This window comes from Natranaeroarchaeum aerophilus, from assembly GCF_023638055.1.
Taxonomy (GTDB): Archaea; Halobacteriota; Halobacteria; order Halobacteriales; family Natronoarchaeaceae; genus Natranaeroarchaeum; species Natranaeroarchaeum aerophilum.
Map to the genome: position 1 here is coordinate 372,810 of NZ_JAKRVY010000001.1, position 52,061 is coordinate 424,870.

The 52,061-nt window shown below is 63.5% G+C and carries 65 protein-coding genes and 2 pseudogenes (2 of these 67 cut by a window edge); 31 read left to right on the plus strand and 36 right to left on the minus strand.

From position 1 onward, the window contains the following. Nucleotides 1-675: the 3' portion of a site-2 protease family protein gene (locus AArcSt11_RS01775; RefSeq protein ID WP_250594013.1), read on the plus strand. Its footprint begins 447 nt before the window's first position; only the last 675 of its 1,122 coding nucleotides appear in the window; the start codon falls outside the window, past its left edge; its stop codon occupies nt 673-675. A 9-nt stretch (nt 676-684) separates the two neighbouring features. On the opposite strand, the gene thiL is transcribed toward AArcSt11_RS01775, so the two are convergent. Next, nucleotides 685-1,557: a thiamine-phosphate kinase gene (gene thiL / locus AArcSt11_RS01780; protein ID WP_250594015.1), complete on the minus strand. Its 873-nt coding sequence runs from the start codon at nt 1,555-1,557 to the stop codon at nt 685-687. A gap of 212 nt (nt 1,558-1,769) precedes the next feature. Between thiL and AArcSt11_RS01785 the strand changes: the two genes are divergently transcribed. The 3 genes from AArcSt11_RS01785 (at nt 1,770) to AArcSt11_RS01795 (ending at nt 3,309) form a co-directional block, all read left to right on the plus strand. After that, nucleotides 1,770-2,219, plus strand: coding sequence for a 30S ribosomal protein S19e (locus AArcSt11_RS01785; RefSeq protein ID WP_250594017.1), 450 nt, complete (start codon nt 1,770-1,772; stop codon nt 2,217-2,219). A 129-nt stretch (nt 2,220-2,348) separates the two neighbouring features. Beyond that, nucleotides 2,349-2,702, plus strand: a complete 354-nt coding sequence (locus AArcSt11_RS01790) for a DNA-binding protein (protein ID WP_250594020.1) — start codon at nt 2,349-2,351, stop codon at nt 2,700-2,702. A gap of 1 nt (nt 2,703) precedes the next feature. Then, nucleotides 2,704-3,309 (plus strand): DUF7411 family protein, encoded by a 606-nt coding sequence (locus AArcSt11_RS01795; protein ID WP_250594022.1) that lies wholly within the window; start codon nt 2,704-2,706, stop codon nt 3,307-3,309. Between the two features lie 12 nt (nt 3,310-3,321). Here AArcSt11_RS01795 and AArcSt11_RS01800 read toward each other — a convergent pair whose 3' ends face one another. Both AArcSt11_RS01800 and AArcSt11_RS01805 read right to left on the minus strand, forming a co-directional pair. Then, nucleotides 3,322-3,534: a hypothetical protein gene (locus tag AArcSt11_RS01800; RefSeq protein ID WP_250594024.1), complete on the minus strand. Its 213-nt coding sequence runs from the start codon at nt 3,532-3,534 to the stop codon at nt 3,322-3,324. Between the two features lie 232 nt (nt 3,535-3,766). Next, a complete protein-coding gene (locus AArcSt11_RS01805) occupies nt 3,767-4,762 on the minus strand; it encodes a radical SAM protein (RefSeq protein ID WP_250594026.1) in 996 nt (331 codons plus the stop codon). A 136-nt stretch (nt 4,763-4,898) separates the two neighbouring features. Here AArcSt11_RS01805 and AArcSt11_RS01810 point away from each other — a divergent pair, with 136 nt between their 5' ends. Beyond that, nucleotides 4,899-5,558, plus strand: a complete 660-nt coding sequence (locus tag AArcSt11_RS01810; protein ID WP_250594028.1) for a DUF6517 family protein — start codon at nt 4,899-4,901, stop codon at nt 5,556-5,558. A gap of 95 nt (nt 5,559-5,653) precedes the next feature. Here the strand turns inward: AArcSt11_RS01810 and AArcSt11_RS01815 are convergent, their stop codons facing one another. The 3 genes from AArcSt11_RS01815 to AArcSt11_RS01830 all read right to left on the minus strand — a co-directional run bounded on the left by AArcSt11_RS01815 (nt 5,654) and on the right by AArcSt11_RS01830 (nt 8,478). Beyond that, nucleotides 5,654-6,163 (minus strand): DUF8154 family protein, encoded by a 510-nt coding sequence (locus AArcSt11_RS01815; RefSeq protein ID WP_250594030.1) that lies wholly within the window; start codon nt 6,161-6,163, stop codon nt 5,654-5,656. Continuing rightward, nucleotides 6,156-6,851: a nucleotidyltransferase domain-containing protein gene (locus tag AArcSt11_RS16875; protein ID WP_254714691.1), complete on the minus strand. Its 696-nt coding sequence runs from the start codon at nt 6,849-6,851 to the stop codon at nt 6,156-6,158. The genes AArcSt11_RS01815 and AArcSt11_RS16875 overlap by 8 nt, the downstream gene beginning before the upstream one ends. A gap of 151 nt (nt 6,852-7,002) precedes the next feature. Next, on the minus strand, nt 7,003-8,478 hold the full coding sequence (locus tag AArcSt11_RS01830; protein ID WP_259371226.1) for an RNA-guided endonuclease InsQ/TnpB family protein: 1,476 nt from the start codon (nt 8,476-8,478) through the stop codon (nt 7,003-7,005). A gap of 89 nt (nt 8,479-8,567) precedes the next feature. Here AArcSt11_RS01830 and AArcSt11_RS01835 point away from each other — a divergent pair, with 89 nt between their 5' ends. Continuing rightward, entirely contained in the window at nt 8,568-8,813 is a 246-nt protein-coding gene (locus AArcSt11_RS01835) for a hypothetical protein (protein WP_250594034.1), read from the plus strand. Nucleotides 8,814-8,909: 96 nt separating this feature from the next. On the opposite strand, the pseudogene AArcSt11_RS01840 reads toward AArcSt11_RS01835, so the two are convergent. Next, a pseudogene (locus tag AArcSt11_RS01840) lies at nt 8,910-9,212 on the minus strand (DUF7342 family protein); the annotation flags it as partial. A 111-nt stretch (nt 9,213-9,323) separates the two neighbouring features. Between AArcSt11_RS01840 and AArcSt11_RS01845 the strand changes: the two are divergent. After that, nucleotides 9,324-10,412 (plus strand): DUF373 family protein, encoded by a 1,089-nt coding sequence (locus AArcSt11_RS01845; RefSeq protein WP_250594038.1) that lies wholly within the window; start codon nt 9,324-9,326, stop codon nt 10,410-10,412. Between the two features lie 17 nt (nt 10,413-10,429). On the opposite strand, the gene AArcSt11_RS01850 is transcribed toward AArcSt11_RS01845, so the two are convergent. After that, nucleotides 10,430-11,272, minus strand: a complete 843-nt coding sequence (locus AArcSt11_RS01850) for a polyprenyl synthetase family protein (protein ID WP_250594040.1) — start codon at nt 11,270-11,272, stop codon at nt 10,430-10,432. A 172-nt stretch (nt 11,273-11,444) separates the two neighbouring features. Here AArcSt11_RS01850 and AArcSt11_RS01855 point away from each other — a divergent pair, with 172 nt between their 5' ends. After that, nucleotides 11,445-12,050: a TIGR00296 family protein gene (locus AArcSt11_RS01855; protein WP_238478248.1), complete on the plus strand. Its 606-nt coding sequence runs from the start codon at nt 11,445-11,447 to the stop codon at nt 12,048-12,050. 1 nt (nt 12,051) lies between these two features. On the opposite strand, the gene AArcSt11_RS01860 is transcribed toward AArcSt11_RS01855, so the two are convergent. The 3 genes from AArcSt11_RS01860 to AArcSt11_RS01870 form a co-directional block, all read right to left on the minus strand. Beyond that, nucleotides 12,052-13,200: a nicotinate phosphoribosyltransferase gene (locus AArcSt11_RS01860; protein WP_250594042.1), complete on the minus strand. Its 1,149-nt coding sequence runs from the start codon at nt 13,198-13,200 to the stop codon at nt 12,052-12,054. 49 nt (nt 13,201-13,249) lie between these two features. Then, nucleotides 13,250-14,668, minus strand: a complete 1,419-nt coding sequence (locus AArcSt11_RS01865) for an Hvo_1808 family surface protein (protein ID WP_250594044.1) — start codon at nt 14,666-14,668, stop codon at nt 13,250-13,252. Nucleotides 14,669-14,828: 160 nt separating this feature from the next. Further along, complete coding sequence (locus AArcSt11_RS01870) at nt 14,829-16,487, minus strand: Hvo_1808 family surface protein (RefSeq protein ID WP_250594046.1); 1,659 nt, start codon at nt 16,485-16,487, stop codon at nt 14,829-14,831. A gap of 134 nt (nt 16,488-16,621) precedes the next feature. On the opposite strand from AArcSt11_RS01870, the gene AArcSt11_RS01875 reads away from it, so the two are divergent. Next, nucleotides 16,622-16,756, plus strand: a complete 135-nt coding sequence (locus tag AArcSt11_RS01875) for a CopG family transcriptional regulator (RefSeq protein WP_250594048.1) — start codon at nt 16,622-16,624, stop codon at nt 16,754-16,756. Here the strand turns inward: AArcSt11_RS01875 and AArcSt11_RS01880 are convergent. Next, nucleotides 16,753-17,217 carry an NOB1 family endonuclease gene (locus AArcSt11_RS01880; RefSeq protein ID WP_250594050.1) on the minus strand — a complete coding sequence of 155 codons (465 nt, stop codon included), beginning with the start codon at nt 17,215-17,217 and terminating at the stop codon, nt 16,753-16,755. The genes AArcSt11_RS01875 and AArcSt11_RS01880 overlap by 4 nt on opposite strands. Further along, a complete protein-coding gene (locus tag AArcSt11_RS01885) occupies nt 17,217-17,462 on the minus strand; it encodes a PRC-barrel domain-containing protein (RefSeq protein ID WP_250594052.1) in 246 nt (81 codons plus the stop codon). The genes AArcSt11_RS01880 and AArcSt11_RS01885 overlap by 1 nt, the downstream gene beginning before the upstream one ends. A gap of 144 nt (nt 17,463-17,606) precedes the next feature. Here AArcSt11_RS01885 and AArcSt11_RS01890 point away from each other — a divergent pair, with 144 nt between their 5' ends. Next, the gene (locus tag AArcSt11_RS01890) at nt 17,607-17,948 is read left to right on the plus strand and encodes a DUF7577 domain-containing protein (protein ID WP_250594054.1); all 342 of its coding nucleotides are present in this window, start codon (nt 17,607-17,609) and stop codon (nt 17,946-17,948) included. Nucleotides 17,949-17,996: 48 nt separating this feature from the next. Further along, a complete protein-coding gene (locus AArcSt11_RS01895; RefSeq protein ID WP_250594056.1) occupies nt 17,997-18,746 on the plus strand; it encodes an Nmad3 family putative nucleotide modification protein in 750 nt (249 codons plus the stop codon). On the opposite strand, the gene AArcSt11_RS01900 is transcribed toward AArcSt11_RS01895, so the two are convergent. From AArcSt11_RS01900 to AArcSt11_RS01920, 5 genes are all read right to left on the minus strand, one after another. Beyond that, nucleotides 18,747-19,181, minus strand: a complete 435-nt coding sequence (locus AArcSt11_RS01900) for a universal stress protein (protein ID WP_250594058.1) — start codon at nt 19,179-19,181, stop codon at nt 18,747-18,749. Nucleotides 19,182-19,229: 48 nt separating this feature from the next. Then, nucleotides 19,230-19,883 (minus strand): potassium channel family protein, encoded by a 654-nt coding sequence (locus AArcSt11_RS01905; RefSeq protein ID WP_250594060.1) that lies wholly within the window; start codon nt 19,881-19,883, stop codon nt 19,230-19,232. Nucleotides 19,884-19,926: 43 nt separating this feature from the next. Then, nucleotides 19,927-20,808, minus strand: a complete 882-nt coding sequence (locus tag AArcSt11_RS01910) for a phosphatase PAP2 family protein (protein ID WP_250594062.1) — start codon at nt 20,806-20,808, stop codon at nt 19,927-19,929. Beyond that, nucleotides 20,809-22,200 (minus strand): YihY/virulence factor BrkB family protein, encoded by a 1,392-nt coding sequence (locus AArcSt11_RS01915; protein ID WP_250594064.1) that lies wholly within the window; start codon nt 22,198-22,200, stop codon nt 20,809-20,811. A gap of 90 nt (nt 22,201-22,290) precedes the next feature. Further along, the gene (locus AArcSt11_RS01920) at nt 22,291-23,403 is read right to left on the minus strand and encodes a tRNA (guanine(26)-N(2))-dimethyltransferase (protein ID WP_250594066.1); all 1,113 of its coding nucleotides are present in this window, start codon (nt 23,401-23,403) and stop codon (nt 22,291-22,293) included. 154 nt (nt 23,404-23,557) lie between these two features. Between AArcSt11_RS01920 and AArcSt11_RS01925 the strand changes: the two genes are divergently transcribed. Continuing rightward, complete coding sequence (locus tag AArcSt11_RS01925; RefSeq protein ID WP_250594068.1) at nt 23,558-23,899, plus strand: hypothetical protein; 342 nt, start codon at nt 23,558-23,560, stop codon at nt 23,897-23,899. Here AArcSt11_RS01925 and AArcSt11_RS01930 read toward each other — a convergent pair. Further along, nucleotides 23,896-24,270, minus strand: a complete 375-nt coding sequence (locus tag AArcSt11_RS01930; RefSeq protein WP_250594070.1) for a type II toxin-antitoxin system VapC family toxin — start codon at nt 24,268-24,270, stop codon at nt 23,896-23,898. The two genes, AArcSt11_RS01925 and AArcSt11_RS01930, sit on opposite strands and share 4 nt — an antisense overlap. Further along, nucleotides 24,267-24,518 (minus strand): AbrB/MazE/SpoVT family DNA-binding domain-containing protein, encoded by a 252-nt coding sequence (locus tag AArcSt11_RS01935; protein WP_250594072.1) that lies wholly within the window; start codon nt 24,516-24,518, stop codon nt 24,267-24,269. Before AArcSt11_RS01935 ends, AArcSt11_RS01930 begins: the two co-directional genes overlap by 4 nt. A gap of 190 nt (nt 24,519-24,708) precedes the next feature. Here AArcSt11_RS01935 and AArcSt11_RS01940 point away from each other — a divergent pair, with 190 nt between their 5' ends. Beyond that, complete coding sequence (locus AArcSt11_RS01940) at nt 24,709-25,497, plus strand: hypothetical protein (RefSeq protein WP_250594074.1); 789 nt, start codon at nt 24,709-24,711, stop codon at nt 25,495-25,497. 1 nt (nt 25,498) lies between these two features. Here the strand turns inward: AArcSt11_RS01940 and prf1 are convergent, their stop codons facing one another. After that, nucleotides 25,499-26,752, minus strand: a complete 1,254-nt coding sequence (prf1, locus tag AArcSt11_RS01945; protein WP_250594076.1) for a peptide chain release factor aRF-1 — start codon at nt 26,750-26,752, stop codon at nt 25,499-25,501. A 160-nt stretch (nt 26,753-26,912) separates the two neighbouring features. On the opposite strand from prf1, the pseudogene minD reads away from it, so the two are divergent. Further along, a pseudogene (gene minD / locus AArcSt11_RS17035) lies at nt 26,913-27,857 on the plus strand (cell division ATPase MinD); the annotation flags it as partial. Between the two features lie 335 nt (nt 27,858-28,192). On the opposite strand, the gene argS reads toward minD, so the two are convergent. Both argS and AArcSt11_RS01960 read right to left on the minus strand, forming a co-directional pair. Further along, the gene (gene argS, locus AArcSt11_RS01955) at nt 28,193-29,950 is read right to left on the minus strand and encodes an arginine--tRNA ligase (protein WP_250594080.1); all 1,758 of its coding nucleotides are present in this window, start codon (nt 29,948-29,950) and stop codon (nt 28,193-28,195) included. Nucleotides 29,951-29,998: 48 nt separating this feature from the next. Beyond that, on the minus strand, nt 29,999-30,466 hold the full coding sequence (locus AArcSt11_RS01960; protein WP_250594082.1) for an HTH domain-containing protein: 468 nt from the start codon (nt 30,464-30,466) through the stop codon (nt 29,999-30,001). 168 nt (nt 30,467-30,634) lie between these two features. Between AArcSt11_RS01960 and AArcSt11_RS01965 the strand changes: the two genes are divergently transcribed. From AArcSt11_RS01965 to AArcSt11_RS01975, 3 genes are read left to right on the plus strand one after another with little or no spacing between them, the layout of a single operon-like run. After that, nucleotides 30,635-31,009, plus strand: coding sequence for a DUF7532 family protein (locus AArcSt11_RS01965; protein ID WP_250594084.1), 375 nt, complete (start codon nt 30,635-30,637; stop codon nt 31,007-31,009). Continuing rightward, nucleotides 31,006-32,448, plus strand: coding sequence for a ribonuclease FAU-1 family protein (locus AArcSt11_RS01970; protein WP_250594086.1), 1,443 nt, complete (start codon nt 31,006-31,008; stop codon nt 32,446-32,448). Before AArcSt11_RS01965 ends, AArcSt11_RS01970 begins: the two co-directional genes overlap by 4 nt. Then, nucleotides 32,449-33,645: a DUF418 domain-containing protein gene (locus tag AArcSt11_RS01975; RefSeq protein ID WP_250594088.1), complete on the plus strand. Its 1,197-nt coding sequence runs from the start codon at nt 32,449-32,451 to the stop codon at nt 33,643-33,645. A 30-nt stretch (nt 33,646-33,675) separates the two neighbouring features. Here the strand turns inward: AArcSt11_RS01975 and AArcSt11_RS01980 are convergent, their stop codons facing one another. Further along, the gene (locus AArcSt11_RS01980; RefSeq protein ID WP_250594090.1) at nt 33,676-34,068 is read right to left on the minus strand and encodes a DUF5611 family protein; all 393 of its coding nucleotides are present in this window, start codon (nt 34,066-34,068) and stop codon (nt 33,676-33,678) included. A 43-nt stretch (nt 34,069-34,111) separates the two neighbouring features. Further along, on the minus strand, nt 34,112-34,978 hold the full coding sequence (locus AArcSt11_RS01985) for a DUF7093 family protein (RefSeq protein ID WP_250594092.1): 867 nt from the start codon (nt 34,976-34,978) through the stop codon (nt 34,112-34,114). Between the two features lie 106 nt (nt 34,979-35,084). Between AArcSt11_RS01985 and AArcSt11_RS01990 the strand changes: the two genes are divergently transcribed. Together AArcSt11_RS01990 and ygfZ are read left to right on the plus strand one after the other, a co-directional pair. Continuing rightward, nucleotides 35,085-35,381, plus strand: a complete 297-nt coding sequence (locus AArcSt11_RS01990) for a DUF6432 family protein (protein WP_250594094.1) — start codon at nt 35,085-35,087, stop codon at nt 35,379-35,381. Nucleotides 35,382-35,459: 78 nt separating this feature from the next. Beyond that, nucleotides 35,460-36,548: a CAF17-like 4Fe-4S cluster assembly/insertion protein YgfZ gene (ygfZ, locus tag AArcSt11_RS01995; protein WP_250594096.1), complete on the plus strand. Its 1,089-nt coding sequence runs from the start codon at nt 35,460-35,462 to the stop codon at nt 36,546-36,548. An 18-nt stretch (nt 36,549-36,566) separates the two neighbouring features. Here the strand turns inward: ygfZ and hmgA are convergent, their stop codons facing one another. After that, nucleotides 36,567-37,778 (minus strand): hydroxymethylglutaryl-CoA reductase (NADPH), encoded by a 1,212-nt coding sequence (hmgA, locus tag AArcSt11_RS02000; protein ID WP_250594098.1) that lies wholly within the window; start codon nt 37,776-37,778, stop codon nt 36,567-36,569. 181 nt (nt 37,779-37,959) lie between these two features. Between hmgA and AArcSt11_RS02005 the strand changes: the two genes are divergently transcribed. Beyond that, the gene (locus AArcSt11_RS02005) at nt 37,960-38,286 is read left to right on the plus strand and encodes a GNAT family N-acetyltransferase (RefSeq protein ID WP_250594100.1); all 327 of its coding nucleotides are present in this window, start codon (nt 37,960-37,962) and stop codon (nt 38,284-38,286) included. Here AArcSt11_RS02005 and AArcSt11_RS02010 read toward each other — a convergent pair. Next, the gene (locus tag AArcSt11_RS02010; protein WP_250594102.1) at nt 38,277-38,528 is read right to left on the minus strand and encodes a type II toxin-antitoxin system HicA family toxin; all 252 of its coding nucleotides are present in this window, start codon (nt 38,526-38,528) and stop codon (nt 38,277-38,279) included. The genes AArcSt11_RS02005 and AArcSt11_RS02010 overlap by 10 nt on opposite strands. Nucleotide 38,529: 1 nt before the next feature. Continuing rightward, entirely contained in the window at nt 38,530-38,799 is a 270-nt protein-coding gene (locus tag AArcSt11_RS02015) for a type II toxin-antitoxin system HicB family antitoxin (RefSeq protein WP_250594105.1), read from the minus strand. Nucleotides 38,800-38,925: 126 nt separating this feature from the next. On the opposite strand from AArcSt11_RS02015, the gene AArcSt11_RS02020 reads away from it, so the two are divergent. From AArcSt11_RS02020 to AArcSt11_RS02030, 3 genes are read left to right on the plus strand one after another with little or no spacing between them, the layout of a single operon-like run. Then, on the plus strand, nt 38,926-39,186 hold the full coding sequence (locus AArcSt11_RS02020) for an AbrB/MazE/SpoVT family DNA-binding domain-containing protein (RefSeq protein WP_250594107.1): 261 nt from the start codon (nt 38,926-38,928) through the stop codon (nt 39,184-39,186). Continuing rightward, nucleotides 39,183-39,593, plus strand: a complete 411-nt coding sequence (locus tag AArcSt11_RS02025; RefSeq protein WP_250594109.1) for a PIN domain-containing protein — start codon at nt 39,183-39,185, stop codon at nt 39,591-39,593. The genes AArcSt11_RS02020 and AArcSt11_RS02025 overlap by 4 nt, the downstream gene beginning before the upstream one ends. 43 nt (nt 39,594-39,636) lie before the next feature. After that, nucleotides 39,637-39,897, plus strand: a complete 261-nt coding sequence (locus AArcSt11_RS02030) for a DUF7533 family protein (protein ID WP_250594111.1) — start codon at nt 39,637-39,639, stop codon at nt 39,895-39,897. On the opposite strand, the gene AArcSt11_RS02035 is transcribed toward AArcSt11_RS02030, so the two are convergent. The 5 genes from AArcSt11_RS02035 to AArcSt11_RS02050 all read right to left on the minus strand — a co-directional run bounded on the left by AArcSt11_RS02035 (nt 39,898) and on the right by AArcSt11_RS02050 (nt 43,968). Beyond that, nucleotides 39,898-41,040 (minus strand): M24 family metallopeptidase, encoded by a 1,143-nt coding sequence (locus AArcSt11_RS02035; RefSeq protein WP_250594113.1) that lies wholly within the window; start codon nt 41,038-41,040, stop codon nt 39,898-39,900. It lies immediately after the preceding gene. A gap of 4 nt (nt 41,041-41,044) precedes the next feature. Next, nucleotides 41,045-42,889 (minus strand): UvrD-helicase domain-containing protein, encoded by a 1,845-nt coding sequence (locus AArcSt11_RS02040; RefSeq protein WP_250594115.1) that lies wholly within the window; start codon nt 42,887-42,889, stop codon nt 41,045-41,047. Between the two features lie 50 nt (nt 42,890-42,939). Beyond that, nucleotides 42,940-43,098, minus strand: a complete 159-nt coding sequence (locus tag AArcSt11_RS17200) for a DUF7563 family protein (protein ID WP_434803488.1) — start codon at nt 43,096-43,098, stop codon at nt 42,940-42,942. Between the two features lie 172 nt (nt 43,099-43,270). Further along, the gene (locus AArcSt11_RS02045) at nt 43,271-43,459 is read right to left on the minus strand and encodes an HVO_0416 family zinc finger protein (protein ID WP_250594118.1); all 189 of its coding nucleotides are present in this window, start codon (nt 43,457-43,459) and stop codon (nt 43,271-43,273) included. Nucleotides 43,460-43,647: 188 nt separating this feature from the next. After that, nucleotides 43,648-43,968 (minus strand): rhodanese-like domain-containing protein, encoded by a 321-nt coding sequence (locus AArcSt11_RS02050; RefSeq protein WP_250594120.1) that lies wholly within the window; start codon nt 43,966-43,968, stop codon nt 43,648-43,650. Nucleotides 43,969-44,071: 103 nt separating this feature from the next. Between AArcSt11_RS02050 and ubaA the strand changes: the two genes are divergently transcribed. Continuing rightward, nucleotides 44,072-44,896: an SAMP-activating enzyme E1 gene (gene ubaA, locus AArcSt11_RS02055; RefSeq protein ID WP_250594122.1), complete on the plus strand. Its 825-nt coding sequence runs from the start codon at nt 44,072-44,074 to the stop codon at nt 44,894-44,896. 62 nt (nt 44,897-44,958) lie between these two features. Continuing rightward, nucleotides 44,959-45,930 (plus strand): succinylglutamate desuccinylase/aspartoacylase family protein, encoded by a 972-nt coding sequence (locus AArcSt11_RS02060; protein WP_250594124.1) that lies wholly within the window; start codon nt 44,959-44,961, stop codon nt 45,928-45,930. Here AArcSt11_RS02060 and AArcSt11_RS02065 read toward each other — a convergent pair. Continuing rightward, nucleotides 45,927-47,165 carry a KaiC domain-containing protein gene (locus tag AArcSt11_RS02065; RefSeq protein WP_250594126.1) on the minus strand — a complete coding sequence of 413 codons (1,239 nt, stop codon included), beginning with the start codon at nt 47,163-47,165 and terminating at the stop codon, nt 45,927-45,929. The genes AArcSt11_RS02060 and AArcSt11_RS02065 overlap by 4 nt on opposite strands. Nucleotides 47,166-47,424: 259 nt before the next feature. Between AArcSt11_RS02065 and AArcSt11_RS02070 the strand changes: the two genes are divergently transcribed. Further along, a complete protein-coding gene (locus tag AArcSt11_RS02070) occupies nt 47,425-47,802 on the plus strand; it encodes a universal stress protein (protein WP_250594128.1) in 378 nt (125 codons plus the stop codon). Nucleotides 47,803-47,926: 124 nt separating this feature from the next. Here AArcSt11_RS02070 and AArcSt11_RS02075 read toward each other — a convergent pair whose 3' ends face one another. Both AArcSt11_RS02075 and AArcSt11_RS02080 read right to left on the minus strand, forming a co-directional pair. Then, a complete protein-coding gene (locus tag AArcSt11_RS02075; protein ID WP_250594130.1) occupies nt 47,927-48,478 on the minus strand; it encodes a transcriptional regulator FilR1 domain-containing protein in 552 nt (183 codons plus the stop codon). Between the two features lie 75 nt (nt 48,479-48,553). Continuing rightward, nucleotides 48,554-49,165 (minus strand): alpha/beta hydrolase, encoded by a 612-nt coding sequence (locus AArcSt11_RS02080; RefSeq protein WP_250594132.1) that lies wholly within the window; start codon nt 49,163-49,165, stop codon nt 48,554-48,556. Between the two features lie 52 nt (nt 49,166-49,217). On the opposite strand from AArcSt11_RS02080, the gene AArcSt11_RS02085 reads away from it, so the two are divergent. The 5 genes in view from AArcSt11_RS02085 to AArcSt11_RS02105 are tightly spaced (at most 41 nt apart) and all read left to right on the plus strand, a layout consistent with a single transcriptional unit that may run on beyond the window. Then, a complete protein-coding gene (locus tag AArcSt11_RS02085; RefSeq protein ID WP_250594134.1) occupies nt 49,218-50,066 on the plus strand; it encodes a PspA/IM30 family protein in 849 nt (282 codons plus the stop codon). A 39-nt stretch (nt 50,067-50,105) separates the two neighbouring features. Beyond that, nucleotides 50,106-50,249, plus strand: coding sequence for a hypothetical protein (locus AArcSt11_RS02090; RefSeq protein ID WP_250594136.1), 144 nt, complete (start codon nt 50,106-50,108; stop codon nt 50,247-50,249). 41 nt (nt 50,250-50,290) lie between these two features. Further along, complete coding sequence (locus AArcSt11_RS02095) at nt 50,291-51,289, plus strand: DUF7972 family membrane protein (RefSeq protein WP_250594138.1); 999 nt, start codon at nt 50,291-50,293, stop codon at nt 51,287-51,289. A 38-nt stretch (nt 51,290-51,327) separates the two neighbouring features. Continuing rightward, nucleotides 51,328-51,696, plus strand: a complete 369-nt coding sequence (locus AArcSt11_RS02100; RefSeq protein WP_250594140.1) for a rhodanese-like domain-containing protein — start codon at nt 51,328-51,330, stop codon at nt 51,694-51,696. Between the two features lie 37 nt (nt 51,697-51,733). Continuing rightward, a protein-coding gene (locus AArcSt11_RS02105) for a threonyl-tRNA synthetase editing domain-containing protein (RefSeq protein ID WP_250594142.1) crosses the window boundary here: on the plus strand, nt 51,734-52,061 show its start. It continues 1,400 nt past the right edge of the window; 328 of the gene's 1,728 nt are visible here — the first part of the coding sequence; it begins with the start codon at nt 51,734-51,736; its stop codon lies off the right edge, out of view.

Consider the following 52,061-nt stretch of genomic DNA (forward strand, 5'->3'; position numbering starts at 1 on the left):
ACCCTGCCCTACTTTATTCCGGTTCCCTCGATCATTGGGACCGCAGGAGCAGTCATCAAAATGAGCGGACCGATCCCGGATCGCCGTGCCCAGTTCGATATCGGTGTTGCCGGGCCGCTTGCGGGCCTCGTTGCGACCGTGATCGTCACCGCGATCGGATTGATGCTCGACCCGATGACGGTCCCCGCAGAGTTCGCCAACAGCGACGACGGCATTACAGTTATGCTCGGACACCCGCCACTGCTGGAACTCCTCGCCAGCGCACTCGGCGAGTCATTATACGCCGACGATCCGATGCGGAGCGTTCATCCGGTCGTCATCGGCGGCTGGGTCGGCATGTTCATCACCTTCCTGAATATGATTCCGGTTGGCCAGCTCGACGGTGGCCACATCTCCCGGGCGATGTTCGGTCGGCAGATGGAAGCGGCGGCCGCCCTGGTCCCGTGGGCGCTGTTCGGGCTTGCCGGATACCTCTACTACGGCGCAGGCGTAAGCTTCGCTGGTTCTTTCATATGGCTATTCTGGGGTCTGATAGCGCTGTTTTTCGTCGCTGTCGGACCGGCACAGCCCCTTTCGGAATCGTCGCTCGGTCCGAAACGCATGGCTGTCGGTATGCTCACGTTCCTGCTTGCAGCACTCTGTTTCACGCCGGTCCCGTTCGAGGTCATCGGCTGAGTAACCGATTCACCCGTGCGTGTAGCCCCGATCCGGCAGTGTCTCCCCGTCGATCAACAGGTCCTGTTCAGTAACTCGACCGATCCGGGTGATCGGTACCGGTGAACGCTCGGCAACCGTTTCGACGGCGTCCTCGGGCACTGTAAAAACAAGCTCGAAGTCCTCGCCGAAAAAGAGGGCTGCTTCTCGGCGCTCGTCGTCACTGTCCGCTACTTCCTCGACGGCGTCTGCAACCGGGACGGCGTCGAACTCGATCTCGAATCCGCAGTCGCTTGCCTCGGCCAGCTGATGGAGCGATCGCGCCAGCCCATCGCTCGAATCCATCATCGCCGTAGCGTCCGGTGCAAGCGCCGTTCCTGCGGCTATCCTGGGGGTGAACTGGAAGAGTTCGTTCCCTCGCTCCCGATCTCCGGCCCGAAACAGCTCTAGCCCGGCGGCGCTCCGGCCAAATTCTCCCGTCACACAGACGACGTCACCCGGCTCTGCACCGCTTCGCAGCACCGGGTCGTCGGTTCGGCCGATCGCGGTCGTCGCGACAGTGAACTCGACGTGGTTGTCGAGGTCGCCCCCGACGTAGGCCCCGCCGACCAGCTCGCAGACGTCCCGGGCCCCCTCGACGAACTCGGTGAGCTCAGTCCGATCGAACTCGGGTGCAGCGTAGACGGCGACTGCAGCCGTGGCCGCTGCCCCCATCGCGGCGACGTCCGACAGCGACGCGCCGACGGCGCGCCAGCCTGCCGTGTATCGGCTCGTGCCATCGGGAAAGTCGGACCGCTCGTGAAGCATGTCGGTCGTGATGACCTGCTCGCCGACGACCGCTGCGTCGTCCCCGGCGGCTTCCAGTTCGGTTTCGAGCATCGACAGCGCGGCGCGCTCGTCCATGTCGGCTCCTTTGGTGAGCGATACAAAAAGCGACCCGGTCCGCACGAGGTCCCGTATCAACGATCCAAACGTACCGGTCACCGGTACGTTCGGGCCAGCTCGACAGACCTGACCGGCGTGTCGACGAGTTCGATTCCCACACAACGAGCCCCTGAACGCCAGCACGGCAACGATACGATGGTCTTAAATGGCGCGGCAGGGAAGAAATCCCTATGACAACGCTGTACGACGTACCTGCGGACGCGCTCATCGAGGCGCTCGCCGAGGAGATCGAGATCGAAGAACCCGACTGGGCCGAGTTCGCCACGACCGGCGTCGACGCCGAACTACCACCCGAACAGGAGGACTTCTGGGCCACCCGCGCCGCCAGCCTTCTCCGGAAGGTCGCGATCAATGGCCCCGTCGGCGTCGAGCGGCTCTCCACCGAGTACGGCGGCTCGAAGAACGGCTCGAACCGCTACCGCGTTGCCCCCGACAAGCGCGTCGACGGGAGCCAGAACGTCATCCGCACCATCCTCCAGCAGCTCGAAGACGAGGACCTCGTCACCACGGCCGACGGCGAAGGCCGCCGCGTCACGCCCGAGGGCGAGAGCCTTCTTACCGAGACTGCCGACGCCGTGATCGAGGATCTCGATCGCCCCGAACTCGAAAAGTACGCCTGAGCGTCCCGTAGTTTCGTTCTGTCCCCCTCTGCTTTCGCGTAGTCGCTACACTGTTGAGTGGTTCGGCTCTCAATTCCACCACCGCGTCCGTAATGATTTTGCCGCCAGCGAAGCATCGTCTAGATAGACATGAGTGGCAACCCCGACGAGGACCGGCTCGATGAGATCCGCCAGAAGAAGATGGAACAGCTCAAAGAACAACAGCAGGGCGAGGGCGACGCTGCGGAGGCCCAGCAGGCGCGACAGGAACAGGCCGACGCCCAGAAACAGGCGATGCTTCGCCAGCATCTCACCGATGGCGCGCGCAAGCGGCTCAACACCGTCAAGATGTCCAAGCCCGATTTCGGCGAGAAGGTAGAACGGCAGGTCGTCGCGCTCGCCCAGAGCGGTCGCGTGCAGGGACAGATCGACGAGGACCAGATGAAAGACCTGCTCGAAGAGCTCAAACCCGACTCCCAGAGCTTCAACATCCGGCGGCGGTAGGATGCGACTCGGCCTCCTCTTTAGCGGCGGGAAAGATTCCACGCTCGCCGCACTGTTGCTCGACGAGTTCTACGATCTGACGCTGGTCACCGCCCATTTCGGCGTCACCGACGACTGGCAACACGCCCGAGACACCGCGGAAACACTTGCGTATTCTTTCGAGCGCGTCGAACTCGACGAGTCAGTCGCCCACGAGGCTGTCGAGCAGATGCGCGCGGATGGCTATCCGCGAAACGCCATTCAGGACGTCCACGTTCACGCCCTCGAAACCGTCGCCGAGATGGACTTCGATGCGGTCGCCGACGGGACCCGCCGTGACGACCGCGTCCCCTCGGTGTCGCGTGCACAGGCCCAGAGCCTCGAAGACCGTCACGGGATCGACTACATCGCGCCGCTGTCGGGCTTCGGACGGGGCGCGGTCGACCGACTCGTCGACGCGACGTTCGACGTCACAGTCGGGCCGAGTGAGGAAATCCCTCGCTCGGACTACGAGGCGGAACTCCGTGCGCTACTGGCAGACGAGTATGGCTCCGAAGCGATCGGCGACGTCTTCCCCGATCACGAGCAGACCTACGTGACTGACGTGCGGTCGGGGCGTCCGGACTGACCTCCGCCGGGATCAGTCGCCGCCTGTCGGTACGATATCGTAGTACACCGTCACTCCGTCCGAGGTTTTGAACTCGTCGACGATCCGATAGCGGTCACCAAACGCCATCTCAGCCTCACCGGCGTTGTCGACGTTCACGATCACCGGCCATCCGCCTCCTGGCGACGGGTGCGCATCGAGTCCCTTTTCGCTCAGCTCGCTGACTGCCGCCTCCGGCGTACTCATGGATTCTCGTTCCCCTCGGGAGTATTTATGCTGTTCTTATGCGGCGATCTTTCGCCGTGGCCGTCTAGCATAAACGTATCGAGCACAATCCACTGGGTTCGGGATGGCTTCGCTTCGCTCGGCCACCGCTCATCGCAAACATCTGTCTTGCTGAGCGGAGCAGCAAGGCTCGGAAGTCGAGTGAAGCGAGTCTTCCGGTGGGCCAAAAAGGCTGCTCGCTCCGCTCGCAGTGTCACGCCAGCGGCGTCCGTTCGACCACTGTTCCGTTCACCGTCGGGTACTGCTCGACAATCTCGCCTTTGTTTAGGTCGCCGTCCTCGACCATCTCTTCGAGGAGCCACCACGCGATCTCGACGTGATCGGATTTGACCGTGTAGAACTCTTCTGGGACCCCCAGATCGTCAAGTCGCTGCTCGGTGGCCCACGTTTTCCCGTAGACGATCGTGCCGTCGTCGGTGATCTCGTCGAACTCCCGGCGGATGTTCTTTGCCATGCGCTTGAGCCGTCGGCGGTGCTGGGCGGCGTCCTTGAAGACGCTGGTACAGAAGTAGACCTTCTCGTGATCGCCCATGATATCGAGGATCTCCTCGCGGTCGCCGTCGACGGCGCTCATGTGGCCGTCTTTGAGTTCGTAGCCCTGCTCTTGCATCCGGCGGTAGTTGCCATCGCTCATCTCGAACTCGTTGACGTTACAGAAGTCGGCTGCGCCCTCGTCCAGGAAGTCCAGGAACTCGGTCTCGGCGCGGATCCCGGGAATCTCGAAGGCGGGCGTCATCCCCTCCTCGCGGGCGATGTAGAGGATTTCCTCCCACTCGGTGCCGTGGAGGTCGCCCCACTGCTCGTATGGGGGGTGGAACCGAATCTCGTCGAGACCTGCCTCCGAGAGGCGGCGCATGTTCTCCCGCCCGCCCGTGATGCCGGTGTAGAGGTGGGTGTGGTGGTCCTCGCCGAACTCCTCTTTCAGGAGTTCGAGATAGTGGCAGGTCCGGTCCATCGCCTCCTGGGGCTCCCCGCCGGTGATCGAGGTGCCAAGCGCGTCCATCCGGTGGGCCTCTTCCAGGACGTCCTCGTCGGATTCGACTTTCCGCTCGTTGGCGTAGACGTCCGTGACGTTCTTGCGATTCTCCCCGAGCGGGCAGTAAAAGCAGTCGCGCTGGTCACAGTAGCCGTAGACGAACATGACCATCTTCCCCCCTTTTGCGCACTGCTCGCAGCCCTTCGAGATCATTCGTTAGTCCCTGTATGTGGCGGGTCCTGAAAAAGCGTCCGGATCGGAATCCGGCCCGAACGCGGCGTTTGCGGCCGGTTACCACGGTGCTGTCGGGCCACAGAGTATTCATACGTCGGGGACCTCCATCCTGCCGATGAACTCGCAACGACGGCGTCTACTTGCTGCCTCCGGTGTTGCGCTCACCGGTGGTCTCGCCGGCTGTCTGGGATTCGTGACCGGCGATGAGGATCTCGAATTCTCGTCGTCGCCCGGCAGTGTCTCACAGAGCGCGCTCGATAGCACCGGCTACGGCGAACACGAGATCGAGGAGGCCCCGATCGAAGAGACCTTCGAGATCGGCGGACAGAGCCGGACGGTCCGACTCACCAACTGGCACAGCCAGTACGACCGTGCCGTCGATCTCGAACCCATCCAGCGGTTCCAGGGTGCGGTCTTCAGCGTCTTCTCGACGCCCAAGTTCGAGATAGCGGGCCGATCAGTCAACCCGATCGATCGCTGGGACACCGACCGGATCGTCGGGATGGTCCAGGACCGCTACGAGGGCCTCGAAAACCTGCAACGGACCGGCGAGTACACGACGCCGATGCTCGGCGCGGAGCCGACGATCACCGAGTACGAGGGTCGTGCGGACATCACTGGTAGCGGCGTGATGATCGATCTCAACCTCCACGTCTCCGGGGCTGTCGATCACGGCGGCGACTTCCTGCTCGGCCTGGCGGTCCACCCCGACGAGATCCCGGGCGAGGGCAACGCTGTTCGGACGCTGTACGACGGCGTCGAGCATGACGGATAGGGGCATATTCGGATACGGTCCGCAAAGGGTGGTCAATGATATCCGTTCCGCCGGGGTATTTTTTTTTTGTATATAGCGTGCAGTATCGAGTGTAGTCAGTCACACAGGCAGACGCCGCCTTCTCGGATCTGGTTCGCTGTGAACCGATGGACGGCGGTAGCGAGGTCAGTCATTGCTTCCGCCTGTTTCTGGGTTGGACGCCCGCCGCCGTAATAACTCTCTGTCCGGTTCTCGCTGTAGAGGTCCTTCATTGCCGCTGCAGTCTCCCCTTCTAACAGCCCGATCTGGTGAGCACGCTCGTAGCTGAACTGGTGGTCCCGAAAGTCCTGAAGCGTATTGTTCGTCATCGCGAGGGCGTACGCCTCGATCGACCGTTCAATCGCGCCGAAACAGACCTCGATGACGGCCGTGTAGTACCCATCCTCTGACTGAAGCGTGTCTACGACCTCGAGGAGACGGCATGCTTTCGTCAGCTGTGTCTTCCAGTCTTCGTCGGCACTGATTCCGTCCTCGAACGCTGTCCGACCGCGTCCGACCATCTCGAAGGCATCCTGTGCGCGGTCGAGTGCTGTGAGCACAGCAGCCGGGTCCGAACCGTTACTCATCAGTGACCCCTTCCTCCAGGAGGAGCTTCTCGACGGTTTCGAAATCACTCGTCTTGTAGACCGGAATCCCCGAAACGACGATCTCCCGGATGTCTTCAGTGTACGCCGGGATCGCCTGGACGGCCTCAACATCGATATCGTAGGCATATCGGTCACCATCGAACTCCCTGTCTTCGAGGTCACGGGCAATGGCATTCGCTTCTCGTTGGCTTTCTGCTCGCCCAGACCGGGTTAGTACCCAGAGATCGATATCGCTCCGTCGGTCAGCCTCACCCCGAGCCACACTCCCATACAGAACGATGCCTACGACGTCATTGATGTTCTCACGGAGCTTCGTGGCCGCAGCTTTGACCGGTTGGTGATACTCCGATTGGGGAATCCGAAGAATCGGATCGTCTGGAATTGACAGACGCTGTCTGTTGATCTGGACGAGACGCTGATTGCTTTCAGGCGATTCGACGACCAGGTCGTTCGCGCTGAGAAGGTTTACTGCCCGTCGGACTGACTGGTGTGAATGACCGATCTGTGTCGCGAGTTCTCGGAGTGAGAAGTCACTGAACCGGTGATTTGTTAAAAAGAGTAGGACATCGCTCGTCGCCTTGTGTTTGAATAAAGCCGGATCTGAAGGGGGTATTGAAAGAGAAATAGCTGCCCCGGGCGAATTCGAACCATTCGTCTCACGGTTCATGTGCCGTATCACGGACCACTACTATATAAATATTATATATGAGTCGGGACAGGCCTAAGTATTCCTCTACCAGGAACGGACTACGGAGACCGAGGTCCGTGACGTCCTCCCACGAGTAAACTCGTGGGCTTCCCCTCCGCCGACGCGTGATTCAGTCGTCTGAAACACCGGGGGCAACGTTCCCAGTCTCGCTACTGGTACTCTGGTTCGCGGGTGCCTCTTTGGTCGATAGACCAGAGTGTTTCACCGTCCACTCAGAGTCGTCCCACTCAAGGCATGGTACCTGACTGTAGTGTCCATCCGCCGTCGTGTTCTCTCGGGCGGCCACGGGCCGAGCCATCGACCCACTTGTTTGAATCGCTATACGCTCACTAGCGTGTTTTCGCAGGAAATTCGCCGATCCTGCAACATCCGAATGACCCTCACAACCACACGAGTGGCATTGAAGTAAATCACCACACCGATGCACATCTACACTCTCACACGCTGGGCACGTAGACGACGTACCAGCCTCCGACTTCTCAGTGACGGGTATACCGTACTCGAAATCCAGAACCTCGTCGAGTCGTCGTCGGAAGCGTCCATGGGCCCAGAACAGGTGCGTCTTCTCGTTGACAGTGGTGGACCAGTGTTTCTCCCTCACACCGCTCAACGCGCCGACGATGAGTTCTGTAACACCTAGCTCGGCGAGCCACTCGCCGAGGTCTCGAATCAAGGCGTCCATGGCATGGTTGCGTTGTTCACCGCGCTTGTGGTAGACGCGCCGAATCTGTTTGCTTGACCAGTCGTCGTCTCCAAGTTTTGATTGTAACTCGGCGATTCGTTTGGTGTGAGTGTGGAACGTGTGGAATGCGGGCCTCCCGTGGTACAGACGGTGGTCGCCTTGACTGGTCGTGACGGCGGCGAGGTTGTTCGCACCGATGTCCACCGCTGCCACTACCTCTTCGCCGCTGCCAGTAGTGGCCAGTGATGATTCAATAGAGTCTCGTCGGCGTGGAGAGTTGTCCCCGTCGCCGACGGTTCGATATGCAGTGAACGTTTCGGTGTCTCTGTCGTACACGATCTCTAGGCGACCCTGCTTGCCCGTCCACCGGGGGTGTCCTGCAACCTCCAAGCGCAACCGTTCGTGGTATCCAAGCCCGTACTTCTCTTTGAGCTCCATCCCAACGGGAATTTCGAGTCGGCTGCGGTCGCCGAGTTCAGGGGTGTACTGGTCGTTGCGGATGACGGTTCGCGGCATGCGGTTGCCGTTTTCTTTCCAGTAGCCGGGTGGAGAAGGTTGACCTGTGACGTTCTGGTTGTCAGGGTCTCGGTATTTTGAGAGGACAGCGAAATACGCTTTCCACGGCTCCCAGTTCTTCTGGACGAGTTGCTGGGGCGTACTGGAACTGAGCCGCTGGATATACTGTTGACGGTATTGCTCTTGGGTGACCGCGTGTTTCACTGTGGATTTCAATTCGCTGACTGGGACACGGTAATCCGCGTCGTGTTGCGTTTTGAAGAGTGTTTGTCGGCGGTCGTAGTTGACCTGGTTGTTGCAGGCTGCTGACGCGTCGAGGAGTTCGAGGAGGAGCAACTCGTCACGGTCCGAGAGCGGTCTCACCTCGAACGTATCACAACGCGTCATCTATCGTTTACTATGAGGTAAACGGATATGAAGGTTCCGGTTATCTACGAGGAAAACGAATAACACGGCTTGCACCGTACGTATCCGCAATGACTGACCAAGGACGGAAGAGTAGCGGTGAGTTTGAATCCAAAGTCACGGATGAGGACGTACTTGCGGTGTTAGAAGATGCTGAGACACCCGTGTTAACGGCGGGTCTTGTGGCTGAGGAGTTGCCTGTGACATCGAAAGCTGTGTATTATCGGTTGCGGAACTTGCATGACGAGGGGCGTGTTGGTCAGTTGGAGGTTGGCGCTCGGGCTGTTGTGTGGTGGAGTACCGACGAGTCGGAGTAACGTGGGAATCACGGCCTGAGTGATTCACGTGGTTTGAATAACTTTGCCTATCGCTTGGACCCACGACTAAAGTCGTGGGCTTCCACTGATACTGTGTCACCTCCGGACCCCACCACATTCAGTTGCTGGGGCTAGATAGTTCCACTCTCGGATGGCAAACCTCACAATTTCGATTCGCCGTTGGAGCTGTTCCCACTCACGTGCGATCTCTCGGCGACGATCCTCTTCGGTGACGTCGAGTACCTGGTCAACGATCGTCCCGCGAAGTTGGTTCGGTGACTCGATATCGAACTCGTCCTTCCATCCTCGTATCTGAGCGTTCATTTCGGTGAGCCGTTCGATGAGGTCTTCGACGGTGTGGCCGCTGTCCCGAAGGCGTATGGCCTCTGTGAGTGCTTGACACGTGGTCACCTGGTCGTGAGGCCACTACAAACCCCGTAGTCCGCGACAACGAATACTCGGAGGAAGTCCCCAAACACGTAAATTACGGGCCGTTCTACCACCGGTCGAATGCTGCTCGTCCTCTGTGTCGACCTCGATGACGACCTCGGCCGGAAGACGGGCGTCACGACGCCCGTGATCGGTCGCGAGGACATCCGCGAGGCTGCAGTCGAACTCGCGACCGCCGATCCCGAGGACAGCGACGTCAACGTCCTGTTCAAGGGACTCAATATCGCCGAGTCCATCACTGACGAGACAGTCGAGGTCGCCGCAGTCACGGGAACAAACGGGAGTGACGTCGCGGCCAACCGGAAGGTCGGCGAGGAAGTCGATACCGTCCTCGCGAGTCTCTCGACGCGCGAGGAGATCCGGGCACTCATCGTCACCGACGGCGCACAGGACGAAAGCGTCGTCCCGGTAATCCGTTCGCGAGTCACCGTCGACGGCGTCTCGCGGGTCGTCGTTCGACAGGCACAGGATCTCGAATCGATCTACTACACGATCAAGCAGGTGCTAGACGACCCCGAGACACGCGGGACGCTGTTGATGCCGCTCGGTATTCTGCTCTTAATGTATCCACTGGCAGTGCTTGCGAGCTATTTCGATCTCCCCGGACTCGTGCTTGGCGTCACCTCCGGTCTGCTGGGTCTCTACCTGCTCTCTCGGGGGCTCGGACTCGGCGAGTACCTCGATACCACGGCCGAACGTGCCCGTCGGAGCCTCTACGCAGGGCGAGTAACACTGATAACATATCTCGTCGCTGCCGTGTTGCTCGTTATCGGTGGCGTCAGTGGCGTTGACCAGCTCGAAGCCGTACAGGCGGGCGAACCAGGGGCTCTCGGCGCGCTGGAGACGTTGTCCGCGCTCGTCTACGGTGCCATCCAGTGGTTCGCCGCGGCAGGCGTCACGACGAGTCTGGGGCAGATCACCGACGAGTATCTGGCCGACGGGCTGGAGTGGCGCTATCTCAACGCTCCGTTTTACGTCCTCGCGATCGCAGTCGTACTCCATGGCGTTAGCGCGTACGTACTCGGAATCGAAGGACTGTCGTACCTCGCTGCGGCGCTCACGAGTGGCACACTGCTGGGGATCGGCAGTACGCTCGCGTTCGCCATCGCCGAAGCCCGGTATCCGACGGCCGACGAATCGGCGTCGTAGCTCCGGACCGCAGCCGCTCAGTGCTCCCGAACGACGACAAACTCGGCGAGGTCGCGGAGGTACTCGCCCGGTTCGGTGTCGGCAGTCCCCGTGCGTTCGAGCGCGTCGATCGCCCTGTCCGCTTCCTCGCGTGCGAGCGCGTTCGCCTCGTCGGGGGTTAGCTCCGTCACCTGTACGACCGAGGGGCGCTCCATCTCGGCGTCCTGATTCGTTGGCTTGCCGAGTTCCTCGGCGTCCGCAGTCGCGTCGAGCACGTCGTCGCGGATCTGGAACGCAACGCCCATCCGTTCGGCGTACTCGCCGAAGGCTTCGACGGTGAACGGGTCGGCGTCGGCCGCGATCGCGCCCAGTTCTGCTGCAGCGCGAAACAGTGCGCCGGTCTTCCGGCGTGCAAGTTGCATATACTCGGCTTCGTTTGTCGGCTGAGCGACGAGTTCGGTCGCCTCGCCCTCACCCAGTTCGATCATCGATTCAGTCGCGGCCTGCATCGCTCGGGGCTCGTCGGAAAAGAGCTCGAACGCCTCCCCCAGCAGGCCATCGCTTGCGATGATCGCGGGGCCGTAGCCGTGGGCGGTCCAGGCACTCTCGACGCCCCGCCGCATCTCCGACTGGTCGATCACGTCGTCGATCACCAGCGAGGCGTTGTGAACGAGTTCGATACCGACGCCGAAGTCGACGGCGTCTTCGGCGTCGCCACCGGCGGCCTCACACGCGAGGATCGTAACGAGCGGTCGGACGCGTTTTCCTCCCGAGAGTGCAACGTGTTCGACCTCCTCGGACAGCTCTGTGGGTTCGACCTCGTCGAGCACCGCCTCCAGTCGATCTTCGACCAGCCCCCGTCGGCGCTCCAGAAACTTCATCGACGCGGAGTTAGGGTCCCGTGGGCAAGTAGGTGACGAATCCGTGGACTCCGTGGGTAGTTCGGTTGCCAGTATGCTTCGTTTACGCGTCGAGTATGTACATCATACCGACAGGTAAGCTAATCCAACTGGAAGGAAAGGACTCAAGACGTTCAACGCCGTCATAGGGTATATGTCCGAGGCACAGAGCGTCAGTCTCTCTTACGAGGACGGGGCGCGGGCGGTCGAACTGGCACGGGAGGCCGTCGAGGCGTACGTCCAGAACGGACAGCGTGAACAGCCTGGCAGTATGCGTGAGTCGTTTTACGCACGTACTGGGGCCTACGTCCGGCTGGAATCGACCCGCGGGCGGGGGAGCCTGCGTGGGTGTGCCGGCGCACATCAGGAAAACGATCAGCTGGGCCACGTCATCGTCGACGCCGCCATTCAGGCCGCGAGCGGTGACTCCTGTGGCTCCGAAGTCCGTCCGGCCGAACTATCGAACATCACCGTCTCCGTCTGTGCGGTGACGAACCTGCTTCTCACCGACGATCCGCTCGAAGACATGGAGCTCGGGGCACACGGCGTCGTCGTCGATGCCGGGGGATCGAGCGCGTGGCTCTACCCCACTGTTCCGGTCGAGAACGGCTGGTCAGCAGAGGAGTACCTCGGTCGGACCTGCCGCAAGGCCGGTCTGGCACCGGGGGCGTGGCAACGCGAGGACGTGATGGTGACCCTGTTCGAGGGCGAAATCTACCGCGAGCGCGATCCGGGCGGCAGCGTCGAGCACCTCTCCTGACCTACTGGAAGCCAACGAGTTCTGCGTCCACCGCGACCCGTTCAGCGGCATCGTCCAGATCGAACTCCCGCACGATCTCCCCATCTCGAATCAGCGGTTCAAGCAGTGGCTCACCGTCCTCCGGCCCGTCCCGCCGCGCAAGCCCGACGTGGTGACCGCCGTCAGTTGTCCGATACACCTCTTTGACGCCCGAGAGTTTCCCACGCTTCGAGATAGCCTCGCCGTCGATGGAGACAATATCGAGCGCGAAATCCAGCGGGTCGGCGTCGGTGACGTAGCTCCCGACGCCGAAGCCGTCGGCCACGTCTTGTAACTCCCGCATCGCGTCGGGAGTGATCCCACCGCTGACGAACAGATCGACGTCCTCACGTCCGATGGCGTCCAGTTCCCAGCGCAACTCCTTGAGGATGTGTCGGAAGTCGCCGCGACGTGAACTCGTCGTGTCGATCCGGACGCTGTCGAGGTTCTCGCCGAGCGCCGCGGCGGCCCGGAGCGTCTCGTCGACCTCGTCGGTAAAGGTATCGCAGAGTGCGACCCGTGGCACTTCTTCGTCGACCGCCTCGTCGAAGGCGATCCACGCGGCCTCCTGATTACCCGTGCCGAAACACAGCATCAGGGCGTGGGGCATCGTCCCCCCTGCCTCCCGGCCCAGAACGTCCCCGGCGGCGACGTGGGAGATGCCGTCCATCCCCGCGAGGAGTCCGGCCCGCTCGACGAGCGGCGTGATCGCCGGATGGACGTGTCGTGCGCCAAAGGAGAGCACCTGCGAGTCGGGGGCGGCCCGACGTGCTCGCAGTGCATTCGTCGCGTAGCCACTTGCCTGCGAGAGAAAGCCCAGTATCGATGTCTCGAATCTGGCGAATTCGAGATACGGCCCCTCGATGCGCATCACGGGGCCGCCGTCGAACAGCCGCCCCTCGCGGAGCGCGTCGACGTCGACGTCTCGGCCGTCGAGCAGGCGTGCGACGTCTTCGATCCCGGTACAGAGCTCGAACTGGCCCGTCGGGAACTGGTCGGCGGTCACTTCCGCGACGACGTGTGGATTCTTCCCGGCGTGTTCCAGGGTCCGCTCGGTCCGATCAAAATACGCGTCGGTCGCGGTTCCCTCGCTGATCGCCTCAGCGGAAACCGTCCCGAACTGATCGCTCATGCGTGTACCCTTCCGGGAGCGGTGGCAAAAAACGTCCGTTCGCGCGCGTTCAGGATGCCGCGCTGGCGGTGGCTGCCGTTCCGGCGGGTGTCGGAGCGCTCATCGACGCTGGAACGGGGTCCTCGACAGCGTGAACGTCGTCCAGTTCCTCGACCGTCGGGGCGTGGACGACGGTTACCGTTGTCCCGTCCTGTACGACGCGGTACGCCCCTGCGAACGGCTCGTCCTCGCTCACCTGGTACGTCCGCTCATCGACCGACTCCGCGGCGTTTGCGGTCAGCAGCTCCTCGTATGCCGCGGCGAACTCTTCGGCATCGTCGGCGCTCGACCACTCGGACTCGAAGACGTGACCGTACTCGTCGTCGTTCTCGTAGACGACGAGGCTGTCGCCGTTCCAGCCGTTCGTTATCGGATGGGCGTAATTGTAGCGAGCGTACTCGCCGCTTGCCGTGGCGATATGTCGTTGATCGATCACACCGTTGTACCAGAGCGCGGCAAAGAGCCCGGCCTCGCCGACAGTCTCGACCCGCGGTTCGTCCTCGCCGAGTCGTTCCCACGACCCATCGCTGCGATCGTCGATCTCCACGTCTTCACCGGGTGAGTCGGGGTACCTGTCGGGGTCGATCACCTGTGCCGTACTGGCGGGGTACTCCTCGTATGCGGCGTTTACCCCTTCCCAGCCCTCGCGCTCGCGTAGTTCGTGGACGAACTGTGGACCGTCAGAGTAGGGGTGGAAAATCGTCAGATACAGCCCCTCGTTGAACGACTGCTGGCTGCCGCCACCACCGCTCGTCGCTGGGTCGATACACTCCCACTCGACCTCACAGCGCTCCTCGTAGATGTCCATCATGTAGTTGGCTTCACCTTCGAGCAATCCGAGCCAGCCGAGCCGTTCGTCACGGGTCGTCGTCTCCCGAGAGATCCCGAAGTGCTGGTCCTGGAGCGCGTGGGTGAGTTCGTGGACGAGGGTGCCCCGGTCGACCTCAACTGCGTCGGGATCGTCGGCCACGAGGACGATCCGGCCGTCGTCGGCGGTCGTATAGTAGCCCTGGACCGACGCGCCGTACAGCGCGTCGAACTCCTCGCCGACGGTGCTGTCGTCGCCGACGACGAACGTCGAGCGCCAGAGCTGTTCGTCGAACGCACTGTACTCTCCGCTTGCGGTGTCGCTCTGCTGGAACTCCTCACGACTGATGACTTCGACCGGGACGGTTCGCTCGAAGTTCAGCCCCCGCTCGTGCTCGATCCGTGCCATCGCCCGTTTCGTGACGGCGTCGAGTTCGTCCTCACTCAGCCCATCGCTCGTATCGACGTCGAGCGAGTCGTTGTACCAGTGGCCGTCCACGTAGCCGAGTTCGTCGTCGTCGAGCGGCTGCGGCCCCTCGTCGACGTCGGCAGTCGGCACCGTACAGCCGGCGAGTAACACGAGCACACCGACGACGAGCACCGCCACGAACCTTCGATTCACGTCCCTATACAGCAACTATCGACTGTTAAACCGTTCGCTCCGGAGGGGGTATGCGGTCGAACACTTTGCACAATGCGTGCAAATTGTAGAATGTGTAGAAATTGTAGTGTCTATAGATAGTGTAGAATCTGTCTTCGTCTTATGGAACTTCCACACCTCGTTATGGGCTTCTCGTGGCCCGACGTCGGACGACCAACAGCGTTCCCAGAATACCGACGACAGCTACTCCGACGCCGAAGCCGGGAATCTCGTCGCCGTCGTCGGCGTCGTTACTGGGTGTCGACTGCGGAAGCTCCCACTCCGTTGTCGATTCGGCGTCCGGTTCAAGCTCGCCGAGCTGCTCGATCGTCGGGGCATGCACGATCGATACCCGGTCGCCCTCACGGTCGACGTAGTACGCCCCGGCGAATGCGTCATCGGACTCGTAGGTCCCCGCCTGTCCGTCGACGCGGTTCATCTCCCACACGTTGTCAAGTAGCCGATCGTAGCCGACTCGGAACGTCCGGGCGTCCGACCCGGTTTCCCACTCGGTCGTCCAGACGTAGCCGGTCTCGCCCGCGTCGTTCTCGTAGGGCTGGAGTCGGTCACCGTTCCAGCCGGTCACGTACTCGTGTCTGTACTCGAACGCACTGAAGGCTGTCCCGCTCTCCTGAAACTCGCTCTGGTCGAGTACCGATCCCTCGACGTCCGGAGCGAACGTCGGATACGCGAACATCGCTGACAGTCCTGCCTTGCCCACGGTCTCATGGTCGGGACGGTCCTCGACGGTCAGTTGCTCCCACTCGTCCGTACTGTTGTCCGGAACTGTCACGTTCGTGGACTCGTAGTTCGGATACCGATCCGGACTGATGATCTCCGCGGTCGTTCCCGGCGGATCGTCGTACAGCTCGTCCACCGGCTCCCAGTCTCCCGCCGCGCGCTCGCCGGGCTCGTACTCGTAGACGTCGTCGACGAACGCGGGGCCGTCGCTGTAGGGCTGGAAGGATAGCAGATAGAGTCCGATGTTCGCGAGGTCGTCCGGCGTCGGCTGTTCGGGGTCAGCCACCTCGACACACGTCCCTTCCCAGACCCCGTCCTCACAGGCCTGCTCGTACAGCTGCTCGACGTAGACGACGTCACCCTCGATCAGCCCCTCGTCGGCGAGCGAGCCGTCGATCGTTTGCTCGTCAAAGCGGCTCAGATCGAAGTGCTGGTCCTGCAGGGCGTGTCCCAGTTCGTGGGCGAGCAGCGTCTCGTCGAACTCCAGTGACGCTTCGTCCTCTGCGATCACGACGATCTGCTCTGTCGCCGGATCGTAGTAGCCCCCCACTCCTGTCCCGAGATTCTCCTGTTGAACCTCCTGTGGATCCTCCTCGTCGACGAGCAACATCGCCCGGTAGACCACGTCCTCGAAGCGCTGAACGTCTTCGGGGCTCTCCCACGCTTCCGTCTCGTCTTCGAACTCCTCGCGCGTGATCACGTCCACGTCAGTTTCGTTCTCGAAGGGGAGACACCGGATCGCCTCGATGCGCGCTTCCGTCCGTGCGACCAGTGCGTCGAGTTCCTCCTCGTCGAGACCGTCGGTCGTGTTGATATCGAGTGGCTCGTCGTACCAGTAGCCGTTCGACCAGCCCAGCACGTCCTCCTCGGGATCTGCGTGATCTTCGGGCGGCTCCGCGGCGCACTCGTGGATCACGCCATCGTCAGGCTGCAGCGTGCCAGCGACGCCGGCAGTCGTGTCGTCCGGAGTGTCACCTCCCGGGACTCCTCCGACGACGGGCATCGCCACCAGCGAGCAGGCAAACAGGAGGGCGATGAACACGGCCAGGCGCTGGCGCATGGTCACAGTATCGTGACAGGCGCATAAAAACTATTTATGGTGGTCTTTTGTGAAGGAAGGTAGTATAGCTCATGGCCGGGTGTCTGACGATCGTCTGACTGAATTTTATACGTCCCGGCAAGCTATGGTCTCTCATGCCACGCCAGTACTCCGTGGTCTGTGACGACGAGATCGGCGACCGCGTCGAAAGCCTCGCCAGGGAGTACGAACTGACCGAGCAGGAGGTGCTCCGGCAGTTGATCCAGCAGGGTCTCGAAGACTCCGGCTAGGCGTTCGAGGGGTTCTTTCTGGAGAGTGGGCTGCCACAGATCGGACAGCGCTCTTTGTTCTCGTCGAACTCACGTCCACAGCCCTGACACTGGAACTGCCAGTCGCGCTGTTCGGCGATGCCGTCACGGGCGATCACTTCGACATCGACGTTTAACTTGTCGGCGACGTTTTGCATCGCGTAATCGTCGGTGACCAGTCGGCCGTCCAGCTCGAAGGTCGCGGCGATCAGTCGGATGTCAGTCTCGGATAGTTCGTCGAGATCTCCGCTCTCCCGGGCGGCGCGTTCGATCTTTTCGACGGTCTCACCGCCGGGAATGTGGATGTGCATGCCCGAGCCTTCCATCGCATCGTACCGGTAGGCGCTCTCGTCTTCGAGCTCCTCCCGGACGAGCGGGATGCTGGCGGTTTTGCTGTTCGTGTGATACTCGTTGATAAACGCTGAGGAGTCGAGAACGTACATTACCGCTTGACGACGATGTAGTCTTTGACTGCCTGGACTGCCTGTACGGGAACGCGGTAGCGACCGTTCTCGTCGGTCTGCATATCGCTGCCGCGGAACGACGTCTCCTCGTCCGGTTCGATGACGACGTCGTGGAGCTCGCCGCTTTTGAGATCCATCGTGATGTTGTACAACATGCCCAGCTCGGTTCCGTCAGTACCCATGACGGCTTTCCCCGAGAGGTTCTCCGCGAGTATGTCGGACATATGCCTTCGTTTTACCTACTGTAGTATAAACTCCACGGGCAATCGGCGGCCCGCCGACCAGTGTCGCCGGGACGGGCCGTTTTCCGGACCACGACCGGCCGAGCCGGGCGAACACTGAAGTCGTGTGCATGCGTATCATGGACCATGGAGGTGTGGCAGTGGGTCCTCGTGTACGCGCTCGCCCTCGTGGTCGTGCAGGTGTTCGTCTACCTGTACCTGCGTGGCGACGATGGTGAGCGGTCGTTCGATCTGTCCGACGAGGGCGAACGGGGACGGGGGACCCCGCCGAGCGCCGCACCCAGCCAGCCGTACGCGCCCCACTCACAGACCCCGCAGAACACTGACCAGCCCGGCTCTCGACCGGAGCCCCACCACGCCGTATCGCCCGAGGAGGAAGCGATCGTCTGTCGACACTGCGGCGCGCGAAACGAACGGGAGGGGAGCTACACATTCTGTCGAAGCTGTACGTCGCAACTGGGCGTCTGATCGTCTCTCGTAGTAGCTGTTTTGGGTGTCCGTCCCCTCTCCCCTGTCGTGCCCCGAGCAGTTGCAATCAACGTCGGCGCGAACACCAACCTCCCGGGCGTCCGCGGGCCGATCTACCCCGACGGCAGGTTCGAGTATCTCCCGATTCCGGAGCGTGAACCGGTCGGCGAGGAGGTCCCGACGTACGCCGATCTCGATCTCGATACCGCGCTCCCCGAGGACATCCTCGACACGGCGGTCCATCTCGACCCGACGTTCGCGGAGTATGCTTGCTGTGATCGCTATACCTACGGCGACGACTACGGCGTCAAGGCCCGGCCGCTGCTCGAACTGGCGGCTGGGGACTACGTGTTCTTCTATGCGACGCTCTCGACAACCCGCCGCGATTCTGAAATGTCGACGGGCAGAGACGAGTCAGCGCCGTGGATCGCCCCCGAGTGGGGCGCGTACGTGATCGGACAGTTTCGGCTCGCCCGCGACCCGATTTCAGCCGAGGAGTACGGGGAGCTACCGCCCGCAGACCGGGCGTGGTTCGACACGAACGCACACGTCCGCCGGGAGCGCTTCGACGCCGAGGTCATGCTCGCCGGAGACCCCGAAGAATCGATGCTGTACGACCAGGCACTTCCACTGAGCACCGCCGAGGCGGGGAGCGATGCCAACCGGGTCGTCACCGAGCTGTCCAGCGACTCTGGCAAAGGTCCGTGGTGGCGTCGCCCGATGCGATTCCAGCCGTCCGCGGTCGAGGAGCTATTGGAAATTCGGGAAAACGACGGGTTCGAGCGCTGTTTCCGATGATCACTCCTCGTCGAGACGCACGACCAGCACCGGCTGTTCGGCCCGCCGGATCACGTTCTCGGTGACGCTGCCGAGCAGGAACTTGTTCACTCCCGTGCGGGCGTGCGTTCCCATCACGATGGCATCGATCCCTTCCTCGCTCGCGTAGTCGGTAATCGCCTCGTCTGCACGCCCCTCACCGACATGGGTGACCGCTTCGACCCCTGCTGCAGTCGCTTTGCTTTCGACGTCCGTCAGGACGTCCCGGGCCTCCGAGCGGAGCGCCTCCCGGATGGTCTCCCAGCGGCCGTCGGCGAGTCCCTTTCGGGAATCGTCCTCGACGACGTAGAGGATGTGCAGTCGGGCACCGGTGAGTTCGGCAAGGTCGATCGCTTCGGCGACGGCGCGCTCGCCGCCGGGGCTACCGATCGTCGGAAGCAGGATCTCGTCGTACATACTGTGACTCGGTATTTCTACTGGGTTGCTGAAAATACCAGCGGTCGTTCAGCCCGACAGCGCCTCCTTGACGCCGTCGAGGCTCTCGGTCTCGACGATGACTGCGACCTGATCGCCGACGTCCAGCGTCGTGCCGGGAAGCGGGATCGTTAGCGATTCGTCCGCACGACCGTGAGCGTAGATCCGTGCGCTTTCGGGAAGGCCAACGTTGTGGACCTGCTTGCCGACCGCGCTGGCTCCCTCGCCGATCCGGAACACCGATAGCTGGAGCTTCTCGGTCAGATCGGAGACGACGTTGAAGTTACCGCCCAGCAGCGCGGTCTTTGCGCCCGCCGCGCCGAGACGCTCCGGGTAGACCACTTCGTCGACATCGTCGGCGTACTTCCGGTAGATGTCCTGGCGGTAGTCCTCGTCGATCCGGAGGACCGTCCGACAGCCGTGATGTTTGCCGATCATACAGGCGGCGAAGTTGGCGTTCAGATCGCCGGTCAGGCCGCCGACCGCGTCGACCGTTTCGAGGTTTGCTCCCTCCAGTGTGCTGTCCTCGCTTCCGTCCCCCTCGATCGTCTCGAACCCGTCCGACTGGGCGCGACGGATCTTCTCCGGATCGTTGTCGACCACAATCACTTCGTGACCTTCCTCGCGGAGAATACGTGCGGTCCGGATACCCACACGGCCGTAGCCTACGATAACGAACTTCATGCGCGAGAGATACGCAACCGGGGCATAAAAAGGGTGGCGGCGATCAGGCTATCGGCTGGCGATCTCGACGTGCGGAGAGGACGACCGGAAACGCCAGCACGCCCCCACCGATCACTGCCGTCCCAAGATACGGTCCGACAGGTGACCCAGCGAGTACGCCGAGACCGATACCCAGCGCGATGATACCAGCCAGTCCACAGCTGGCGAGTGTGAGATCAGCGCGGGTGCCTGCAAGCGGAGTCGGAGTTTTGAGGAGCTGCCAGGCCAGTAGCCCACCGATAGCTGCACCGGTCGCGTTCGCGGCAGCAGTATCGCCGGTAACGACGACTGCGAGTGCTCCCATCAGGACCGAGCTCCCGAACAGCGGGGTCGCCGGATCGTCGAGGCGTCGACACGCGGGTATCGCAATGGCGAGGATGGCGACGCCAAGGAGGGCTCCGGCAAGCACGTCGATCGGGTAGTGAACACCGAGGATGATCCGGGATACTCCCACCAGAACGACCGCCAGGCTGGCCATCACGAAGCGACGCGCGCGGGACCACACCTCCAGCAACGCCGCGAGCGCTCCCCACGTCACCGTTGCTCCGAGGGTATGCCCGCTCGGCAGTCCCGGTAGCCGTGCCGTCGTTTCGTGCTCGTAGAACGGCTGTGCGATCGACGCTACCGCTTCGACGGGGACAGCCGGACCAGTCGGCGGCCGAGGGAGGCCAAACAGCACCTTCAGAACCAGTCCAGCCGAGAGCGCCGTCAGCACGACGCCGAACAGCGCAGCGATCTCTCTCCGCCCCGTGAACCAGTATGCAAGCGTCAACGCCACGACGAAGATCCAGATATCTCCCAGCAGCGTCACCCCTGCAAACGGGAGTGCGGCCCATTCGGGCGTCGCCCCCTGCACCGTCTCGACCCCCGAAAACCACGGCGTCATCTAGGAGCGCCAGTCGCCGATCGCGTTCCGGAGCCGACCGGGGATCCCGAGTACGTTCAGCGTCGTTGTCACGAGTATCATCAGCACGTACAGCCCGAGTGTCGACAGCCAGAGGACGAGCATCGCCAGGATTGCCCACACCCCGTCGAGATAGACAAACGCGCCGATCGTCATCGCGGTCCCGTAGAGCAAGACGAGATACGGCCCCCACCCCCGGGCGTGCCCCCGGCGGATCCGGCGTCGGACGTAGCGTTTGAGATCGCTTTCGACCGAATCGCGGTCGACTGTGCGGTCCTCGACGTCGTCCTCGAACTCGTCGAGCTGTTCGCGGAGCTCTGCCAGTTCGCGGTTGAGCCGCTGTACCTCGCTTTTCGGAGCCGTCCCGGTCGTCACGTCCTCGTCGCTATCAGCGTCGACGCCAGCCTCTTCGGGTCCGGGGCCGGCCATTCCGACGCCACGATCCTCCTCGTCGTCTTCGGTGGGTTCGTCGTCGGTCATCGCTTCCAATTGTGTGTCACGTCGAACGCCATCACGTTGTAATTGCCGGTCCTGTCCGGTGGCTGTTCTGTCTCGATTGTCGGGCTGGCGCTTGTCCGGTCCGACCAGTTCTTCGACGACGTCGTCCGCCATCACCGCGTTGATGACTGCCCCGACCATTACGATCAGCGCGCCAAAATACAGCCAGGTGAGAAGCAGGAGGACGCCCCCCAGAACGCCGTAGGCCGCGAAATCGGCGGCGTACGTCGTGTACAGCTGGAACCCCTGCCCCAGCAGCAGCCACCCGACTGCAGCGACGACCGTTCCAGGCACCGCATCGCGCGGCGCGATCGTCGTGTCCGGCATGACGAAGTAGAGTGGAAAAAAGATCACCAGCAACGTCACAAGCAGCAGGACTACCGCGATCTCGGCACCGAAGGGTCCGAGTGGAAGTCGGCTGATCGCTGTCCCCACGATAGTCACTGCAGCGACACCGATAACGATCGACGCGAGCACTGACACACCGGTCAGCAACTCGTTCACGAGCGAGGAGTAGCTGGTTCCATACACCTGCGAAAACGCCCGGTCGAGTCCGCGGAAGAGTCGCAATGCACTCCAGAGCAGTACGAGGGACCCGACGACGGTCGCCCCGCCGCGTCCCGCCTGTGCCGTCAGCGCGTCGACCAGGGTCTCCTGGGCCTCCGGCGTCAGGAACTCACCGACGAACTCGATAATCTGCCCCTCGAAGACGTCGCCGCCCATCACGGAGCCGATCGCCAGCGTGAGTATTGTCAGTGGGATCAGCGAGACGAACGCGTAGTAGGCGACGCCCGCAGCCAGAAACGTGATTCCGGCCGACTGGGCGGTCTCGACGATCGTTCGGACTCTGCCGACTGTACGAGCTAACTGTCCCACAGCTAGACTGTCGTGGAAATCGTACAAAAATCGGTTGCGTGTCGGTAGCCCGAGCCCGTTCCTCGTCGGTCACAGCCGCTGGTCATAGAGCTACCCGTCGTCGATCGCGGCTGCCTCGATCTCCGCGGCGCTCGCGTCGGTTTTGAACGTCGTACCGCCGAAGTGGGTACGCGAGGCTTCGTATCCCGCCTCACGCAGGCGATCGAGAAACTCGTCCATCCCGATCGCCGTCACGCCCCACTGTCTACAGAGGCGGTGCTGGTCGTAGTGGGTCGGCTGATCGAGCTCGGCCGCAATCGTCGCCGTCAGCTCGCGAGCCGTCTCGGCGGTTCCCATATCGTCGGTGACGTGCTCGCCGACCTCCTCGACGAACGCCGACTCCTTTGTCGCGCCGAGCCAGATCGGCCCCGCCGTCAGGACTCGGTTGCCTTCGCAGGCGGGACACGTCTCGGGTGGGTGCGCGATCAGGCCGTGTTCGTGCTCGCGGTGCAGACAGTCCTCACAGTGGTGAATATAGCCGATCTTCTCGATGGTCTCGTTGGCGTCGGTCGCGCGGTGGTCGAGTTCGAGGTAGGTCCGCACGTAGTGGTTCGTCGCGTGGGAACACAGCGGCGTCACGCCCACGTCGTACCGGGCCGCGGTGCGGGCAAGCGCCGATAGCAGGATCCGCATGCCGATCTCGCCGTGATACTCGGTGTTGCGTGGGATCGCGGAGTACTTCCGGACGCCGCTGTCGAAGTGCGCGCCACACAGCGGCGCGGTGTCGGTCGCGGTCACACAGACCAGATTGCGAACGTTGGCAAAGGCGGCGTCGGCGAAGGGGATCGGCGTCCCGAACGGGTCGATATCGACGACGTCGTACAGCTCCTCGTGCAACAGCGCGTTGACGTCGCGCTGGACCGTCTCCCCGTCGAGGTCGTTGCGTGTGAGGTTGCGCTCGCAGAGCGAGACGGCGTCAGGATCGGTGTCACAGAGCGTTGCCTCCCAGCCGTCAGCCGCGGCGCGGACCCCGCGGATCCCGCTTGCGGCCATCGCGTCCAGATACGAACTCGCGCGCGGTTCCCGGTCCCGGTAGGCCCGGAGCGTCGCGACTGTCAGATCCCGGTTTAGCTCCTGGACCGGGTTGAAAAAGACCGCGTCGTCGACGCCCTCGGATTCCTGTTCGGGCACCTCGATCTCGACTGTACCCTCCCGAATCTCCATACGGGTTCTCGCCGCCCACGCGCGAAAAGCCCCACGATGCGGCCGCGGATCCGAATGCCCCCGTGTATCCGAACCTGTTTTGACACGCCCGTTCCAATGACAGACCTGTGTCCCGCCCCGCTCTCGCACTGTCGACGAATACAGGTGGTCAGCCGTGACCCCGGACTGGCAGGCCATCCTCTCGGAGGCGGGCGAGTTGACGCCCGACGCCGTCGAGCGGATCACCGCCGTCCACGGCGACCGTGGCGCGCGCGCCATCGAAGCCGTCGCCGAGGAGCGGGTCAAGGAGTACCGCGATTTCACCGTCGTCGTCGGCTACACCGAGGAGTACGTCATCGAGGGACGGGGCTGTACCTGCAAGGACAGCCTCTACAATCTCGACGAGAGCGACCCGACCGACCTCTGCTGGCACGCCCTCGCGGTGATGATCGCTCGCCGGATCGACGCCGTCGACCACCACGATATGTGGTACTCGGACGTCCGGGAGTTCCTCTAGTCGTCCTCTTCGATCGGAATCCGATCGTCGGTCACGGTATCGAACGCCGTGTCGGACGACACGACCGGATCGTCACCTGCGTAGGCGAGATGGTACGCGTCGAACGCGGTTACTCCGTGTTGTTCCATGTAGTCAGCGGCCTGGAAGAGGACGGTTTCCTCTTCGGGAATCGCTGCGATCTCCAGCACGTAGCTGAGCGCTTCCATCCGATCGAACGAAAACCGATCGGAGATCATCAACAGTTCGAGCAGCGTCGCCCGCGAGGTGTAGATCTCGCCCTCGTTCTCCGCCGCGATTGTGGCGGCGCGCTCTTGCAACCAGTCGTCGTCTTTCACCAGCGCGATAAAAAAGTCGGTATCGGCGTATATCATTCCCGACGTCCGTCTGTTGCCGCTGATCGGGCGGCTTCCCGGGCTTCTTGTTTGATTTCATGCATTGATTTACCCTCGAAGGCATCGCCGACGGCTTCGCGAAGTCCTTTGATTGGATCCTCTTCGATCGGGATCAGCTCGATCCGGTCTTCGAGTTCGATGACCCGATACCGGTCACCGTGTCGCTCCCGGATCTCATGCGGGATAACGATTCGCCCCCGATCGTCGGTTTCCGCGGTCTTGCTCATCCTGTCTACCGATACTGTGGGAAGAAATAAAAAGATTCCCCGAGTCTGTCCGGTGAGTTCCTGCAGAGCAGAGTAGTTCCAGTCTACTCGACGATACCAGCGGGTAAGCTCTGTATAAATTCAGTATACAACTACTTCTATTTCGATATAGTGTGTATACCTTTCAACTACTCCCCTGCCTGTTCAGTTGATGCGACGGAGAACGTTCATCGGCACGTGTGGTATCGCAAGTATGGCCGCCATCGGGGGCTGTCTCGGTGACGACGATGACGAGGACGAAAATGGCGAAGCAGCCAACGGCGACGAGAACGGTGATGAAAACGGCGACGAGAACGGAGACGAAGAAAACGGTGAGGAAGAGAACGGTGATGAAAACGGCGACGAGGAGAACGGAGACGAAGAAAACGGCGAGGACGACGACTCTCCCGCGATAGCGGAGTTTACCGGCACCGGCCCGGAGACCACCGACAGCTTCGAGCTCGAAGACGGCTTTGCCGCGCTCCGGATCGATCCAATCGAGAATATCGGTGTCGACGTCGTCACGATGGACGGTGGTGTGCCCCGATCGGCCGAGTGGGACGTCAGGAACTACCAGGGGTTCCTGCCGCTGAGCATGGGAGCGGGCGAGTACGAACTCGACATCGATGTCGACGAGGACGTCGAGTGGTCCATCACGGTGTACAACGATCCCGCCGACGGCGCAACGGCGCTCGACCTGCCGACGACAGTCGAGGGGTCGGAGCCCGATTACACCGGACCGATCGACTTCAGCGAGGGTGTAACCGCATCCGTCGATTACGACGGCGAGGGCGAGTTCTTCCTCAAGCTGTACGCACTCGACGGCGAGTACATCGAGGAGCTACACCACGAGGACGGGGCGTTCGAGGACGATATCGAGATCGACTACGACGAGTGGGGCTGGGTCCTGATTACGGCCAGCGAGGAGTACGAGGTAACCTTCGACGCCAGCGAGGAGTAGTCTATACGCCGGTCGAGTAGCGCAGAATGCCGGCGAATCCGCCGAAGGCGTTGAGCAGTTGGTCGCCCTTCTCGAAATCGGTCGAGACGAACTTCGTTTCGGTCCCGCGTTGCTCGGCGATCTCGATGAGATGGTCAATGGCGTCCTCACGCTCGCCATCTTCGGCATCCATCTCCTCGCCACACTCCGAGCAGGTGTGATCGGGCGTCGACGCCCGGCTGTCGACGACCTCGCGTTCCTCGTGGCCTGCCGAGCACTCGTAGGTGATGACGTCCCGGCGGAGGTCCTCGCTGATGAGGAGCGTCTCGACCGATCCCATGATGAGGTTCTTGCGGGTCTGCTCGAAACCGTAGGTCGCTTTCTCGCCGTCGTGAAGCTCCCTGAAGAACGTCTCCATGAGATCTTTGCCCTCCATGAGCTCGGCGTCGGCAAGCGCTTCCTGCCCTGCATCGACAAGGTCGCGGAGGCCCGACTCGTCGGTGTAGGAGACGTCGAACTTCCCGAGGACTTTGTCCTGAATCTCGTGGTGGAGGTAATCGCCGTCGAGGAACTCGTCTTTGGTCGGCGATGGACCGCCGACGAGCACGCCGTCGAGTTCGTGGCGTTTGGCGACGAAGAGGTCGTTTGCCATCTCGGCGACCTCCTGATAGAAGTTGTCGATCGCTTCGAGCCGCAGGCGGGCGAACCGCTGTGCGGACTGGCCACCTTTGCGCTGCTTGCCGGGGACCAGCGAGGAGGCGGATTTGACCGGCTCGACGCGTTTGCCCTTGAGCCACCCGACGTTGGCCTCGCGCCGATCGAGCACAATCAGGCCATACAGGCCCTTGTCCGCCAGCATGTGCTCCAGGGGCTCGGTGAGGAAATCCGAGTCGCAGTGATAGCGGAACGACTCGACCGGCTGGGGCGGGTTCTCCAGCGCCTCGGTCACCATCTCGCTGCGCCCACCGCTGGTGTTGACCGCGCCCGAAAACAGGACGAGCCCATTGTCAGGCGGATAGGTGTCGTAGTATTTCAGACGCGCCTTGATACTCGACAGGGCGTCCTGGACGTTCGTTCTGGTCTGTTTTGACTTGATGTTGGCCGCTTCGCTGTGTTCCTGTGTGACGTGGGCGACGACGTCGCTGATCTGCTTGTCCGGGGGCACGTAGATCGTGACGAGCTGGGTCCCCGAGCCCTCGTACTCTTTGAGGTCCTCGATGACCTTCCGGAACTCGTATTTCTTCCGGTCGGAGTGGTCCGCTTCCTGCTGGCTCATTGTCTGTACTAACCGCTGGCCCGCCTAAGTATGCTTTGACCTGCAAGGGCGTCGGGCCGCAGCGACGTCGCTTCCGCTGTCTACCTGTCACTTCCCCGAATTTTCCGCCTTCCTTCGCACGATGTTTTATTACGCACGGGTGTTTGCCATATACCAACCAATGTCTTCGACAACAGTCTATGCTATCGCGAGCGGGAAAGGTGGGGTCGGCAAGACCACGACGACGGTCAACCTCGGGACCGCGCTGGCGGGGGCGGGCCACCGCGTTGCGGTCGTCGACACCGACCTCGGCATGGCGAACCTCGCCGGGTTCGTCAACCTCTCGGCCGACGGCCCGACGCTACACGACGTGCTTGCCGGGGAGGCGACGGTCTCCGACGCAACGTACGAGGTCGCAGAACGGATCGGTGCGATCCCAAGCGGGACTGAACTTTCGGGGTTCGCCGAGGCCGACACAACCGAACTGAGCGAGGTAATCGACCGACTCCGCGAGGAGTTCGACTACGTCCTGCTCGATGTTGGTGCAGGCATCAGCCACGAATCCGTGTTACCCCTCGGCCTCGCCGACGAGACGATCCTCGTTTCGACGCCCGAACCGGCGTCCGTCCAGGATGTCAAGAAGACGATCGACCTCACCGAGCGCTCGGGGGGCGATGTGGCGGGACTGGTACTCACCCGAACCAGATCCGGGGACAAGGTATCCTACGACGAGATTGCGGCCCGACTCGACATCCCACTGTTCGGGACGATCCCCGAGGACGATGCGGTTCGGGACAGCGTGTACGCCCGGACGCCGCTGGTGGTCAACACGCCCGACTCGCCCGCCGCGACAGCATACCGTGACCTCGCTGGTGCTCTCGTTGAGGACACCGTCGACCCCGACACGACCCCGCCAGCCTCCGAACCGGCGGACGACGCCGCAGTAGAGGCCGGGACCACCCCCGATCAACCAGCCTCGTCGACCGATGTCTCGGACGCCCTCTCGGACGTCGACGACGCGCCTGATCAGACCGAGACGGACGATGCGGATGACCTGCCCGACGAAGATCTCGACCTCTCGCTGGACGAGGACGACGACGCCGTTGTCGAGGCCGAAACCGACGCTGTCGAAGCGGCCACCGGGGCAGTCGACGATCCCTCGGAGAGCTTCGACCATGACGCGTCGAGCGACGACGAGGGGGTAACGATCCCCGACGCCGAAGACGATGCGGAAGAGACCGACTCGTCGGCCGAACTGGACGACGACGCGATACCGTTCCGGGGCGGCGATTCCGGGGCCGAGGCGGCTGCTGGGGACGACGTTGCTGACGACGACGGAGATGGGTCCACCGAGGCGGTAGACGACGATGAAGCGGCGGCCGAAGAGACTGACGACGCTGACGCGGATGAGGGAGACGACGAGAAAGAAGGGAAAGGCTTCCTTGGCGGTCTGTTCTAGAACTACATCGATTCCGGCGCTTCCACACCGAGCACGTCCAGTGAGTTGGCGACGGCGTGTTTTGCCGCAGCGACCAGCGCGAGACGGGCGTCGCGTACGTCGGGGTCGACGTCCTCGCCAAGCACCTGGCACTCGCGGTAAAAGACGTTGAACCGCTCGGCGATATCGCGCGTGTAAGTGGCGACCACGTGGGGCTGGAGTTCATCGGCGGATTCTTCGATTACCGCCGGGAAACGGGCGATTGTCCGGAGGAGATCGCGCTCCGCATCGGTGTCGAGCAGGTGGGGGTCGATGTCCGCGGGCGGTTCGGAGCCTGCCTCGCCGAGAATCCCACTACAGCGTGCGTGAACGTACTGGACGTACGGCGCGGACTGGGCCTCGAAGTCGAGAGCGCGCTCCCACTCGAAGGTGATCGATTTGGTCGGCTGTTTGGCGACGATGTCATACCGCACTGCGCCGATGCCGACCTGCCGGGCGATCCGCTCGACATCGCTCTCGTCGAGGTCGTCGTCGCGGATGCGGTCGTCCAGCCGATCCTCGACCTCCTCGCGGGCGCGGTCGATCGCCTCGTCGAGCAGGTCGTCGAGGTCGACGCCGGTGCCCTCGCGCGTACTCATCCCCTCGCCGCCGGGGAGATTGACCCACGAGTAAAAGAGCTGGTCGAGCTGGTCGGTGTCGTTGCCCAGCAGGTCGAGCGCGGCGTCGAGCTGGTCGAAGGCGAGGCGGTGGTCCTCGCCGATGACGGTGACGGCCCGATCGTAGTTGTCGAACTTCCACTCGTGGTGGGCCAGATCGCGCGTGGGATAGAGGCTGGTTCCATCCGAACGCAGGAAGACGAGGTTCTTCTCGATGTCGTACTCGTCGAGTTCGAGTTGCCAGGCCTCCTCGTCGTAGACCGCCTGATCGAGCTTCTTGAGCCGCTCGACGAGATCGTCGGTCGAGCCGTTGCGCATGAACCGGGTTTCCTTGACGAACTCGTCGAACTCCGCGGGGAGCCGCGAGAGGGTCTCTTGCATCCCCGCGAGGACGCTGTCGACAACCTCGCTTACTCGCTCGTAGGCCGCCTCGTCGCCCGCTTCGAGCCCCTGCATGATCGCCTCGATCTCGGCCTCGGCGGCCTCGACCTCGTCTTCGGGTGCCTCCTCGAGGAAGGCGTTGCCTTTGCGGTAGTAGCGGACGAACTCGTAGTCCGGCTTGTCGCGTTCGGGCTCGGGCAGAGCCGACTCGTCGAAGCGCTCGTAGGCCCAGGTGAAGACGGCGATCTGTCGTCCGGCGTCGTTGACGTAGTAGTGCCGGTCGACGTCGTAGCCAGCGTAATCGAGGACGCGACAGAGCGCGTCGCCGATGATCGGGTTGCGTGCGCGGCCGACGTGGACGGGGCCGGTCGGATTGGCGCTCGTGTGCTCGACGACGACGCTCGTCTCGCGGTCGTCGAGGCGGCCGAACCCGTCGGACTGGGCCGCCTCGAGCGTGTCGGCGAAGTACCGGTCGCTCGGCAGGACGTTGACGTACGGTCCCTGCGTCGTGACGGCGGCGATATACTCGTACTCGTCGGCGTCGATCTCGTCTGCGATGTCGGCAGCCACCTTCGGTGGCGGTGCGCCGACCTCGCCAGCCAGCCGGTAGGCGACGCTCGACGCCAGCACGGCGTCGACGTCCTCGGGCGGCTCCTCGATGCCCAGATCGTCGTCGGGCAGGTCGAGCGTGTCGAGCGCGCTCGCCAGCGCGTCGGCCACTTCGTCGCGGATAGAGAGGAACATGTCCCTCCCTATTCGAGCGCCGGATATAGGACTGACGAGTTCTCCCGCTCAGACCGGCGTCGGATCGGGCCTGACGCCCGGAACGTCCTCGACCGCCTGCCCGTTTTCGAGTGCCCGTAAACACTCCATGACCGGGTGGGTCGTTTCGGCATCATCACAGGGGTACACCCCGTGCAACCGGTCGCCTTCGCGGAGGACGAGACAGAGTACTGGCAGGAACATCACCGTCCGACCGGCAGCCCCTCGCCGTACTCGGAAGAACCGATCGACCGAGCGATCGGTGTCTTCCATCGCACGCTGTAACTCCCTGTACAGCGCCACCTCTTCGGGGAGTCCCCCACGACCCCCCTGTCGAAAGCAGACTTTCCGGCTCCAGTGGGTGACCGTCACCTCGTCGACGATCCCGGCCTCCTGTAGCCCGTACAGTCGATCCAGTATCGCCTCCTGCTGGCGCTGAGCGGCGTCCGGCGTGAACCCGCGCATATACACCTCGACTCGAAGCTGTTCGTTGTCCATATCTCCCCCTGCACATCTCTACCACAGGATCGTGTAAAGCCCTTTCCCGACCCCTATTTTTTCCGACGGGTACGTGAAACGAACTGTTCGGTTGTGGACAGTAGCTCTACACCTGGCGGCCACCGCCCGCGCGTCACGTTGAAAACGATGGCCCGCTAACGGGGTCGTATGCATTTCAACCAGCGCACGCAGGACGCACTGCGCGAGGCCGGTCTCGACGTCGACGACCTCAAGCGGACCTCCGAGGCGGTCGTCGATTCGACCCGACAGACGGCCGACGAACTGGAATCTTTCTTCGGCGACGCCGATACGGTGTACTCCGATATGGAGATGGCACACAGCACCGCGGAGTTCCCCGAACACTCCGTCGAATACCTCGATCTGACGACCCACGCCGCCGAGATGCGTGGCTGGCTCCGCTTCGACACGTGGGGTGCGTACGTGGAGGACGGCCGGATCCTCGAAGATGGGCTGGTCGAACTCACGCTGGGGCCGACGGTCCACGACCGCGTCCGGTTCGCTCGCTCGCGAGAGCGGCTATGACGCGGGTCAGGCTCCGGGGAATCTACACGACGGCGCTTACCCGGCGACTGCTCGATGAGGGTCACGATGTCGTACAGGCGTCGCCGCCGATCCGCGAGCGCTTCGAGGCCGAGCTCGACGCCACTCCTCGCGACGTCTGGCTCACGGATACCGATGCCCGGCAAGGGATCGGCGTATCCGGGCCCAGTGACGCGGTCGAGGACGTCCTCGCCGACCTGCGAGTCGGTCGCGATACGCTCGTCTGGGCCGACCCAGCACCCGCGGGGGCCGTCTTCGAGGGACACGTCACCGACGCGCTCGGCAGCGGCGCGGTCGTCGCGCTCGATGAGCCCGCTGCGCCCCGACTCGAGGATATTCCGTTCCACGGCGTCGACGCCGAGGGCTTTCTCCCCTACGACGACGCCGACGGCTACGTCGACGAGGGCGATCAGGTGCGCGTGCAGGTCCACGAGCCCGCCCCGCCGTGGGCAGACCGCCGCCCGCAGGTGAGCACAGCCATCGAGATCGGCGGCGGCCTCGTCTCGCTCGCACGCGATCGCAGCGACGTCCGGGCGGACGTAAGCGGCGAGCGTGGCACCGAACTCGTCCGTACCACGGAGATGCTGCCGGTCGACGCGCCCGATGGCTGGGGAATCCGCTGGGAGCGTTCCGCGGCCGACGCCGAGATCGGACGGCTCGGCGACGCGCTCGACCGGATCGGCGACCGTGCGGAGCGGCTGGAGGACACGCTCGGCGATGCTCCCGATACGCCGGACGCCGACAGCCGGATCGCGGCGCCGAATGCGACCGCGTGGTGCTGGTTCGGCCGGGAGTCACGCCGCGAACTCGACGGGATTCGCCGGGACGTCACGGCGACCATGGCGGGCCACCACCGGATCAAGGCGGGCGACCGTTCCGCGAGCGACGCGGTCGATTTCGTCGAGGCCGTCTGCGAGCCGACCGGGGAGTTTCCCTTCACCGCGGTCGCCGACCAGTTCGGCCCCCACGAGGGCGATCGGGTCGGTCTCGGTCACGGCAAGCCCGACGGTCGGCTCATCCAGCTCGGCCGCGGCGAGGTCACCGCGATCGACGGCGACCGGCTGACACTCCGGCGCGAGATGCGGAGTGCGGGCACCTACGACGCGCTCGGGACCGAGCGCGTGCGCGGGGATGTCGCCATCACGAAACTCGTCGAGGGGCGCTGGTGGTACCCCACGATCTACCGCGGCGAGGACGGCAAGCGCAAGGGGACCTACGTCAACATCTGTACGCCGGTCGAGCTGTTTCCCGAGCGCGCACGCTACGTCGATCTTCACGTCGACGTGATCAAACGCCCCGACGGAACGGTAGAGCGCGTCGACGAGGACGAACTCACCGCCGCAGTCGATGCCGGGTACGTCTCTGAAGCGCTCGCCGAGAAGGCTCGAAGCGTTGCCACCGCCGTGGAGAACGCCCTGTAAATGAGTGACAGCCCCGGTCCCACGCCGCCCGAAGACCGCATTGTCGCGCTGGACGCCCTGCGCGGCTTTGCCCTGCTCGGTATCTTACTGATCAACATCTGGGTGTTCTCGATGCCCGAGGACGTCCTGTTCAATCCGAACATCTACGGCGACTTCACCGGCGCGAACTACTATGCGTGGCTCCTCACACACGTCTTCGCGGAGGGGAAGTTCATCGCGCTCTTTACGATGTTGTTTGGGGCTGGGATCGTCCTTTTCACTGCGAGCAAGGAGCGCAAGGGTCAGGACGCCCGGACGCTGTACTACCGCCGGACGCTCTGGCTGATCGTGATCGGGCTGGCCCACGCCTACCTGCTCTGGTTCGGCGACATCCTCGTCGCGTACGGGCTGAGCGCGCTGTGGGTCGTCACGCTGCGCCACTGGGAGGCGAGCAAGCAACTGTTGGCCGGCGTCGGGCTGCTGGCTGTACCGTCCGGTCTTGAACTGCTCGTTGCCCTGCAGCCGGGGGCCGACATCGCAGCCCAGTGGAACCCTCCACGGAGCGCCATTCAGGCGGAAATCGAGACGTACCGGAGCGGCTGGTTCGCTCAACTGGAACACCGGGTCCCCGCGGCGGTCCAGCGACAGACGTCGGGCTTCGTGAGCTACTCGTTCTGGCGGGTCAGTGGACTGATGCTCGTCGGGATGGCGCTGTTTCGACTGGAGATCCTCTCCGGCGGGCGCTCGACGGCCTTCTACCGGCGACTCGTCGTTGGCGGCGCGCTCGGAGGGCTCTCGTTGATCCTCGCGGGCGTCGCCGTCATCACCGCCGCCGACTGGTCGGCGGACGCGGCGCTGTACTGGCGGCAGTTCAACTACTGGGGCGCACCGTTGCTTGCGTGTGCCTACCTCGGTCTCGTCTTCCTCTATGCGGACTGGCGTCCCGACGGGCCAGTGACGCGCGCGCTCGCCGCGGTCGGTCGCACCGCCTTCTCGAACTACCTCTTCCAGACCGTGATTGCGACCTCCATTTTCTACGGCCACGGTCTGGGCCTGTTCGGTCGCGTCGACCGCGTCGAACTGCTGGGGATCGTCCTGCTCGTCTGGATGATACAGGTGCTCCTCTCGGTCATCTGGCTGCGATACTTCCGGTTCGGTCCGGTCGAGTGGGTCTGGCGGGTTCTCACGTATCGACGGCGTGAGCCACTCAGGAACTGATCTGTCCCCGACCCCCAGTTCGGTCGTTCCTCAGGCCTCGAAATCGTGGTCCGGGTCGTCCTCGACCTGCCGCTTCATCGACTCCCGTCGCGATTTGGCGTCCCGGCCGGTGGCTTCGAGCAGGAACTCGTTTTTGGCGTCGACGGCGTCTGCGGCCGCGTCGGCGTTGCCCTCCGCGATAACCTCCTCGGCGGGTCGCTCCTCAAAATGGACTGCAAGCTTGTCTTTCTTGCTCCCGTACTCCGCCGTTCCGGCGACGATTCGCTCGAACACGGGGTTGTCGGGGTCGCCGACGACGTACAGGTCGTTCCCTTTGAACTCCTCTGTTCCGTCGATCGTGCCGAAGTAGTCCTCGACGGTGGCTTCCATATCCGGTACGCGTTCTTCGAGATACTCGCCGCGGCGCATCTTGTACTCTTTCATGCTTGATGGAATCGGTCGGCGTTGATTTACCCGTTACGCTTGTCTATCGCTCGGCGAGGTAGCCACTGCGACACTCGGGACAGATGTCGCCCGCCCGAAGCGAGCTCCCTGAACCCGGTGCGGTAAAGCCACACTCCGGACAGACGTACTGCGACCCGTCGCCACTACCGGTCGACTCGACCGGCGTGGGCGCGCTGTCGACGCTGGTAAAGGTCGTTTCCTTGGGGGTGTCCGGTCGCTCCACGACCGCTTCACCCTCGCCCGAGCCGCCCGATTCTGGGCGCAAGCCGCCGCCGAACTCGACGTTTTCGGGTTCGCCGCTTCCGCTCTCCGCATCGAACCCCTCGTCCTCGCCGTCAACGGCTGGCCACTCCTCCTCGTCGGCCTCACCGGACCGGGTGTCGTCGGAGTCAGGCCACTCGCCGTGTCCGCGATCACGCTCCGGCTCGTCGTCGGGCTCGTTGTCCGCGTCGAGGATCACAGCGTCGTCGTCCGCGGGGTCGATCTCCTCACTCTCGTCGTCCTCTGTCGCGGTTCCGGCCTCCCGCGTCGCGGCCGGAACCTCCTCGGTATCGTCGGGCCCCTCGTCGACGAACTCCGCGTCGTGGCCGTCCCCGGTGACCTCTTCGTCGGCGGAGTCTTCGACCCCCTCCGGCGCGTTCACATCGGCGTCGGCTGCGACGCCCTCGTCGACCGCCCCTGCAGCCGGCTCCGCTCCCCCGGGCTCGTCGGTCGACTCCCTGATCGCTGTTACTTCCTTGTTCTCGCTGACGAGTTTCGTCTTGCCACACCGGGCGCACGTCTGTTCCTCCCGGATCGTTACCACGACCTCGTTCCCCTGTTCCTCGCGCTCACGCTCGACGTCGCTGTCGCCGTAGGCGTGTCCGAGGAGCGAACACCTGAGAGCCATTGTCCACGCTTACCCAACCGGACCGTAAAAAGTTGCCGCCAACGAGCGGTTCCCGCGTCGAACACCGAAGGTAAGGATAAAAACGGGTGGGGCGTATGTATCCCGTATGAAGGCACGGCCGGAGTTCCGCGACAGGCCCGCAGTCGAGGTCGCGGTGCTCGATGCGCTGGTCGACCGCAACGAGGATGGGATGACGGTGTTCGAGCTACGGTCCCACGCCGAGGTCAGCATCCACGATCTCGAAGACGCGCTCGAATCGCTGAAAGCCGACGGGCTCATCGAGGTCGAGGAGTCCGGGAGTAAAACGGTGATCAAGGCCGACCAGCGCGTCGTGCCGGAGACGACGCTCGAGGGCGACGATCACTCGTTTCTCGAGGAGTTGCGCGAACGTCTACCGTTCTGAGCTGTCGACTCCAGACGGCATTCAATTACCCACGCCGGAACCGCTGATCTTTTTCACGCATAGCCCCGAATAGGAGTAATGACAGTTATTCGCTCGGTTCACGAGGACCACGGCGCGACCTTCGCCGACCGCGGTGGACGCCAGATCGTCCGTCACTTCGGTCGCCCGGGCCGCACCCACCGCGCGGTTCGTAACGGCGTCGGCCTGATCGAGATGGCTTACGGCGTCCTGACGATCGAGGGCGAGGACCGCGTCAGCTACGTCGACAACGTCGTCTCGAACAGCGTCCCGACCGAGAACGGCGAGGGGACCTACGCGCTCGTACTCGACCCACAGGGTGGGATCGAGACGGATATGTACGTCTACAACGCGGGGGAACGCCTCCTCCTCTTTGTGCCCCCGCAGCGTGCCGAACCGCTCGCCGAGGAGTGGCGCGGAAAGACGTTCATCGAGGACGTCGAGATCGACGTGGCGACCGACGAGTTCGCCGTCTTCGGCCTCCACGGCCCGAAATCGACCGAGAAGGTTGCAAGCGTCCTCAACAAGGCCGGTGCGCCGGATCCGACCCTTTCGTTCGTTCGCGGGTCGATGGGCGACGCGGGCGTCACCGTTATTCGGACTGACGCGCTGGCAGGCGAGGAGGGGTACGAGGTCGTCTGCGCGGCGAGCGAGGCCGAGCACGTCTACGATACCCTGCTGAACCACGGGCTCAACGCTGCCCCCTTCGGCTACGACAGCTGGGAGACGCTGACGCTCGAAGCCGGGACGCCGCTGTTCGATACCGAACTAGAGGGTCAGATCCCGAACGTGCTCGGCCTTCGCAACGCGGTGGACTTCGAGAAGGGCTGTTTCGTCGGCCAGGAGGTCGTCTCCCGCGTCGAGAACCGCGGTCGGCCGAGCAAGCGACTCGTCGGCCTGACCTGCGAGGCGCTGCCCGCGGCCGGTGCAGCGGTGTTCGACGGTGACGCCTCGGTCGGCGAAGTGACCCGCGCCGCCGAGACCGAGATGATCGACCAGCCCATCGCGCTCGCGCTGGTCGGATTCGACGCCGCGGAGACCGACGGCCTCACCGTACGCGTCGACGGCGAGGACGTCCCGGCGACGCTCACTGAGCTTCCGTTCGTCGAGGGGAGCGACCGGTCGGGACGACTGCCGAGCTACGAGTAGCCGGTCCGTACGACCGCTTTACCGCCCGAGATCCTCGTGTGCGCTCGACAGATGCCGGGACGCCAGCGCGGCGAGCAAGGAGAGCTCCCCGGCGAGTGCGCCGACCGCGATGATCTCGGCGAGCTCGTCGGCGTTCGAACCGGCGGGATCGCCGCCGCCGCGGACGCCCAGCACGTCCAGGGCCTCGGCCTGCGTGGGGAGTTTCGTCCCGCCGCCCACGGTACCGACTTCCAGACTGGCGATGCTGACGCTCGCGTAGAGGCTGTCGCCCCGCTCTTCGATCGTCGTGATTGCGTTCGAGCCCTCGACGACCTGTGCGGCGTCCTGGCCAGTCGCGAGGAAGGCGGCGGCGACGACGTTCGCGGCGTGGGCGTTGAAGCCGAGACTGCCCGCCTTGGCGCTCCCGACGAGGTTCTTTCTGGTGTTTGCCTCCTCAATGGCCTCGGGCGTCGTCCCGAGTCGCTCCTCGACGAGCTCGCGGTCCAGCTCCACGTCGGCGGTGACGCTCCGGCCGCGGCCCTGGACGGCGTTGATCGCCGCCGGTTTCTTGTCCGAACAGAGGTTGCCCGAGAGTGCGACCAGATCGGCGGGCGTCTCGTTCTCGACGAGTTCGCAGGCCTCGCCCGTGGCGATCGTCGCCATGTTCATCCCCATCGCGTCCTTGGTGTCGTAGGCAAACCGCAGATAGACCGAATCGCCGACGACGTACGGTTCGACGTCCAGTAGTTCGCCGTGGCTGGTCGTCGACTCGGCAGCCTCGCGCAGGCGCTCCGTGTTCTCGCCGACCCAGTCGACGACTTCCTTTGCCTCGACGATACCCTGTACCCGAAAGACCGGCGCGCGGGTCATCCCGTTTTTCGTGACGCGGGCCTGCGCGCCGCCCGCCGAGCGGATCGCCGAGAGGCCGCGGTTGACGCTCGCCAGCAGCGCGCCCTCGGTCGTCGCGAGCGGGAGATAGTACTCGCCGTCTGCGGCCCCGCCGTCGATCTTGACGGGACCCACCACGCCCATCGGGAGCTGTGCGCCGCCGATGGCGTTCTCGATGTTCGCGTCGGCGTCGGCAGCGTCGAAGGCGTACTCTCCGACGGTCGAGAGGTCGGCACCGGTCTCGCGCTCGACCAGCAGGCGGCGGGCCGTCGCGGCGGTCTCGTGGTCCGCGTGCTCTTCGAGTTCGTACAGGCGCAGGTCGCCGTCCTGAACGCGGTCGGCGAGGTCGGCAGCGTCAGTCATAGTTCGGCAGAGTGTCGCCCGGCCCCTAACAGTTGCTCTTTGTGGGCGGATCCTGTCGATGAGTTCGTCTCGTCGGACTCCATTACAGCATACTTCGAAATATGAAGTATTATGATACAGTATTCGAAGTTAGTGGCAGGACACCGAAACGCAGTACTTTTCGCCGGGAAATACGCCGAATATGGATACCATTCGCGATCTGGCTCCCGGGGACGCCTGGGAACTAGTTGCGCTTTACGAGGAGTACGACTGGTGGGAGGACCGGAGTGTCGAAGACGTCCGCCGCGCACTCGCCGAGACGGAGGTTGCCGTGGGCATCGAAGCCGACGGTGATCTCGTGGCGACGGCGCGTGTGTTGACCGATTACACCTACTACGCGAACGTCTTCGACGTGCCCGAGGGCGGCGTCGAAGAGATGGTGCGCATGACAGATAGACAGCGGACGCCCGCGTCTTCAGGCGCGGGAGGATGTCAAGTATTCGAGAGAGTGAGCGCCGATCACGCGTGAGCGTCGATCCACTGGCAGAACGCGTCGAAATCGGTCGCTCCGGCGTCATCGGCGATCGTGCGGAGGGTTCCAGTCCGGAGCTCGTCGTGTAGCGGTACCGTTATCCGCCGCCGGTCGTCCTCGTTTGTCGGATGCTCGTAGTACAACTGTGCATGATCGCCCGTCGTTCGACGCCACTCGAAGCCGCCGACGTTAACAAGTACTTTCACGACTTCTCTGCCCGAGAACGTTCGCCGGCCCATCTCAGTCGAGAACGTCCGGTGGTTCAGTATCTCCGGTGACGTTCTGGTCGGGGTCGATTTCTGCACTCCGGAGTTCGTCGTCGGTCGGTTCCCGCCCGACCTCCCCTTCCTGTAGCGCGACTGCTTCGTCCAGGTTCTCCAGTGCGGCCGCACGTGACCGACCCTGCGTTGTAACTCCCGTTGTGACGTCTCTGGCGATCCACCAGTCGTCTTCGCGCCACAGACGGATCTCGTCGTCGTGATCGTCTCCGTTCCGCGTGGAACTCGCCATCGTACCTGTTTTGTCCAACCTATCTCATAAGGGTTTGCCCCACTTCGGCCAATACGTACCGCTCACCGGTACGCTCTGCCACGTCTCGACCCAATAGCTAAGGTATTACACCAGGTATTACTCCATATGAGCGAAACCACACGTATCACCGAGAAGGGGCAGGCAACGATCCCGAAACGGCTCCGTGATAAGTATAATCTCGAACCGGGCGACCAGGTCGTCTGGCTAGAGGGGGAGGACGGCATCGTGGTCCGCAAGCGTACCCAGTCGGGTGGTCGCGGGTTGCTTGCGCCCGATGCGGACGCCGACGAGCGGGCAGCGATCGCCGAACGTCTGAGCGAGGGCACGCGTGAGGCCCGCGACCGCGAGTACGATCTGTACGAATGAGTGGCCACTACACTGCCGATGCCGTCGCGCTGTATCACTACCTTGCTGACACGCTCCCACCAGCCGCCGACGAGATCATGGCTGAAGCGGAGGCGGGCGTCAGCATCGTCGAAGCCCCGGCAACAACAGTGGCCGAAGTGCTCTACGGTGTTGCACGCACCGAAGCGGTAGCGGGACAACCGTTGTCCGTCTCGCCGATCGACGCCCAGCGTGGTCTGCTTGCGGACGGACCGATCAAGCGCGTCGATACGACTGCAGGCGAACTCGCCATATTCGGCAGCCCTGCGGATCACCTGAGCTTGCACGACGCACTCGTCGTGGCGAGCTACCGGCAGCGGAACACTGATGCCATCCTCACGAACGATCCCGAGATCGACGCGCTCGGCGACGCCACGATCTGGGAGTAATCGGTCGGTGTGCTTTTGCCCGCGCCTCGCCTACGACGAGTCGATGAAACTGGGCTTTTTCGAGTCGCTGACGATGGTCGGTGCGCTCGCGGTCGCTATCCCGATGGTCTATGCTGGCGGGAGCATCTACCTCGCAGGAAACCCGATTGGACTGTTCTTCGTCGCCCTTGGGGTTGTGATGGTGCTCGCCGAGCGGTTCATCACGACACCCTTTGACGTGCCCTCGATCGTCGCGAAAAAGACCGTCGGGCGGCTCATGACCGACCCCGAGGAGACCGAGACGGACACGGCCGAGAGCAAGTAGCTACGCGCCCGGCTCCATCGACAGCGGATACTCGACCAGCGGTCGAACGCCATCTTCCTCGACGACGACAACATCGCCCAGCGCCACGTAGCCCTGCTGGGCGTCGGCAAGGCCGGGCCGAACTACGAGCACCGTCCCGGCGGAGAGCTCCGTCGTACCGTCCACCGCCGGGGGCTCCCGCTGATCGAGCCCGACGCCGTGGCCGAGGTTCGCGATGACGTCACCCGACTGCGGAGAGGGATCGAAGCCGTACGCGCCGATTTCGGCGACCAGTTCGCGGTGGAGTTCACCGGTCGTGACGCCCGCGCCGGCGTCGAGCGTGGCAAGCGCCGCCGAGCGGGCGTTGGTGACCGCGACGTGGGCGCGACGCTCCCACCCGCCGTCGCCGTCGACGACGAGTGTTCGGGTCAGGTGGCCGTGATAGCCGCCCGGTTCTCGGGGACTGAGCGACACTGTGATGGTCGAGCTGAGCGTGACCGGCACGTCGGATTGAGGGGGTTCCGGTGGGCCCTCGATCCCGATTCTGGTTGTCCCACAGGGGAGTCCTCCCGCAGTCGCGACCGCCTCGCCGATCGCTTCGCGCAAGCGCCCGGTCGTCACCACGTCGCCGTCCCATAGCAGTCGGTCACCGGACCGGTCGGCGGCCGTGAGCACCTCTTTTGCCCGGTCCATCCCGGCCGTAGCGACGCCCTGTGCGACCGTTATTTCGGTTCGCTCGCCCGCTGTTTTCCCCCGACGGGCGCGCTCGACGGCATCCGTTGACGAAAGCGCGTAGTCGGCCGATACATAGAGGGCTGCGTCGTGTGGGATCGTCGGCGGCGTCAGAACGGTCTCGTCGTGGGAATCCAGTAGTTCGTCGAGGACCTCCGCGGCCGCCTCCCCGGGATGCTGACGTCGCGCGTCGAACCGCCTGATGCGCCCGGTGGCTCCGGGAACAGACTCGACAGTCGAGGGGACACAGAGGACTGTCGCATCCGGGGTGTACACGAACGCAGCGGTCACCGGTTCGTCGTAGCGGGTGAGATATTTGAAGACCGATTCACTTCCAACGTGGACGAACGCGGCGGCGTCGCGCTCGCTCAGTTCGGCGTCCAGCCAGTCGAAGTCCCGGGGCAGCACCGCCGGCGAGGGGTCGCCGGTCATCCGGTTACTGTGCTTCCATCGGTTCGAGCGCCTCGGTCAGCAGCTCGTCGACCGGCCGCTCGTCGGGCTCGTTGTGTAACAGGACGTCGATCGGCAGCGTCGGCGCGCCGCTAACGAGGTTCTCCATGATGACCAGTCGCTCGCGAGCGCGGCTCATCCCGACGTAGAAGACGCGCCGTTCGTTGTCGGTCAGCGTCGGCACGGGGCTGGTTGTTTTGGTAAACTCCTCACAGCCTGGCACGTCGGTCGGGTCCTCGACCGTCGCTGCCATCTGCTCGACGACCTTCTCTGTCAGGTCGGTCCCGACGAAGACGTGATCCGCTTCGCGACCTTTCGCGCTGTGGATCGTCCCCAGTCGGACGCGCTCGGTGTCCATCCCGAGGTACTCGCCGACGGCGAAGTAGGCGGTGACGCTCTTTTTCTGGAAGCTGGTCACCTTGCGGGACATGTCCGCAGCCGACTTCGGGCCGGGCATGAAGGGGACGTGCTCGCCGATCAGCTCGGGCTCGATCGTCAGGTTCACGATGTCGTCGACGCCAGCCTCCTCCTCGCGTTCTTCGATCGCGTCGAACAGCTCGTCGCGCTCGTTCGAGCCGAACGCGGAGTCGGCCAGCATGTCGGCGAGCCGTCGCGCTTCGAGGCCGTTGATCGGTTCGTCGGCGTCGAGCGCCTCGATCGCACGGACGAACTGGGTGAGTCGGTCGGTCCACATTCGCTGGTCGGTGAGGACGCTGAAGGGGATCCCTTCGGTGATGAACTCGTCGATGAACTGGAACATCTGGTAGCGCGCCCGGAAGAGCAACATCACGGTCTCGTCGTCGGTCTCGTCGACCGTTGCGCGGACCTCGCGGACGACATCGAGCATCGACGGGCTTTCCTCGGCCTGGACAACCCCACCCTCCTTTCGCGGGTTGAGATCCTTGTCCTGACGCTGGTCGATGTGGCGGATCTCCCGGTTGACGACGTTCAGGACGTTCGAGGGGAGCCGGTAGGAGTTCGGCAGGATGACGTCCTCGTCGACTTCCTCGTCGAGCAGGAGAGCGGGATCAGCCCCCTGCCAGGAGTAGACGACCTGGTCGTCGTCCCCGGCGATCAGCACCTTCTTCATGTAGGGTTTCCACTCCTCGTAGACGTCGTACTGCAGCTTCGTGATGTCCTGAAACTCGTCGATCACCAGATGGTCGACGTTCGGGAGCAGCGAGCGCTGTTTGACGCGTTCGAGCATGTCGGCGAAACCGACGACCCCCTGATCGCCCTTGTAGTTGCGCCACGCCCGGATCGCCTCGGGGACGTCGACGCGGTCGTCGTCGCTGGGCCACGTCGGTGTGTACTTCCCGCCATCCTGTGCGTTCGGGTCGACATCGGGCGGCAGCCGAACCTCCTCGACGTCCCACTGGAAGGGGACATCGTACCAGTCGGAAACGTCACGTCGGGTGCGCTGGAGCCACTGGCTCGTCGCGATGATCTTGTTGCCAAGCGTCGTCGAGCGGGCGGTGCGGCGGCCCGCGCCACCGTACTCGTCTTCGAACTCGATGCCGTACTCCTCGCAAAACTCCTCTTTGTCGGACTCACCGACGACATCGTTTCGGGAGAGATTGAGTAGCTCGTAGGCTTTCGCGTGCATCGTACAGACGTTGCCCTTGAGCGCCCGCGGGTTCTCATCGAGACGTTCGGCCAGCCGCTCGCGGATCTCGGCGGCGGCAGCACGGGTGTAGGAGACGACCAGCACGTCACGCTGGCTCACCGTTCCGTCTTCGAGCAGCTCTTCGACCCGGTCGAGAAGCGCCGTCGTCTTCCCGCTTCCGGGACCACCGAATAGACGGGTGACGTGCGTTTCGGCTGCAGTCATTACACAGTTACACGATACGAACGATTATAAGCCCCGTGGCTTCCCTGCGGTCAGTTCCCCCGCGAAGAGCGCGCTTTCCGGACGTCGTTGCCCTCCCGGATCAGATCGTCACACTCGGGACAGACTCTGGGCTCGTCGACGCCGCGTGGTGTGAATACCCGGGCATAGTCTACCGTGACAAACGAATCGCAGTTCTGACAGTGTGGCATAGTTCTCCCAGACGAACGTGAGGAACCCACCTATATAATTTTGCTGGCGTACTGCATCTAAGAATTAACACCACACCTATCGGAGTGAAGGCTGTCCGGTGACATTCCGGACGCTCCGCTGTGAACGTCTTGTCAGGCTCGAAAAATCGTCGATATCGATCAGTAACTGTCGCTACGTCCGGTGTGGCGTCCAGTCACACACAGAACAACTGGACGCCTCCTGATCGTGGAGGCCGCCACATTCGGGGCACTGCAACTTGTTATAGTTCCGCTCCCATCCTACGGGTTCTGTCTCGTGACCGTTCCGCGAAAGGAAGTTGTCGATCAGGTCGTCGCCGGCATCGTTGGGTGCGGACGCCATACACGGTACGTGTTCACACACCACGGTAATAAAGGTTGGTGGCTCTGCAGTTCTTGCCCGCTATTTTCGTAAACGAAGTGATCGGTGGACGAGCGTGCAACTATCCGCAACTTGAGAGTGCGTTCTCAATCTCTGTTTGTCTTCTATCCGCAGCAGGTCCGGTCAACAAACTAGATACAGAACGGCGCTCAGGCCTCTTCGAGCGCGCCATCCCAGTCCCGGTAGCCTCCATCGAGATTGAGCACGCGGGCGTCCTCGTCGACGCCCTCGTAGGATTCGAGCATCCGGGCGGCCTGCTGTGAGCTCTGCCCGATCGGGCAGACGACGACGATTTCGTTGCCCCAGTCGTGTTCGTCGACACGCTGGGGGAGTTCGGGAAACGGGATGTTCTCCGCGCCGGGGATGTGGCCCTGTGCGAACTGTGGCGGCTGTCGGATGTCGATTACCTGTACGTCATCGCCGTTTTCGAGCTTCTCGGTGACCGTTTCGGGAGCGATATCCTCGACCATCGTTAGCGGATGTTGGCCACGATTCGGGTAAAGGGCTTCGACAGGGTCCCAGCGACTGGCTCCGACCGCCCCGTTTATTCGCATCGCTGCCCTACCCCCTGCTATGACCGATCTGAACCTCGACCCGGTCCAGCTGGACCGGTACTCCCGGCACGTCATCATGGACGACGTGGGACCGGAGGGCCAGAAGCGCCTGCTCGACGCCCCGGTGCTCGTGATCGGTGCTGGCGGGCTGGGTGCGCCGATCATCCAGTATCTCGCCGCCGCGGGTGTCGGGCGAATCGGCATCGCCGACGACGATGTCGTCGAACGGTCCAATCTCCAGCGGCAGGTAATTCACGCCGATGCGGACGTCGGGCGGCCGAAAGTCGACAGCGCCGCGGAGTTCGTCGAGGCGCTGAACCCCGATGTCGATGTCGTGAAACACGATGTCCGTGTCACCGCCGAAAACGTCGACGAACTGATCACCGACTACGATCTCGTGATCGACGGTAGCGACAACTTCCAGACGCGCTATCTGGTCAACGACGCCTGTACGCTCGCGGGCGTCCCCTTCACTCACGGTGCGATCTTTCAGTTCGAGGGCCAGATCACCACGTTCCCCGCCGACGAGGAGTCGCCGTGTTACCGCTGTGTCTTCCCCGAAGCGCCCCCCGAGGGGATGGTGCCCAACTGTGCGACTGCGGGCGTGCTCGGCGTACTTCCCGGCACTGTCGGCTGCATTCAGGCGACAGAGGCCGTGAAGATGATCCTCGGAGACGGCGATCTACTGGATGGCCGACTCCTGTTCTACGACGCGATGGCCATGGAATTTGACGAAATCGAGATCCGAACGAACCCGGACTGTCCGGTCTGTGGGGAGGATCCTGCGATCGAATCTGTCCAGGACGTCGAGTACGTCGAGACGTGCTCGATCGGTGCAGACTGAGTACGATCGAGGTCGGTGTACCGTGGCGAAGGTCTATTGTTGCGCTCACAGAGGAATCACGTATGGACGATAGTTCCGGGCACACGACCGACCGAGTGACGCTGGCCCGGCTTCCGTCAGGCGTGGCGATCGAGACGACGGTTCACCGGTACGAGGGCGTCGAGTCGGGGCCGACGGTCTACGTGCAGGCCGCCCAGCACGGCCGCGAGATCAACGGCACCGAAGTGCTCAGACGGGTTCACGACCGACTCGCCGCCGACGTACAGGCGGGGACGGTTATCGCTGTCCCAGTCGCGAACCCTATCACGTTCGATCGGGTGTCCTACACGACGCCCGAGCAACTGGACAGCGTCAACTCGAACATGAACCGGGTCTGGCCGGGCCGGGAGGCAGGGACGCTGCACCAGCGAATGGCCGCTCGACTCTGGACGTACGCGGCGGATGTGGATCTCGTCGTCGACCTGCACACCGGCAGTCCCGAGATGTTACCGCACGTCGTCTACACTGCGGGTGACGAGCGATCCCGGGAGCTGGCTGAAGCGTTCGGCACCGACCTCCTGCTGGCAGAACCCTCCGGTGAGGACGCGCCCGACGAGTGGCGACAGCGTGGCTTCGGCGGAAAGCTACGGGTCGCGGCTGCCAACGAGGGGATTCCGGCGATCACGCCCGAGCTGGCCCACAACAAGCAGTTCGTCGAGTCGGCAATTGACACCGGCATCACGGGGCTGTTCAACGTTTTGCGAGAACTCGACGTCCTGTCCGGATCGCCGGTCGACAACGGGGAGACGCGACAGGCACGGAACCACCTCGGTAACGTCGACGCCAGCTCATCCGGGCTGTTTCGGGTGACTGCCGAGTACGAACTCGGGGAGACAGTCCCGGATGGTGCGACGCTCGGAACGGTATACGATCCGACGACATACGAACGGCTCCAGACCGTCCGTACTGACCGTGCAGGTGTACTCTACGCGCTCACACGGGAAGCAACAGTTACCGTCGGAGACCGGCTTGCGGGGATTGCGGTCGTCGATTAGAAGATGTTGGCCTGCCGGTAGACGTTGATCCCCTCGCTGGTGATCTCGTACGGTTTGGTTTCTCGGGAGTGGTTGGCGTCCCTGATCTTCTGGATCTCGATCGCCATCTGTGTCTCCCGGAAGTCCGAGGGGCGGATATACCGGAGCACGAACACGGCATCGGTCAGATACTCGACGATACCATGCCGGGAGGCGAAGGCCGTATCCTCGCTGGCTTCGCTCGTCATCAGTGTCGTGACACCCGACTGTTTCAGGCTCTTTGTGAAGTTGTAGATCTGGTTGCGTCGTGTCGCCCGTTCGTCGTACATCATCTCCAGGAGGGAGACCGAGTCGAGCACGAGCCGGGAGGCTCCGAACTCGTCGACCAGCCGTGGGAGTTCGCTCCGGATGCTCTGGAGGCTGTTTGCCATCTCGACGGGGTCGATATCGACGACGGCGAGGTCGCCCGCATCGGCATACTCGTCGAAGGCAAACCCCTTCTCGGTCGCACTCCGGATGACGCGCCGCCGTGATTCCTCCAGCGTGATGTAGACGCCCCGCTCGCCGTTGCGAAGCCCCTCGGCGAGGAACTGCAGGCCGAGCGTGGTCTTGCCGGTTCCGGCGCTCCCGATCGCGACCATCAGGGACTGGGCGGGGACGCCACCCTGAATCATCGCGTCGAGCCCCTCGATGCCGAGCGCGATCCGGTCGATGTCGGAGTCGGGATCCTCCTCGAACCCCCCGCTGTCGAGGGTCTCGAAGTCGTCCGTTCCCATGTCGAACTCCCCACCGAAGTCGAACTCGTCGCCCAGATCGTCATCGATGTCGTCGGTGGTCTCCGCCGGTAGATCCGGCGCGCTCCCGAGGGCTTCGCCAAAGCCCTGATCGAAGAGTCCCTCGCCGGTGTCGTCGCCAGTTGCCTCCTCTCCCTCCGGGTCGGATGCAGTCTCCGCGGTTGGTATCATCCCATAATCCGCACCGGTATCGGCCTCCTCGTCCGCGATATCCTCGAATGCCTCCTCGAGGTCGGCGGCGGCTTCGTCGAACGCCGTTGAGGCGTCTGATTCGGCGGCTTCGCTGAACGCCATCGGATCCGATTCGGCAGCTTCGTCGTCGCTATCCCCTGTCGTTCCCTCCCTGTCAGCCCCGTCTGTGTCGTCCTCGGCTTCGACAGCCCATTCGCCCACGAACAGGTCGTCTGTCTGGTCATCGGCGTCCTGTTCGAACCAGTCTTCCTCCGGTTCGTCGTCATCCATCGTGATCACCGGCCGGTTCCGACCCGAACATTATAGCCGTCGCTGCACGACACTCGTCGTGTACGTGGGACGGACGCTCCGGATCGGTCCTGGTGAGGTGACTCATTCTCGGTGACGACGCTGGCAACCGGCACTCGTTGCGGTACTATCCCCACCCAGACACCGATACCTGATTAACTTTGCTCCAACCACCCAGCTGTGTGGTGAGTTCCCGGAACGTATCGGCGGGTTTACGGATGCGGGTATGTGAATAGCACACATGAACTATCTTCTCGGCACGGACTCGGTCCATACCACCGCGAGCGCCTGTGATTATCTGGAGCAACGTGTTGATGCCGCCGATACCGTGGTCGCAGTTCACGTCCAGTCGACGGAGGGCGACACGCGGGATGGCCGCGAGGCGCTCAACGTCGCGACTGTTCGGCTCGGCGCGATTGCCGATGTCGTGACCGAACAGCGCACTGGCGATCCGGCCGAGGAGTTGCTCGCCAGTGCCACCGGTCACGATGTCGACGAACTGATTATCGGTCCCCGGAGCGGCGAACCCGGAAGTGATAGCAGGGCTGGCTCCGTTGCCACCGAACTACTCTCACAGTCCTCGATACCGGTCGTCGTGGTTCCGCTGGAGGCGCTGTGACAACCACTCAGTCGTTCAGAGGTCACAGCTCGCTTCGAAAACTATAGTTAAACACTTCGAACGCTGTAGTAATACGCTTCAAAAACTGTAGTGTTGGATCACGCCCGGAGACAGCACAGGGCCACTACCCGATCAACACGTCGGCCTCGCCTCGATACCGGCTGCAGGTCTCGCCCACCCACGCCCGTAGCTCCGGTGCGCGACTCACGACCAGTGCGGCCGGATCGCCTGCCGCATCAAAGACCACACAGACGGCGGTCTCGTCCAGCAAGAGGAGTCCAGTTGGTGAGTCCCCGTCATGGCCGTAGAGGGTGACCGACGTATCTGCCAGACGGGACTCGACGACCGCGAGCGCTGGGCCGTCGAGACGTTTGCGGGCCGCGCCCGTGAGGACGACCGAGGCGCGTAGACCGTCGATCTCGCCTGCCGAATCCAGCAGGGATGTGGGAAGCGCGGGCAGGACGCCAACCGCGGCGTCGGCGTCGGCGACAAGCGAACGCAGCTGCTCGGTGGGCGTCGGCTCCGGTCCCGTGATCGTCGTCGTGGCGTCTAGCTCGTCGAACGGGACGTCGAGAACGTCCTCGACGAAGCCGATGAGGGCGGCTTTCGGTCCGGTATCCTCCCGACTCGTCGCACCGTCCTGGGGCGTCCTCCCGTCCGTTGTATCCGGAGGCATCGACGGCCACTACCCGCTCTACGTTGTTGAAACCTCGCTGTCGAGTCACGGTGACCGAGCTCCCCGTCGAGTGCGCTACGAGGTGCGCTTCTCCGCGAGGCTCTCGCGGAGAAACGCGACGACCGTCTCGGCAACCGACCCGTGCTGGCCGACGAAAAAGTGGTCGGCGGCGAGGTCGTCGGTGCGGTGGCCCAGCTCTCGGGCGCGCTCGACGACTGACTCCCATTCGACTGTCGAGTCCCGCACGCCGTAGACGACCTGTACCGGCGCGTGGATGGCTTCGAGTGCAGCGAGGGCGTCCAGTTCGGACCCGAGTGTGGCGGTTGGCGCGAGCGCCGAGACAGCATCCACCTGGGTCTCGGCGGCGGCGAGCAGCGCGACCGTCGCCCCGAAGCTGTACCCGAATAGTCCGACCCGGACGTACCGGTCGCTGGCCCACGAGACCGCGTTCTCGGCGTCAGTGCGCTCACCGCGTCCCCCGTCCCACGGGCCGTAATCGAAGCGCAGACAGTCGATTCCGGTCGCGACGAGCGCGTCCGAGACGGCGGTCAGTCTGGCGTCGTGACGGCTCCCGCCGTGTTCGGGATGGGGCGGGCAGGCGACCACAACTGCGTCGCTCGCACCACCGTCCTGATCGAGCGATGCCCGAACGTCGCGCCCGCCGGGGACGAGCACCGATTCTGACATACGTTCCGGTTACGTCGATGATGTTTTTAATCACGCGGTACACACAAGAGGTATGGGAGTACTCTCGCGCGCCAGCTACGTTATCCGGTCGAAGGTGAACGCCCTCCTCAACCGGGCCGAAGACCCGGGTGAGACGCTCGATTACTCGTACGAACAGCTCCGGGACGAGCTACAGGACGTCAAGAAGGGAATCGCCGACCTGACGACCCAGAAGAAGCGTCTGGAGATGCAGAAACGAAAGCTCGAGGACAACGTCGAGAAACACAACGAACAGGCCCGACAGGCCGTCAAACAGGACCGCGAGGATCTGGCTCGCCGCGCCCTCGAAAAGAAGAAGACGAAGATGACCCAGATCGAGGAGCTGGAGGGCCAGATCGCCGACCTCCAGAACACACAGGACGGGCTCGTCGAACAGAAAGAGACCCTCCAGCAGCGCATCGAGGAGTTCCGCACCAAAAAGGAGACGATCAAGGCACGCCACGAGGCCGCCGAAGCGAGCGCGCGCGTCTCCGAAGCGGTGACGGGTGCAGGAGATCAGTTCGGCGACGTGAACCGGGCGATCGAGCGCGCCGAGGAGAACACCGAAGAGCTGGAGGCTCGCTCCGCAGCGCTGGACGAACTGCAGGAGGAAGGCGTCCTCGAGGATCAGCTCTCGGACAAAAGCGACCTCGAGCGCGAACTCGAAGATGTCCACACGCAGGGGACGGTCGAGTCCGAACTCGATACGCTGAAAGCCGACATGGGCAAAGAGACCGAGAGCGAATCGACGTCAGATGATCCCCAGTCGGTCGCGGAGCCGGACCTCGAAGCGGAACTCGACGAGGACGTCGATGTCGACGCCGAACTCGCCGACTCGGAGATCGACGCGGAGCTCGAAGAGCTGCGCGACGACGAGAACTGACCAACCGGGGTATTTCCGGCTTCGAGCCCCAGTAATCATATGGTTCGACTCTCGACGGTACTGATCGGCCTCGGCGTCCTGATCGCGCTCGTGCCAATCCCCCTGCCGATTCCCGGAGTCGGGTTCCTCGGAGGCCTCCTGTTGGCGCTGTTCGGAGTGGCTCTGCGGTTGTTCGGTCTCTAGACTGGCTGTTTTTGTGCTGTCAGATCGACAGTAGACAGGAGATGAAAGAGCACGATCCGGGTTCGCTCGGCGGGAGCCGCGACGAAGGCGGGCTTCGCAGTCGCGTTTTGCTGACGACTGATCGCTGGCTCCTGACCGCCTGCGTGCTGGGTGCGGTGTTCGCGACGCTGGTCGCCGCGAGCCTGCTCGGACTTGCGCCACTGGCCCGGATCGTCGACGAGCAGGGTGGCGTCCAGTTTCTCTTCACCGCCTTTATCGGTGCGATCATCACGGGGACCTCGGTCGTCGTCACGATCAGTCAGCTCGTGCTCGCACAGGAGCTGGGGGCGGTCGGCGACCAGCGCGAACGCATGGAGGAGTCGATGGCGTTTCGCGAGGACGTCGAGCGCGCGGTCGACGCCGGGGTTGCCTCGCCCGAGCCAGCCGTGTTTCTCGCCGAGTTGCTGGAGGGAATCGAGAGTCAGGCACGGACACTCGACGATACGACGCCGTCGGGAACCGAAATCGACGAGTACGTCCAGCGGCTGGTCGATCGGACTCAGGGGGTTACCGGGGCTCTCGACGACGCGCAGTTCGGGACGTTCGGCGTCATCCGGGCAGCGCTTCGCTTTGACTACTCGCTCCAGCTCTATCACGCTCGCCGACTCCGTGCCGAACACTGGGAAGGCCTCGACACGTCAGCCCGCGACGCACTCGACGAGTTGATCGACGAGCTGACGCTCTTTGGCCCGGCGCGGGAACACTTCAAGACGCTGTATTTCCAGTGGGAGCTGATCGAGCTGTCCCGCGCGATGCTGTACGTCTCGATCCCCGCGCTGGTCGTGATGGGCGGGTTGATCATGTACGTCGACGCGGCAGCAGTCCCCGGCGTGACGCTCGGCGTCGATCACCTCGTCTGGCTCACGAGCGCGGGCTTTGCCGTTGGAATCGCTCCGTTCGTCGTCTTCATCGTCTACGTCCTGCGAATCCTGAGTATCGCCAGGCGAACGCTGGCGATGGGACCGTTCGTGCTCCGGGAGACAGATCGGGAGACGACGTAGTCGGATCGTTTTTGCTCGGCCACGCTCTACTGTCGCCCGTGTCACCCACGTATCCGGACGAGCTGGACGAGCAACTCGACGACGACGCCCCGTTCGTCCTCGACATTCGGCCTCGAACCGCCTACCAGTCGGGGGCGATCGAGGGCAGCCATAACATCCCTGTCTACGACGAGCTCCGTGGCGGCGACGAGTCGTCGTTCCGCGCGGGCTTCGACGAACTCCCCGACGACGAGGAGATCGTCGTCGTCTGCAAGATGGGGATCGTCGCGAAGCGCGCGACTCAGATCCTGACCGACGAGGGCTACGACGCGAGCACGCTTGCGGGCGGGATGAGCAGCTGGAACGGCTACCAGTCGGGCTCGCTCGGATACAAACTGCGATCCCTGTTCTGGAGTGTGCGCCGGTAGCGCCACGCTTTTTTCACCGACCACCGGAGCTATCGGTATGCGATTGCTCGCCGTGCACGCCGACGCGCTGTCCTGTGAGCCGGTCCACTCGCGGGGGGATGTAGAGCCGGAGGAGTATCCCGACCCGGTGTCTGCTGACAGCTGTATCGGCGCGTTCGTCGGCGTCGAGACGGGCGACGGCGGGCGAATGGGGGCGGTCGCCACAGCGGCGGCCGCCGAACTCCGTGCGGCGAGCGACCAGCTCAACACCGACACGGTGGTGCTCGTCCCGACGCCCCACCTCGTCGACGACACGGCCGAGCAGGGCGTCGTGGCGGCCGTGCTCGACGAGATACGGGCCGGGCTCTCCGATCGTGACGTCCGAT

Coding starts and splice junctions, on each gene's coding strand:
- thiL (WP_250594015.1), bottom strand. CDS start 1,557: ATGGACGAGCGCGCCGCGCTGTCGATGCTCGAAACCGAACTGGAAGCC.
- AArcSt11_RS01785 (WP_250594017.1), top strand. CDS start 1,770: ATGACAACGCTGTACGACGTACCTGCGGACGCGCTCATCGAGGCGCTC.
- AArcSt11_RS01790 (WP_250594020.1), top strand. CDS start 2,349: ATGAGTGGCAACCCCGACGAGGACCGGCTCGATGAGATCCGCCAGAAG.
- AArcSt11_RS01795 (WP_250594022.1), top strand. CDS start 2,704: ATGCGACTCGGCCTCCTCTTTAGCGGCGGGAAAGATTCCACGCTCGCC.
- AArcSt11_RS01800 (WP_250594024.1), bottom strand. CDS start 3,534: ATGAGTACGCCGGAGGCGGCAGTCAGCGAGCTGAGCGAAAAGGGACTC.
- AArcSt11_RS01805 (WP_250594026.1), bottom strand. CDS start 4,762: ATGATCTCGAAGGGCTGCGAGCAGTGCGCAAAAGGGGGGAAGATGGTC.
- AArcSt11_RS01810 (WP_250594028.1), top strand. CDS start 4,899: ATGAACTCGCAACGACGGCGTCTACTTGCTGCCTCCGGTGTTGCGCTC.
- AArcSt11_RS01815 (WP_250594030.1), bottom strand. CDS start 6,163: ATGAGTAACGGTTCGGACCCGGCTGCTGTGCTCACAGCACTCGACCGC.
- AArcSt11_RS16875 (WP_254714691.1), bottom strand. CDS start 6,851: ATGAACCGTGAGACGAATGGTTCGAATTCGCCCGGGGCAGCTATTTCT.
- AArcSt11_RS01830 (WP_259371226.1), bottom strand. CDS start 8,478: ATGACGCGTTGTGATACGTTCGAGGTGAGACCGCTCTCGGACCGTGAC.
- AArcSt11_RS01835 (WP_250594034.1), top strand. CDS start 8,568: ATGACTGACCAAGGACGGAAGAGTAGCGGTGAGTTTGAATCCAAAGTC.
- AArcSt11_RS01845 (WP_250594038.1), top strand. CDS start 9,324: ATGCTGCTCGTCCTCTGTGTCGACCTCGATGACGACCTCGGCCGGAAG.
- AArcSt11_RS01850 (WP_250594040.1), bottom strand. CDS start 11,272: ATGAAGTTTCTGGAGCGCCGACGGGGGCTGGTCGAAGATCGACTGGAG.
- AArcSt11_RS01855 (WP_238478248.1), top strand. CDS start 11,445: ATGTCCGAGGCACAGAGCGTCAGTCTCTCTTACGAGGACGGGGCGCGG.
- AArcSt11_RS01860 (WP_250594042.1), bottom strand. CDS start 13,200: ATGAGCGATCAGTTCGGGACGGTTTCCGCTGAGGCGATCAGCGAGGGA.
- AArcSt11_RS01870 (WP_250594046.1), bottom strand. CDS start 16,487: ATGCGCCAGCGCCTGGCCGTGTTCATCGCCCTCCTGTTTGCCTGCTCG.
- AArcSt11_RS01875 (WP_250594048.1), top strand. CDS start 16,622: ATGCCACGCCAGTACTCCGTGGTCTGTGACGACGAGATCGGCGACCGC.
- AArcSt11_RS01880 (WP_250594050.1), bottom strand. CDS start 17,217: ATGTACGTTCTCGACTCCTCAGCGTTTATCAACGAGTATCACACGAAC.
- AArcSt11_RS01885 (WP_250594052.1), bottom strand. CDS start 17,462: ATGTCCGACATACTCGCGGAGAACCTCTCGGGGAAAGCCGTCATGGGT.
- AArcSt11_RS01890 (WP_250594054.1), top strand. CDS start 17,607: ATGGAGGTGTGGCAGTGGGTCCTCGTGTACGCGCTCGCCCTCGTGGTC.
- AArcSt11_RS01900 (WP_250594058.1), bottom strand. CDS start 19,181: ATGTACGACGAGATCCTGCTTCCGACGATCGGTAGCCCCGGCGGCGAG.
- AArcSt11_RS01905 (WP_250594060.1), bottom strand. CDS start 19,883: ATGAAGTTCGTTATCGTAGGCTACGGCCGTGTGGGTATCCGGACCGCA.
- AArcSt11_RS01910 (WP_250594062.1), bottom strand. CDS start 20,808: ATGACGCCGTGGTTTTCGGGGGTCGAGACGGTGCAGGGGGCGACGCCC.
- AArcSt11_RS01920 (WP_250594066.1), bottom strand. CDS start 23,403: ATGGAGATTCGGGAGGGTACAGTCGAGATCGAGGTGCCCGAACAGGAA.
- AArcSt11_RS01930 (WP_250594070.1), bottom strand. CDS start 24,270: ATGATATACGCCGATACCGACTTTTTTATCGCGCTGGTGAAAGACGAC.
- AArcSt11_RS01935 (WP_250594072.1), bottom strand. CDS start 24,518: ATGAGCAAGACCGCGGAAACCGACGATCGGGGGCGAATCGTTATCCCG.
- AArcSt11_RS01940 (WP_250594074.1), top strand. CDS start 24,709: ATGCGACGGAGAACGTTCATCGGCACGTGTGGTATCGCAAGTATGGCC.
- prf1 (WP_250594076.1), bottom strand. CDS start 26,752: ATGAGCCAGCAGGAAGCGGACCACTCCGACCGGAAGAAATACGAGTTC.
- argS (WP_250594080.1), bottom strand. CDS start 29,950: ATGTTCCTCTCTATCCGCGACGAAGTGGCCGACGCGCTGGCGAGCGCG.
- AArcSt11_RS01960 (WP_250594082.1), bottom strand. CDS start 30,466: ATGGACAACGAACAGCTTCGAGTCGAGGTGTATATGCGCGGGTTCACG.
- AArcSt11_RS01965 (WP_250594084.1), top strand. CDS start 30,635: ATGCATTTCAACCAGCGCACGCAGGACGCACTGCGCGAGGCCGGTCTC.
- AArcSt11_RS01970 (WP_250594086.1), top strand. CDS start 31,006: ATGACGCGGGTCAGGCTCCGGGGAATCTACACGACGGCGCTTACCCGG.
- AArcSt11_RS01975 (WP_250594088.1), top strand. CDS start 32,449: ATGAGTGACAGCCCCGGTCCCACGCCGCCCGAAGACCGCATTGTCGCG.
- AArcSt11_RS01980 (WP_250594090.1), bottom strand. CDS start 34,068: ATGAAAGAGTACAAGATGCGCCGCGGCGAGTATCTCGAAGAACGCGTA.
- AArcSt11_RS01985 (WP_250594092.1), bottom strand. CDS start 34,978: ATGGCTCTCAGGTGTTCGCTCCTCGGACACGCCTACGGCGACAGCGAC.
- AArcSt11_RS01990 (WP_250594094.1), top strand. CDS start 35,085: ATGAAGGCACGGCCGGAGTTCCGCGACAGGCCCGCAGTCGAGGTCGCG.
- ygfZ (WP_250594096.1), top strand. CDS start 35,460: ATGACAGTTATTCGCTCGGTTCACGAGGACCACGGCGCGACCTTCGCC.
- hmgA (WP_250594098.1), bottom strand. CDS start 37,778: ATGACTGACGCTGCCGACCTCGCCGACCGCGTTCAGGACGGCGACCTG.
- AArcSt11_RS02005 (WP_250594100.1), top strand. CDS start 37,960: ATGGATACCATTCGCGATCTGGCTCCCGGGGACGCCTGGGAACTAGTT.
- AArcSt11_RS02010 (WP_250594102.1), bottom strand. CDS start 38,528: ATGGGCCGGCGAACGTTCTCGGGCAGAGAAGTCGTGAAAGTACTTGTT.
- AArcSt11_RS02015 (WP_250594105.1), bottom strand. CDS start 38,799: ATGGCGAGTTCCACGCGGAACGGAGACGATCACGACGACGAGATCCGT.
- AArcSt11_RS02020 (WP_250594107.1), top strand. CDS start 38,926: ATGAGCGAAACCACACGTATCACCGAGAAGGGGCAGGCAACGATCCCG.
- AArcSt11_RS02025 (WP_250594109.1), top strand. CDS start 39,183: ATGAGTGGCCACTACACTGCCGATGCCGTCGCGCTGTATCACTACCTT.
- AArcSt11_RS02030 (WP_250594111.1), top strand. CDS start 39,637: ATGAAACTGGGCTTTTTCGAGTCGCTGACGATGGTCGGTGCGCTCGCG.
- AArcSt11_RS02035 (WP_250594113.1), bottom strand. CDS start 41,040: ATGACCGGCGACCCCTCGCCGGCGGTGCTGCCCCGGGACTTCGACTGG.
- AArcSt11_RS02040 (WP_250594115.1), bottom strand. CDS start 42,889: ATGACTGCAGCCGAAACGCACGTCACCCGTCTATTCGGTGGTCCCGGA.
- AArcSt11_RS17200 (WP_434803488.1), bottom strand. CDS start 43,098: ATGCCACACTGTCAGAACTGCGATTCGTTTGTCACGGTAGACTATGCC.
- AArcSt11_RS02045 (WP_250594118.1), bottom strand. CDS start 43,459: ATGGCGTCCGCACCCAACGATGCCGGCGACGACCTGATCGACAACTTC.
- AArcSt11_RS02050 (WP_250594120.1), bottom strand. CDS start 43,968: ATGGTCGAGGATATCGCTCCCGAAACGGTCACCGAGAAGCTCGAAAAC.
- ubaA (WP_250594122.1), top strand. CDS start 44,072: ATGACCGATCTGAACCTCGACCCGGTCCAGCTGGACCGGTACTCCCGG.
- AArcSt11_RS02060 (WP_250594124.1), top strand. CDS start 44,959: ATGGACGATAGTTCCGGGCACACGACCGACCGAGTGACGCTGGCCCGG.
- AArcSt11_RS02065 (WP_250594126.1), bottom strand. CDS start 47,165: ATGGATGACGACGAACCGGAGGAAGACTGGTTCGAACAGGACGCCGAT.
- AArcSt11_RS02070 (WP_250594128.1), top strand. CDS start 47,425: ATGAACTATCTTCTCGGCACGGACTCGGTCCATACCACCGCGAGCGCC.
- AArcSt11_RS02075 (WP_250594130.1), bottom strand. CDS start 48,478: ATGCCTCCGGATACAACGGACGGGAGGACGCCCCAGGACGGTGCGACG.
- AArcSt11_RS02080 (WP_250594132.1), bottom strand. CDS start 49,165: ATGTCAGAATCGGTGCTCGTCCCCGGCGGGCGCGACGTTCGGGCATCG.
- AArcSt11_RS02085 (WP_250594134.1), top strand. CDS start 49,218: ATGGGAGTACTCTCGCGCGCCAGCTACGTTATCCGGTCGAAGGTGAAC.
- AArcSt11_RS02090 (WP_250594136.1), top strand. CDS start 50,106: ATGGTTCGACTCTCGACGGTACTGATCGGCCTCGGCGTCCTGATCGCG.
- AArcSt11_RS02095 (WP_250594138.1), top strand. CDS start 50,291: ATGAAAGAGCACGATCCGGGTTCGCTCGGCGGGAGCCGCGACGAAGGC.